Origin of the sequence: Aeromonas sp. s8 (assembly GCF_040907785.1) — a bacterium.
GTDB classification, from domain to species: Bacteria; Pseudomonadota; Gammaproteobacteria; order Enterobacterales; family Aeromonadaceae; genus Aeromonas; species Aeromonas veronii.
In genome coordinates, this window is record NZ_JBFOCL010000047.1 from 56,249 (window position 1) to 112,790 (window position 56,542).

The window sequence follows — 56,542 nt, forward strand, 5'->3', positions numbered from 1 at the left end:
GTTCGGTGCTGCCGCCGCCGATATCGATCACCAGTACCTGGCCCTCGATATGCTGGGTATGGGCAACCCCCTGATAGATGAGCCGTGCTTCTTCCTGCCCGCTGATGATCTCGATGGGGTGGTTGAGCACCTTGGCTGCTTCACTCACAAATTCGCGCGCGTTGCTGGCACGGCGCAATGTGTAGGTACCGGCGATGCGGATCTGATCCGGTTTGATGTTGGTGAGCCGCTCGGCAAACAGTGACAGGCAGGCGAGGCCGCGTTCCATCGCCTCCGGGCTCATCCGCTTCTGCTCATCCATCCCTTCCGCCAGCCGCACCCGCTCCTTGATGCGATCGACGATGCGAAAACGCCCTTCGCTCAGATGGGCGATCACCATGTGAAAACTGTTGGAGCCGAGATCCACGGCGGCATAGAGACTATTGTCCATTGTTTGACTCGATACGTTTGAGATAGTCGTAAATCGCCACCTGAGAGCGGATCTTGCGGCGGTTGCCCCGCTTCACATATTCGTTCTGCTGGTCGGCATCAATGACCCGCGCCTTGCAGGTATCACTCAGTTGTAGCTCGAGAATGTCCATGATGCGCTGCTTGAGCCGCTCATCATAAATGGGGGTGCCCACCTCAATACGGCCGTCGATATTGCGGCTCATCCAGTCGGCGCTGGAGATATAGAGCTGGGGGTTGCCCTTGTTGTGGAACACCATCACCCGCGGGTGCTCGAGGAAGCGGTCGATGATGCTGATCACCTTGATGTTGTCACTGAGGCCCGGCACACCCGGACGCAGGGCGCACATGCCACGGATGATCATCTGGATCGGCACCCCGGCCTGCCCGGCGGCATAGAGGCGGTTGATGAGATCCTTGTCCACCAGATTGTTGATCTTGAGGATGATGCCGCTCGGCTGGCCCGCCTTGGCGTTGGAGAGCTCGTTGTCGATGAGGCGATAGAGCTGACGGCGGCTGTTGATGGGGGAGACCAGCAGGTGGTTGAATTTGTAACGCTTATAGGGGTACTCGATGTATTCAAACACCCCTTCCACTTCGGCGGTGATATCCGGATTGCGGGTGAGCAGCGAGAAGTCGGTGTAGATCTTGGCGGTCTTCTCGTTGAAGTTCCCGGTGCCGATATGGGCATAGCGCACCGCCTCGCCATTTTCGTGGCGGGTGATGAGGCAGAGCTTGGAGTGGATCTTGAGGCTCGGTACCCCGAACACCACCTTGACCCCGGCATCGGTAAGGATGTTGGCCCAGTCGATGTTGGCCGCCTCGTCGAAACGGGCGCGCAGCTCGACCACCACGGTTACCTTCTTGCCGTTGTTGGCGGCATCGATGAGGGAATGGATGATCCGCGACTTCTTGGCCACCCGATAAATGTTGATGCGAATGGCGCTGACCGCCGGATCGAACGCCGCCTGGCGCACCAGCTCGGTGAAGTGGTGGAACTTGTGATACGGGTAGTAGAGCAGAATATCCTGCTTGGTAATCGCATCGAAGGCGTTGACGAAACCGTCAAAATCGCGGCAATCGAGGGCCGGCAGCTTGGGGTTTTCCAGATAGTCACGGCCCACGTTGGGGAAGCCGATGAAATCCTTGAAGTTGTGATAGCGCCCGCCCGGCATGATGGCGTCGTAGGAGCTGATCTGCAGCTTGAGTTTCAGGAAGCTTATCATGGCAGCGGGCATCTCCCGCTCGTAGACGAAGCGCACCGGCATGGCGGTAAGGCGCTGCTTCAAGCCGTCACTCATCTTGTCCACCAGGCTCAAGTCCAGCTGGTCGGAGAGATCGTATTCTGCATCCCGGGTCAGCTTCACCGCATAGGCGGCAATCTCGTCGTAGTCGAAGAAGCCTTTGAAGATCTCGTCGAGGCAGAAGCGGATGACGTTATCCAGAATGATGATCTGCTTCTTGCGGCGGGTCCCTTCCGGCGGCAGCTGGAAGAAGCGGGGCAGGTCGTCGGTCGGCACTTCCACCAGGGCGTACTGGATCACCTGACCGTTCTTCTTCATCTCGATGGCCAGATAGGTGTACTCATCCTTGAGAAATTTGACCGGATTGACCTCTTTGTTGAGCAGGATCGGGATGATGTGACGCAGCACCTTCTCCTTGAAGAAGACCCGCAGCCACTTCTGAATGGCATCGGAGAGCTGGTTCTCGTTGACCAGGAAGATGTTGTGGCGAGCGAGCGCAATCAACAGCTCCTTATAGGTGTTGTCGAACGCTTCACCGAGCGCCATCACTTTTTGCTGGATGGCACGCAGCAGCACTTTTGCTTCATCGTCGCCACCATGTACTTCATTGATGAGGATGCGACGCTTGACGTCCGATACCCGTACCTTGAAGAACTCATCCTGGTTGGAGGAGAAGATCCCCAGAAAACGAACCCGCTCGATGAGGGGCACCGTCTTGTCCATTGCCTCTTGCAACACCCGTTCATTGAATGAGAGCCAGCTCAGCTCTTTCTCTTCATACTGCTTGTCGGTGCTCATCTTGTGCCTCTGTTTCAGGTCGCGTCTGCGCGGCAGTTATGGCGTTAATATATGACAAATAAATGACAGTATTGTTACTGCTCGCTGAACGCTTCGTCGATGTCGACCACCAGATCGTCGGAGAGGGATTCCAGCGCAGTGATAAGCGTATCCATCGCGAGCCCGTCGGGCAGGGCAACCAGCGCATGGGCATAGAAGAGCGGGGCGCCGGAGTGGGGAGCCGGTTCACAGCCGGTGGTGAGATCGGCCACGTTGATCTCGAGCTGGCGCAGGATACTGGCTACTTCATGGACGATACCGGGGCGGTCGTTGCCGGTCACCGTCATCATGACTTGATGGGCTGGCTCGGTGGTCGGTGTCCCTTCGGCAAAGCTGATGGTCAGATCCGGTAGCAGGGCCAGTGCTTCGCACAGGCTGCGATAGTGCTCATCGGGGACAGAGACATGGAGGATACCGGCAAACTGGCCCGCCAGTTCGCTCATGGCGCTGCCCAGCCAGTTACCCTGCTCGCGGCTGATGGCTGCAGCCAGACTCTCGACGATCCCGGGTTTGTCTGCACCGATCACGGTGACCACCAATTGCTTTTGCATCCTGCTCTCCTTGAAATGGGATTTCTTGCTCTATCCCTATTGTGCCTGCTGGGGCAGGTCATATGAACCCCTGCCTGCTGACAAATAGATAAAAAGATGGGACTTTTCACTTTCTATACACGGGTCTGCTGCCTTGCTCCGTGGCGGCTGTGGTAAAGTAATTCCCCTTTCGTGTCGTGAACTGGATCGTGCTCTCATGAATACCCTTGTCCTATCGGGATTGTTGTTGCTGGCGCTGCTTGTGCTGGCGATCTTCTGGAGCAGAGGCAGACAGCAAAAGCGCCTGCCCTATGATATGCAGGAGACCCTGTTCAGTCCTGCCGAACGATCCTTCCTCGGGGGGCTGGATCTGGCGGTGGGTGACAAGGCCCGGGTCTTTGCCAAGGTGCGGGTGGCCGATGTGCTGACGCCGCAGGCCGGGATCGGCAAAAGCAAATGGCAGCAGCACTTCAACAAGATCAGTGCCAAGCATTTCGACTATCTGCTTTGCCACCCCGCGGATCTCTCCTTTATCTGCGCCATCGAACTCGATGACAGCTCCCATCGTCACCAGAAGCGCAAGGCGCGGGATCTCTTTCTGAAAACCGCCTGCGACAGCGCCGGTCTGCCGTTGCTGCAGATCCCGGCAAGTGCCAGTTATCTGGTGGAAGAGCTGCGCGAACAGATCCTGCCGCTGCTGGTCAAAACCAGTGAACCATTGATCGACGATTTGCCGCACGGGGCGCGCCGCGAGCCCACCTTCAACCCTCTGCTGCTGGACGGCGTGGATGTCGGTGCCGGGATGCGTGGCCGCAATGCCCATGCCGAGGCCATCTCGCCTGCGTCGCTCCACGAGCCCGCCATCCAGGCCAAGGGGATGGTGGAGGCGCCACAGAGTGAGGGGGAGTTGGTCGATAGCCTGTTCGCCGATGTGGAAGATGATGAAGAGCACGAGGTACACCACTGCCCCCGTTGCGATGCGCCGCTGGTGGAGCGGGAGGCGAAAAAAGGCCCCCACGCCGGTCGACTCTTTCTGGCTTGCAGCCGTTTTCCCGAGTGTCGTTACGCGGCGCCGCACCACCATAATCGCCACTGAGAGCGCTTCACTGTGTCCCATGCTGCCCTCTGACGAGGGCAGTTTTCTTTCCGCTTTTGGCTGCGTTTGTTAACGGCGCCAATGCAGAAAATTCCTTGGCAAAATTTATCTAATCTCCCGTTTCTGTCGATACACTTAGCCTGAATACGACAACTTTTGACAATGTGTCGGAATTTTGGCACTTTGTGTGCCTGCAAAAAGACAGTCGGTAGCTGTTTTATCATTAAATAAAACAATAAGTTAGTTCAGGACATCGCGAGGAATGGATATGGTGGAGATGGGCGTGTTGATTGTTGATGCCGATGCGCAGCGGCGCCAACAGTTGGGAACCGTGCTCTCGTTTATGGGGATCCCGTGGCAGGAGGTGGCACAAAGCGATCTGGATGTGGCCATCGAATCCTCCGGTCCGCTGCAAGGGGTGCTGGTGGGTGAGCTGACCGACCGTCCCTTGTCAGAGCTGCTGGCTGCCTTCCCCCGTACCCCTTTCCTCTCGCTGGTTGAGGCCGATCTGCCCAACAGCAACTTTATCGGGGTCGCGCTCTCGCCTTTTACCTATGAATCCCTCACCCGTCATTTGCACTTCTGTCAGGCGTTCGTCTCCTTGCATCCCCGTCAGCAGACCCATGACAAGGGGCAGGCCCTGCTGCGCTTGCTGGTGGGTAAAGGGAAGGGGATCCAGGAGGTACGCCGCCTTATCAGCCAGGTGGCCGAGACCGATGCCAACGTGCTGATCCTTGGGGAGTCCGGCACTGGTAAAGAGGTGGTGGCTCGCGCTATCCACGAACTCTCTTCCCGAAGTCAAGGCCCCTTCGTGCCCATCAACTGCGGCGCTATTCCAGCCGAATTGCTGGAGAGCGAACTGTTTGGTCACGAGAAAGGAGCCTTTACCGGCGCCATCGCGGCCCGTCGCGGTCGCTTCGAGCTGGCGCAGGGGGGCACCCTGTTTCTCGATGAGATCGGCGATATGCCGATGCCGATGCAGGTCAAACTGCTGCGGGTATTGCAGGAGCGGTTGTTCGACAGGGTTGGTGGCGGCAAGCCCATTCAGGCCGATGTGCGCATCATCGCAGCAACCCACCGGGATCTGGAGGCGATGATCCGCACCCAGGGTTTTCGTGAAGATCTCTACTACCGCCTCAATGTCTTCCCCATTGAGACGCCGCCGCTGCGGGATCGCATCGACGACATCCCGCTGCTGCTGCAGGAGCTGCTCAATCGCCATGCCGAGCAGCACCACGGCTTTATCCGGCTGACCCAGCGGGCGCTGGAGTCACTGATGCAGTACCCCTGGCCCGGTAACGTACGCGAGCTCTCCAACCTGCTGGAGCGGCTGTTGATCCTCTACCCGCACCAGATCGTCGATGTGGCCGATCTGCCGAGCCGTTATCGCCTGCTGCCGAGCGAGCCGCGGGATGAGCGGTTGACCGAGATGGATGAACGGGATGCGCTGGCGGCGGTGTTTCAGGACCCGCCCGAGCTGGATCACGCTCTCGCCTCGGCCCGCACCATGCAGTTGCCGGAGGAGGGGGTCAACCTCAAAGAGATGCTGGCCGACCTCGAAGTGGAGCTGATCCGTCAGGCGCTGGAGTCTCAGGACGGGGTCGTGGCCCGCGCCGCCGATCTGCTCGGCATGCGCCGTACCACCCTGGTGGAGAAGATGAAAAAGTACGGGATGAGCAAGGACGTCTAAGGGTCAAAGCCTTGACGCCAACATGCAATCTATTGTTTTAATTAATATATTTTAGTGGCATGGAAATTGAATAACCTGACCCAATAGCCAGTTTGAGGTCAGGTTTATGACAATCCAGCAGCAGGACATGCCACTCCAGTCCCACGAAGTGAGCCAGCTCTATGCCATCTTCAAGGCGCTCCCCACCGGGGTGTTGCTGCTTGATGGGGCAGGGGTGGTCACCCGCGCGAATCCGGCGGCCATCTCCCTGCTGGGGGAGCCGTTGGAAGGGGAGCTCTGGCGCCACATCATTGCCCGCTGCTTTGAGCCGCGTGAGGATGATGGCCACGAGATCTCCCTGCGCGATGGGCGCCGGGTGCAGCTCTCGACCCAACCGCTGCCGGATCAGCCCGGCCAGCTGGTCTTTATCAATGACCTGACCGAAACCCGTAAACTGCAAGACCGCATCAACCACATGAAGCGGCTGTCGGCGCTCGGCAATATGGCGGCCTCGCTCGCCCACCAGATCCGTACTCCGCTCTCTGCCGCCATGCTCTATGCCGCCAATCTGGCCAACCGCACCCTCAAGCCGGAATCTCGCACTCAGTTTCAGCAAAAGTTGATGGCCCGTTTGCAGGATCTGGAGAAGCAGATCAACGACATCTTGCTGTTTGCCCGCAACGGTGACAATCAGGTGGTCACCCCCATCTCGGTACAAGGGCTGCTGGCCGAAGTGCAGGCCGGTGCTGAGGCCTTCTGCCAGCAGCAGGGCTGCGAGTTGCACATGGAGGCGCCGGAGCCCGATCTCTGTCTGCTGGCCAACAGCAGTGCGCTGGCGGGGGCCATCAACAACCTGATTGCCAATGCCCAGCAGGCAGGGGCCACCTCGCTGCTGGTCAGCGCGGTGCGCAGTGGCGCCCGGGTGGAGATGCGGGTCATCGATAATGGCAAGGGGATCCCTTCCCATCAGCTCGGTCAGGTATTCGAACCCTTCTTTACCACTCGCTCCCAGGGCACAGGTCTCGGGCTGGCGGTGGTGCAATCTGTAGTGCGTGCCCATCAGGGGGAGGTCGGTGTGGCCTCGGTTCCCGGTGAAGGCACCTGCTTTACTCTGTCGTTCCCCCTGCACCAGCAACCGGTGCAGCTTGGAGGTGTAGCATGACACAGGCCAGGATCCTGGTAGTTGAAGATGACAATGGCCTGCGCGAAGCGCTGGTGGATACCCTTTTGCTCGGCGGTTATGAGTGCCGTGAAGCGGACAGCGGCGAGCGGGCTCTGCTGGCCCTCTCCCGTCAACCGTTTGACATGGTGATCTCCGATATCCAGATGGGGGGAATGGACGGCCTCACCCTGTTGGCTACCATCCGCCAGCAATATCCGCAGATACCTGTGCTGCTGATGACCGCCTACGCCAACATCGATGGCGCGGTGCGCGCCATGCGTGAAGGGGCCATCGACTATCTGGCCAAGCCGTTCTCCCCGGAGGTGCTGCTCAATCAGGTCAGTCGTTATGTGCCCGCCCAGAAGGTGGAGAAGCGCGCCGTGGTCTACGGGGATCCCAAAACTGCCGAGCTGTTCCAGCTGGCGACCCGGGTGGCCAGAAGCGAAGCGACAGTGATGGTGACCGGCCCGAGCGGGACGGGTAAAGAGGTGCTGGCCCGTTACATTCACGACAACTCCAGCCGCGCCGAGCAGCCTTTCGTCGCCATTAACTGCGCCGCCATTCCGGAAAACATGCTGGAGGCGACCCTGTTTGGCTACGAGAAGGGGGCGTTTACCGGCGCGGTGCAGGGGTGTCCCGGCAAGTTCGAGCAGGCGCAGGGGGGCACCCTGCTGCTTGACGAGATCACCGAGATGGATCAGGGGCTGCAAGCCAAATTGCTGCGGGTGTTGCAGGAGAAAGAGGTGGAGCGGCTCGGCAGTCGCAAGATGATCCCGCTGGATGTGCGGGTCATCGCCACCAGCAACCGGGATTTGAAAAAAGCGGTGCAGGATGGCCTGTTTCGCGAAGATCTCTACTATCGCCTCAACGTCTTCCCGCTGCGCTGGTCTGCTCTGTGCGAGCGGCCTGGGGATATTCTGCCGCTGGCGGAGCATCTGCTGGCGCTTCATGCCAGTCAGCAGGGGTTACCGACCCCACAGTTGACGGATGCCTCGCGGGAACGGCTGCTGGCTCACCCCTGGCCCGGCAACGTGCGGGAGCTGGACAACGTGGTACAGCGTGCCCTGATCCTCAGCCCCGACGGGGTCATTGATTGTGACCACCTCATTCTGGAGGAGCTGGATGAGCAGGAGATGGAGTTTGTCAGCGTGGAGCGCAGCTATGGTGGCGATCGCCTCGGCAGCGAGCTCAAGCAGCAGGAGCACCAGATCATCCTCGACACCCTGCAAGATTGTAACGGCAGCCGCAAGGCAGTGGCCGACCGACTCGGTATCAGCCCGCGCACCCTGCGCTACAAACTGGCCCAGATGCGGGAGGCGGGGATCGACCTGCCAGCCTGAGGCCGGGAGGGAAACCGCACTGTGTGGGGGCTGTCATGGTCTTGACGGCCCGGCTCGATTATCATGGGGTCCTTGGCGCTTTGAGCCTGGGCCCTGTTTTTATTGGTAAAGCAGGGGACCGAGCCTTAATAAGGGACCCCTATGATCTCTCATCGAAAACTCGAAACCGTACTGAATCACCTGCTCGAACCGCACGCCATCAAGGATTATTGCCCCAACGGCTTGCAAGTGGAGGGGCGCGAGCGCATTCGCAAGGTGGTGACCGGCGTCACTGCCAGTCAGGCGCTGATTGACGCGGCAGTGGCTGCCGGGGCCGATGCCATCCTGGTCCATCACGGCTACTTCTGGAGCGGTGAACCGGCGCAGATTACCGGCATGAAGCAGCGTCGGCTCAAGACCCTGCTGACCCACGATATCAACCTGTTTGCCTACCATCTGCCGCTGGATGTCCATCCCGAGGTGGGTAACAACGCCCAGCTCGCCAAGCTGCTCGACATCAAGGTGCGCCGCGGTCTGGAGCCGTGGAACAGCAAGAGCGTCGCCATGGTGGGCAAGCTGGAGCAGCCGATGAGCGGTGCCGACTTTGCCAAATTGATTGCCGAGCGCCTTGGCCGTGAACCACTCTATTGTGGCGACAGCGGCCCCGAGCTTATCCGTTCCGTGGCCTGGTGCACCGGTGGCGGCCAGAGCTACATCAATCTGGCGGCGGAGCAGGGCATCGATGCCTTTATCTCCGGTGAAGCCTCCGAGCAGACCATTCACACCGCTCGCGAGATGGGGATGCACTTCTACGCCGCGGGCCATCACGCCACCGAGCGTTACGGCGTCAAGGCGCTGGGGGAGTGGCTGGCGACCGTGCATGGGCTGGATGTCACCTTTATCGATATCGACAATCCGGTCTAAACCTGTCCACGATCTGGCTACGAAACCGTGATCAAGGCTCATGTGCTGCTCGCTTATGTATACAGCAAAGAGTGCTCACGTATGTCCATACGCTCCGGTTCCTGGGCAGCTTGTAACCTTGTTGACGGTTTCTCGCTGCAGGTCGTGAACAGGTTTAAGCCTGTGCCTGTGGTGGGAAAATTCAGGAAACAAAAAGGAGGCCATCGGCCTCCTTTTTCACATTTCGACAAGACGTCTGCTTACTCGCAGGCGTAACCAGCGGGGCCCAGCAGGGCGCCATCCAGTTGCACGGCGCCATCTACCATCTGCAGCCTGCCTTCGCAGAACCAGCGCACCACCAGCGGGTAGATGCTGTGTTCCTGCGCCTGTACCCGTGCCGCTACCTCGTCCGCACTGTCCCCTTCAAAGATGGGCACGCGGGCCTGCAGGATCACCGGGCCGCCATCCAGTTCTTCGGTCACGAAGTGGACGCTGGCGCCGTGTTCACTGTCACCGGCATCTATGGCGCGCTGGTGGGTGTGCAAGCCCTGATACTTGGGCAGCAGGGAGGGGTGGATATTGATCATTCTGCCGGCGAAATGGCGCACCAGATCGCCGCTCAATATCCGCATAAACCCGGCCAGCACCACCAGATCCGGCTGATAGTCTGCCATCAGCGCCAGCAGGGCGGCGTCATACTCCTCCCGGCTGGCAAACTGCTGCTGGGCCAGAATGGAGGTCGCCACGCCTGCTTCTTTGGCGCGAACCAGACCATAGGCATCGGCCTTGTTGCTGATGACGCCGACCACTTCACCGGCAATCTTGCCGCTGGCGCAGTGGTCGAGGATTGCCTGCAGGTTGCTGCCGCTGCCGGAGATTAGGACGAGGATCCGCATCATTTGATGACGACCTGCTCCTCACCGTCTGCTGCCTTGGCGATATGACCGATGTGCCATGCGTTCTCGCCTTCCGCTTTGAGCAGGGTCAGCGCCTTCTCCAGCTGGTTGGCGGGCAGGGCGATGATCATGCCGACACCGCAGTTGAAGGTGCGATACATCTCGTGACGGGTGACGTTGCCAGCCTGCTGCAGCCAGCTGAACACTGCCGGCCACTGCCAGCTCTGCTCGTCGATCACCGCTTGAGTATTGGCAGGCAATACGCGGGGGATGTTCTCCCAGAAGCCACCGCCGGTGATGTGGGAGAGGGCGTGGATCTCGCACTCCTTGATGAGCTTGAGCACAGGTTTCACATAGATGCGGGTCGGCTCCAGCAAGGCATCTGCGAGGGTGCGGTCACCCAGCGGCTGATGCACGTCGGCTTTGGAGACTTCCAGAATTTTACGGATCAGGGAGAAGCCGTTGGAGTGAGGGCCGCTGGCGGCCAGGGCGATCAGGGCATCCCCTTCACCGACCTTGCTGCCGTCGATGATTTCGCTCTTCTCCACCACACCGACGCAGAAACCGGCGATGTCGTAGTCTTCCCCTTCATACATGCCCGGCATCTCGGCGGTCTCGCCGCCCACCAAGGCACAGCCTGACTGCTCGCAACCGGCACCGATCCCGGTGACCACCGCGGCCGCGGTGTCCACGTCCAGCTTGCCGGTTGCATAGTAGTCGAGGAAGAACAGCGGCTCGGCGCCCTGTACGATCAGGTCATTGACGCACATGGCCACCAGATCGATGCCCACGGTGTCGTGCTTCTTCAGGTCGATGGCCAGCCGCAGTTTGGTGCCCACACCATCGGTACCGGAGACCAGTACCGGCTCCTTGTAGCCCGCAGGGATTTGACACAAGGCCCCAAAGCCGCCAAGACCACCAAGGACTTCAGGACGACGAGTGCGCTTTGACACGCCCTTGATACGTTCAACCAGTGCATTGCCGGCATCGATATCTACGCCAGCATCCTTGTAGCTCAGTGAGGTTTTGTCAGTCACGAGTATTCCCCGTCATGTAAAGAAGTGGAGGGTAAAATTCGGGGCGTATTCTAACAGTGGTGGTGAAAAACCAGAAAGGAAATCGTTTGCGCGTTTTTGCGCGGAAATGCTCTACAAGCGGTGGCTTTTGTTGTATGATTCCGCGATTTTTTTGCGGCAGGTTAGAGGAGATAATAATGAAAGTCGTTGAAGTCAAACACCCCCTGGTCAAACACAAGATCGGTCTGATGCGTGAAGGCGATATCAGCACCAAGCGTTTCCGTGAACTGGCCAAAGAAGTGGGCAGTTTGTTGACCTATGAAGCGACCTCTGACTTCGAAACCGAGAAGGTTATCATCGATGGCTGGAATGGGCCAGTAGAAGTTGACCAGATCAAAGGCAAGAAGGTAACCGTCGTACCCATCCTGCGTGCCGGCCTTGGCATGATGGATGGCGTGCTGGAGCACATGCCGAGCGCCCGCGTCAGCGTGGTCGGTATCTACCGCGATGAAGAGACCCTGCAACCGGTTCCCTATTTCGAGAAGATCGTCAGCAACATCGAAGAGCGTCTGGCGCTGGTCATCGATCCGATGCTGGCCACCGGCGGCTCCATGATCGCCACCATCGATCTGCTGAAGAAGAAAGGCTGCCAATCCATCAAGGTGCTGGTACTGGTTGCCGCGCCGGAAGGGATCAAGGCGCTGGAAGCCGCTCACCCTGACGTAGAGCTCTATTGCGCTTCTGTCGACCAGGGGCTGAACGAGAAAGGCTACATCGTGCCGGGTCTGGGCGATGCAGGCGACAAGATCTTCGGTACCAAATAAGTTTATGCCTTGACCTGCTTCCCATGTGGAAGGGGTGATCGGAGCCGGCGCATCGCCGGCTCTGCTGTTTGTGGCCGCTTGTGCCAGCCTTGCCGCAGGATGCGCCTTGCCGCTACCATAAGCACACTCTCCCATTTCGAGACTCTGTTCATGTTCAAACGTGTTGTGACCGCCCTCTGCTGCGGCTTGTCATTCATGGCCTCGGCCGCTCAGGTGACCGACCTCTATCAGGGCAAGGCCCCGACCAGTGGCGACATGGTGGCCGCTCAAGGGCAGGCACTGGGTCAGGTGCTGATCAAGGTGACCGGCAAGCGCGACATCCTCACCCAGCCGGTGGTGGTCAAAGCGCTGGCGGCCCCGGGCGACTATGTCAAAAGCTATGGCTATCAGGATCAGGACTCCGTCAAGTATCTGAAAGCCGAGTTCAAGAGTGACAAGGTCAACAGCCTGGTCTCCGAGAGCCAGTTTGCCCTGCTTGGCCCGGCGCGTCCCCAGATGGCGATCTGGCTGGTGGTGGATCAGGGTGAGCGTCGCTTGCTGGCGGATCAATCCAGCGATGGTTGGGCGCAAGCCTTGCGCGAGCAGGCCCAGACGCTGGGGCTACCCATCAGCATTCCGCTGATGGATCTCGATGACAACATGGCGGTCAGTGCCACCGACGTCTGGGGACGCTTTGCCGACCCGATTTTGCAGGCAAGCCAGCGCTATGGCGCCGAGATGGTGGTGTTGGGCAAGCTGACTCCTGAAGGTGACAAGTGGAGCATCGATTGGGGACTCTACGGCCCCAAAGCGGCCGGTGAAGTGGCCGAGCTGACCCGTGGCAATAGCACCGGCACTCAGGCCGAAGTGGCGCAAGGGTTTGCCGATACCCTGGCGGCCTGGCTGGTGAAAAACTACGGTGCCCGCATTTCGGGTCCGGCAACCAGCCAGACCCTGGTGGTGGATGGCCTCTCCGAAGTGGACAGCATGATCGCCGTGCAGAAGATGCTGCAGGGGATGGCCAACGTCAGCAAGGTGGCGATCGGCAAGCTGGAGGGGGACCAGGTCACCTTCAACTTTACCCTGCAAGGGGATCAGGCCGAGCTGGTGCGGGCGCTGCAGCTTGAGAGTCGTTTGCGCAAGGTTGACGATAATGGCAGCGGTTTGCGTTACCAATGGTCGCAGCCCTGATTTTATAAGGCTTTTGTAGATCGCCCGGCTTGCCCGGGCGGTTCTCTATCTGCCTTTGCGATGATACACTTAGCCACAAATGTCACAGTCAAAGCCCAACGAGTGAAGCAACCGGCCCAACTGTCTTTAGCCGTACAACTACCGGATGATGAAACCTTCGTCAGTTTTTATCCCGGCAACAATGCTCATCTGATCACCGCCCTCAAAAACGCGGCCATCGGTCAGGGATCACCTTTCCTCTATTTCTGGGGAGCCAAGGGATCCGGACGCTCTCATCTGCTCCACGCCACCTGTGCCGAGGTCAACGCTCGCGATGCGGCGGCTGCCTATCTTTCTCTCGATCAGTTTGAACAGCTCGACCCCAGCATGCTCGATGCCCTCGAAAGCCTGCCGCTGGTCTGCCTTGACAGCATTGAGGCGATCGCCGGCAATGCCGTTTGGGAGCGGGCGCTGTTCGATTTCTACAACCGCTGGCAGGAGAAGGGCGAGGGGACGCTGGTGGTCACCGGCTGCAGCGCGCCGCGCAAACTGGGGCTGCAACTGCCGGATCTCGCCTCGCGCCTTGACTGGGGGGTGAGTTTCCATCTCGAAGAGCTGGATGATGAAGGCAAGCTCAGTGCCCTGCAGCTGCGTGCCGAGCTGCGGGGCTTCAAATTGCCCATCGATGTGGGCCGCTTCCTGCTCAACCGACTCTCCCGCGATATGCGCACCCTGCTCACCACTCTCAATCAGCTCGACAACGCCTCATTTCGCGCCAAGCGCAAGCTGACCATTCCCTTTGTCAAAGAGATCCTCGAGCTCTGAGCCTCTCGACTGTGTGCGGTTGTGCGCCTGACTTTCGTTTGAATTACAGATAAAAAGAAACCCCGGCTTCAGGCCGGGGTTTTGCTATTTCAAGGCAGCTCTCTTATTAGTGGAACTGATCTTCTTCGGTGGAGCCGGTCAGCGCGGTGACCGAGGATTGGCCACCCTGAATGACGGTGGTCACCTTGTCGAAGTAACCGGTACCGACCTCCTGCTGGTGTGCCACGAAGGTGTAGCCACGGCTGGCGGCGGCAAATTCCGGCTCCTGCACCATCTCGACGTAGTGCTTCATCCCTTCGCCACGGGCGTACTGGTAGGCCAGCTCGTACATGTGGAACCACATGTTGTGGATACCCGCGAGGGTGATGAACTGGTACTTGTAGCCCATGTCGGAGAGCTCCTGCTGGAAGCGGGCGATGGTGGCATCGTCCAGATTCTTCTTCCAGTTGAAGCTCGGGGAGCAGTTGTAGGCCAGGATGCGATCCGGGAACTTGGCCTTGATTGCTTCGGCAAATTTACGCGCTTCGTCCAGATCCGGCTTGGCGGTTTCACACCACACCATGTCGGCGTAGGGGGCGTAAGCCAGACCGCGAGCGATGGCCTGATCGATACCGGCACGTACCTTGTAGAACCCTTCAGCAGTGCGCTCGCCAGTCAGGAAGTCTGCATCGTACGGGTCGGCGTCGGTGGTCAGCAGGTCAGCGGCGTTGGCATCGGTACGGGCGATCACCAGGGTGGTGGTGCCACATACATCGGCTGCCAGACGGGCGGCAACCAGCTTCTGCACCGCTTCCTGAGTCGGTACCAGCACCTTGCCGCCCATATGACCACACTTCTTGACTGATGCCAGCTGATCTTCGAAGTGCACGCCAGCGGCGCCCGCTTCTATCATCCCCTTCATCAGTTCGAAGGCGTTCAGCACGCCGCCGAAACCGGCTTCCGCATCCGCTACGATCGGCAAGAAGTAGTCGATAAAGCCCTCATCCTGCGGCCCAACCTTGTTGGCCCACTGGATCTGGTCGGCACGGGCGAAGGAGTTGTTGATGCGCTCCACCACGGACGGTACCGAGTTGGCCGGGTAGAGGGACTGATCCGGATACATGGTGGAGGACAAGTTGTTGTCCGCCGCCACCTGCCAGCCGGAGAGGTAGATCGCCTCGATCCCCGCCTTGGCCTGCTGTACCGCCTGACCACCGGTCAGGGCGCCGAGGCAGTTGACATAGCCTTTTTTGGCGTCGCCGTGGATCAGACCCCACAGCTTGTCGGCACCACGCTGGGCCAGGGTGTGCACCGGCTGCAAGCTGCCGCGCAGGTTTACCACATCTTCGGCGCTGTAGCCGCGCTTGATCCCTTTCCAGCGGGGGTTTTCCGCCCAGTCTTTCTCGATAGCCTGGATCTGTTGCTCACGGGTCAGTGCCATATCAGTTCCCTCTTTCATTGATTTCACGTTTCCATTGACTTGTTATTGGCGAGCCCCGCTGGGGGCCCGTGATTCAGAGCCGCTCGTAACCGGGCAGCGTCAGAAAATCGATCAGGGTGTCGGCGCAGGTGATCTCTTCCATCAGTTTGCTCGCCTCGGCAAAGCGTCCTGCCTGCCAGCGTGCTGTGCCCACCTCGGCTTTGACTACCTCCAGCTCCTCGGCCAGCATCTGGCGGAACAGCTCTTTGGTCACCACTTTGCCGTTCGACAGGCTCTTGCCGTGGCGGATCCACTGCCAGATGGAGGTACGGGAGATCTCGGCGGTGGCGGCATCTTCCATCAGACCGTAGATGGGCACGCAGCCGTTGCCGTTGATCCAGGCCTCCAGATATTGCAGGGCAACCCGGATATTTGTACGCATGCCAGCTTCGGTCCGCTCGCCCTCACAGGGCGCCAGCAGGTCGGCGGCAGTGATGGGGGCATCCTGCTCGCGCAGTACGCCGATCTGGTTCTTGGCGCCAGCCTTAATGGTGGCGTTGAACACCGCCATGGCGGTATCAGCGAGGCCAGGGTGGGCGACCCAGGTACCGTCGTGGCCGTTATTGGCTTCGCGCTCCTTGTCCGCTTTGACCTTGGCGAAGACCTGCTCGTTGACGGTCGCGTCCTTGGCCGGAATAAAGGCGGCCATGCCACCCATCGCCAGCGCACCGCGCTTGTGACAGGTCTTGATCAGCAGCCGCGAGTAGGCGGAGAGGAATGGCTTGTCCATGGTCACCACCTGGCGGTCGGGCAGAACGCGATCCGGATGGTTCTTCAAGGTTTTGATATAGCTGAAGATGTAGTCCCAGCGGCCACAGTTGAGGGCAACGATGTGATCCTTCATCTGATAGAGCAGCTCATCCATCTCGAACACGGCCGGTAGGGTTTCAATCAGCACGGTGGCCTTGATGGTGCCGCGGGGCAGGCCGAACTTGTCCTCGGTCCAGGCGAATACCTCGCTCCACCAGCGCCCCTCCAGATGGCTCTGCAGCTTGGGTACATAGAAGTAGGGGCCGGAGCCTTTGGCCAGCAGCGCCTGATAGTTGTGCAGGAAGTAGAGGGCAAAATCGAACAGGCCACCGGGGATGGGCTCGCCATCGAAGGTGACATGTTTTTCCGGCAGGTGGAGACCGCGTACCCGGCAGATGAGGACGGCCGGATTGGGGGTCAGGGTATAAGCCTTTCCTTCCGGGCTGGTGTAAGAGATGGTGCCGTTGACCGCATCGCGCAGGTTGATTTGGCCCTCGATCACCTTATTCCAGGCGGGAGCCAGTGAGTCCTCGAAGTCCGCCATGAACACCTTGACGTTGGCGTTGAGGGCGTTGATCACCATCTTGCGCTCGACCGGGCCGGTGATCTCCACACGGCGGTCTTGCAGGTCGGCAGGAATGCCGCGAATGGTCCAGTCACCTTCACGGATGTGGGCGGTTTCCGGCAGGAAGTCCGGCAGCTCGCCGCCATCGATACGGGCCTGACGTGCCACACGTTGTTTCAGCAATTCCCCTCTTTGGGGAGCAAAACGTTCCACCAGTTCGGAGACCAGAGCCACCGCGTCCGGCGTCAGAATTTGCGCGTATTCGGGCAGCATCTCGCCCTGGATGCTAAGGCGGGCGCTGCAGTGGGTCTGAGCCGGTGCCGACATAAGGTTCACTCCTTTGAGAATTACATTTTGAACTTACTAACTACGACTAAAGTCGAATCCCTGTTCCTGAAACGTTCCCGCAACAACGGGGTAACACGATTGATAAGGTGCGAAATATTGTTGAGTACGTCAACAGTTTTTTTTAAACACCTGTTTTTTGGATATGGTTAAGTTGATGTTTTTTATTGCTTTATTTGGTTGGTATAAAAGCTCTACGCAGATGGTTATGCTCCTGCTTTTTCCCATCTGACAACGGCTAGTTTGGGCCGTTACCCTGCCCCTCACCTTGTAACTTATTACGTAATAAAATTACAAATGCAAAAACAAATCCCGACCTAACTCCAGGCTTTGCCAAAACAGCCGTATAAAGCGCGTTTGAATGTGGCAATGAATGTTTTGCTAATGCTAGACCTGATTAATGAACGTGCGTTTTAAACTTGGTGTGGTGATGCAGGCTCTGTTGGCACCAGCGGTTGCGGCGATGGAAAGTGAAGCGCAATAACGTAGGTTTGTATCAGTTGTCGGGGGGAATGCCGGAGAGGGAAGGGGGAGACACATCAGTCAATAATACTGCCATTCTTGATAGAATTAGCAGTTTGTCGTTTTTTGCAGATTTCTCGCCAAGGGCCTGAAACGGAGAGCGTTGAACAGGCGATGCCCCAGTGATTGAGCGGCCATCTGGCCGGGCTCAATAGTCATCATCCGGTTCGGCCAGATCGATCACATCCAGCTGGATGACCTGTTCATTTTCGCTTTCGGTGTGGCAAGGGGTGTCGTGAGGAACGGAATAAAGCGTAATGGCGGGTGCGAAATCGGTGTTCTGGTTCATGCCTGGTCCTGTGTTGCACGCAAGCCGGACAGTGATCCCTTCACTCGTGTTTCCACCTCCCTGTGTTGTCTACCGGCGGAAAGTTGCGCATCTTAATGAGTTCGGTAAAAAGATTCAAGTGGTTCTGAGTGTTTTTTGCGCTTGATAGGCGGGGGTTGTCAGGAGGATAAATCGGAGGCAAAAAAATAGCCCAGTCGTTTGACTGGGCTATTCTCGGGGAAAATGGTCGGTGTGAGAGGATTCGAACCTCCGACCCTCTACACCCCATGCAGATGCGCTACCTGGCTGCGCTACACACCGACGGAGTCAGACTCGGCTGACGGGGAGGAAGTCTAATAGCATGGCCAAACGGGTGCAACTCCTTTTTTATCATAGAGATGCTGATTGCTTCTTTATTGCTCAGTCGGGATGCGGCTTGGGTCTGACGTGCAGATTTGGCATAATCGTCGCCCTGTCACCGCGAGCTCTCATGCCTGCTATCTATGGAATTATCTGACAGATGTGGATAGCTGGAATGCAAACAGCACAATTGAACAATATAAAGAGGGGATGGGCGTGAAACCATCAGAGGTCCCAGAGACACCGAGTCAAACCGAGCAGGACGAACAGTGGATGCGCCATGCCATGGCATTGGCCGCCCGGGCCGAAGGGATTGGCGAGATCCCGGTCGGTGCCGTACTGGTGCTGGGCGGTCAGGTGGTGGGCGAGGGGTGGAATCGCTCCATCAGCGAACACGATGCCTGTGCCCATGCCGAGGTGATGGCGATCCGGGCGGCGGGCCAGCAGCTGGCGAACTACCGGCTGCTTGACACCACTCTTTATGTGACGCTGGAGCCCTGCTGTATGTGTGCCGGTGCGCTGATCCATAGCCGAGTCAAGCGGGTGGTTTACGGCGCCCGAGATCTCAAGACCGGTGCCGCGGGGTCGGTGTTCGAGATCTTGCAGGACTCGCGCCACAACCACAGAGTCGAGCTGACCGGTGGTGTGCTGGCCGATGCCTGCTCGGCCCAGTTGTCGGCCTTCTTCAAGCGCCGCCGCACCGAGAAAAAGGCGGCCAAACTGGCGTTGCAACAATCAAACGATGCCCTTTCCTGAATCATTCGGGGGCAGCGCAGGCTGCCCTTGCTGATTGCCTTCATAAATACCCCTTTATAAACAATATATTGCGTTCATCTGCCTTCGAAAGGCTCCCCGCTCATTTTTCCGCTAACAACCGCTGTTAAAGCGGTTCCCATGTAACAAAACTGTCATGCAACCGCCATATAATGCCGCGAAGCCTAGCTTACATTGAGGTCTTGCATGTCATCGGAATCGTTAAACCTGGTCATGGCGGGCAGTAGAAAACGCCGGATCAAGGATAAATTGGCCAAATATGGCGTCACCACAGGCGGAGCCCTGGTACTGGTGGCGCTGTTGCTTATCTTCTTTTATCTGCTCTATGTGGTGAAACCCATCTTCAATGGCGCCTCCATGGAGCCTGCCACCTCGTTTACCCTGCCCGTCGCAGGGAAGACAGCCTGGCTCGGCATGGAAGAGCAGAACGAGATCGGCTTTCGCTTCAGCGATAAAGGTCAGGTCAACTTCTTCGCGCTACAAGGAGATGATAAGATCAAGGCTGGCCAGTCACTGGGCCAAGCCCAGGTTGCTGGCGACATCAGCACGGCCACAACGCCGGCGCCGGGCCAAAAGCTGATTGCCTACGGCTTTGCCGATGGCAAGGCACTGGTTGTCCAGCCTGCGTTCAAGGTCTCCTATCCCAACGATGTGCGGGTGATTGAACCCAGCCTGAAATATCCCTTCGGCGAAGAGCCTGTGGTGATCGACCCGCAAGGGAAGGCGCTGCAACGGATGGTGTTCGAAGCCACCAAGGACAAGATGGCGACCGCCGCCGTGACCGAAGATGGTCGTGGCGTGATGACTGTGATGAGCGGCGAGGAGAACTTCATCTCCGGGGAGATTGAGTGGAGCAGTGAAAACTACACGATTCCCTCTTTGCCGCGTCATGTGGATCAGATGTTGCTGACCCCCAATCTGCGGATCCTCTTTGTACGTCAGGGTAATCGTCTCTCCGTCTATGACATTCATAACCTGAGCGAGATCTCCTTGCGCAACGTGCTGGAGATCAATGCCACCAACGCCAACGTGAACCGGGTCGAGCTGCTGGCAGGCGCTTCTTCGTTGCTGGTAGGTAATGACAACGGCGTCATCTCCCAGTGGTTTGAAGTGGCAAAGGATGGCAAACGTCAGTTCACCCAGATCCGTGATTTCAAGGGTGATGGCGCTGTGGATCTGTTGACTCCCGAGCACTTTCGCAAAGGCTTCATCAGTGCCGACAAGGACGGCATCATCAGCTTCTTCCACGCCACCGGCGAGACCAAGCTGCTGACCGAGACCGTAGAGGGGGGGGAGCTTTCTGCCCTGGCCATCTCTCCACGCCACAATGCACTGTTGATGCAGCAAGGCGACACCTTCAAGTTGTTTACGGTTGAGAATGATCACCCCGAAGTGACCTGGTCTGCCCTCTGGCAAAAGGTATGGTACGAAGGGTATCCGGAGCCCCAGTATGTGTGGCAATCCACCTCCGCCAGCAACGACTTTGAAGCCAAGCTGAGTCTGGTACCCCTTTCGTTTGGTACTCTCAAAGCCGCTTTTTATGCGCTGTTGTTTGCTGTACCACTCGGGATTGCCGGTGCCATCTATACCGCCTACTTCATGTCTCCGGGGATGCGCAAGTTTGTTAAACCGACCATCGAGATCATGGAGGCATTGCCAACCGTCATCCTCGGTTTCCTGGCTGGTTTGTGGCTTGCTCCCATCGTGGAAGATTACCTGCCGGGCATTTTCATGATGTTGGTGATGTTGCCGATGGGGATGCTGCTTGCAGCTCTGCTATGGCATCTGTTGCCTGACACTCTCAAGCAAAGTGTGCCTGAGGGCAGTCAAGCCGTCTTGCTGATCCCTGTCGTTATTCTGATTGGCTGGATGGCTCTTACTCTCAGTCCTGTCGTCGAAAATGCGTTTTTCGGTGGTGATACCCGTAGCTGGCTCACCAATGTAATGGGGATCAAATTTGACCAGCGCAACTCTCTGGTGGTCGGTATCGCCATGGGCTTTGCGGTCATCCCCACCATCTTCTCCATCGCTGAGGATGCGGTCTTCTCGGTGCCCAAGCATCTGACCCAGGGCTCGCTGGCGCTGGGGGCCACCCCGTGGCAGACCCTGAGCCGGGTGGTGATCCTCACCGCCAGCCCGGGCATCTTCTCTGCGGTGATGATGGGCCTTGGCCGCGCCGTGGGCGAGACCATGATCGTGCTGATGGCTACCGGCAACACCCCCATCATGGACTTCTCCATGTTCCAGGGGCTGCGTACCCTCGCCGCCAACATTGCGGTGGAGATGCCGGAGTCGGAAGTGGGCAGCTCCCACTATCGAGTACTGTTCCTCGCGGCCTTCGTACTGTTTGTGTTCACCTTTTTCTTCAACACCCTGGCCGAGTTTGTCCGCCAGCGGTTGCGTGAAAAATACAGCTCCATGTAACGGGCAAGGAATCGACAATGGGTAAGTGGTTTAAATCAGGGGCCCCCTGGATCTGGATGACAGGCGGTGCCGTCAGCCTGAGCCTGGTAGCGGTACTGGGTCTGTTGTTGCTGATCGGCTGGCGTGGTCTGGTCTACTTCTGGCCCCACCCTATCTATGAGTGGCAGCTGGAAGACGCCAGCGGTAACAAGAGTGTGTTGGTTGGTGAAATCAATGACAGTGAGCTGGTGCCGGTTGAACGCCTGCGAGCCGCAGGATTGCCATTGGCAGGTGAAGAACGTGAGGTGTTGACCCGTTATCTGGTCAAGACCGGTAACCGCGAGTTCGTTGACCTCGATTTTCGCTGGGTTCTGGAGACTGATATCAAGTCTCAGGCTCTTCCTGTCGAGATGGCAATGATCGAGCGTACTACCAACGGCAACTTCTATGGCTATGTGGTAGAGGCCAAGGAAGATGGCGTCGTGCATGAGCAAGATTTGCACAAAGTGCTCAAGCGGATGCTGGCTCGAAGCAACGGTTTGTCTGAACAAGCCAATGAGTTGCAAAAAGGCCCCATTGGCGCCATCAACTACCAATTAGAGAAGTTGCGCCTCAAGGAACGTAAAGCAGAGCTCGAAAATGAGCTGAACGATCAGCTCAAAGTGGAGCTGGCCAGTGAGCGTCAGGCCCTCAACGATCGTTATCAGGTGCTGGAAAAAGAGCTCTTCTCTCTGCGTAGCCAAGCCGATCGCGATGCCATCACAGTCCGGGATATGCGTGGCGAGCTGGTGACCATGCCGATGTCCAAGGTACTGGACGTGGTATGGCCCAACGACATGAGCCTGTTGGCCAAGGTGGGTCACTGGTTCCACCAGATTGGCAAGTTTGTTTCCGGTGAGCCTCGCGAAGCCAACACCGAGGGCGGGGTGTTCCCGGCCATCTTCGGTACCGTCTTCATGGTTATCCTGATGGCGATCATTGTGACCCCGCTGGGGGTGGTGGCTGCGGTTTATCTGCACGAGTATGCGGGCAAGAACAGTCTGACCAAGCTTATCCGCATTGCGGTGATCAACTTGGCGGGCGTGCCCTCCATCGTTTACGGCGTGTTTGGTCTGGGCTTCTTCGTCTACACGCTCGGTGGCTCGCTGGATCAGCTGTTCTACCCGGAAGCGCTGCCGAGCCCGACCTTTGGCTCACCCGGCGTGATCTGGTCGGCGCTGACCTTGGCTATCCTGACCCTGCCGGTGGTGATTGTCTCCACCGAAGAGGGGCTGGCACGGATCCCGAGCACCATCCGTCAGGGCTCGCTGGCACTGGGCGCGACCCAGGCCGAGACCCTGTGGCGCATCGTGCTGCCGATGGCGAGCCCTGCCATCATGACCGGCCTTATTCTGGCGATTGCCCGTGCAGCCGGTGAAGTGGCGCCGCTGATGCTGGTGGGGGTGGTAAAACTGGCACCGACCCTGCCGATGGATGGCAACTTCCCGTATCTGCATGTGGAGCGCAAGTTCATGCACCTGGGCTTCCACATCTATGACGTCGGCTTCCAGAGCCCCAACGTTGAGGCTGCCCGCCCGCTGGTCTACGCCACCTCCTTCCTGCTGGTGACGGTGATCGTGGGTCTGAACCTGACCGCTATCGGTATTCGTAACCACTTGCGCGAGAAATTCCGGTCGCTGGAGCATTAATCCGGCGCCGCTTGAGTGATACAAGAGTGAGATAACAGAGGGGCGGCCGAGCGCGAGCCGCCATCTCTCTGCACCAATACGTGAGGGGCGCCGGCAGCTGTCCGGCCACTCCAGATAGATTTTGAGGTAACAGATGATCAACGTAACGACCACGTCTACCCAGCACACCGCGCTGGACCTGCTCAACCTGACCCCGGAGCAGACCGCGCTGGAGGTGAAGGATCTCAACCTGTACTACGGCAGCAAACAGGCGCTGTTCAACGTCAACATGAAGATCCCCAAAGGGCAGGTGACCGCCTTTATCGGCCCGTCAGGCTGTGGCAAATCGACCCTGCTGCGCTGCATCAACCGGATGAACGATCTGGTGGAGATCTGCCGCATCGAGGGAGAAATCCAACTGCACGGCCATAACATCTATGACAAGAGCGTCGATGTTTCCGCCCTGCGCCGTCAGGTGGGCATGGTGTTCCAGCGCCCGAACCCGTTCCCCAAGTCCATCTACGAGAACGTGGTCTATGGTCTGCGCCTGCAGGGGATCAACGATCGTCGCACTCTGGATGAAGCGGCCGAGCGCTCCCTGCGTGGTGCGGCCCTGTGGGACGAGGTGAAGGATCGTCTGCATGACAACGCCTTTGGTCTCTCCGGTGGTCAGCAGCAGCGTCTGGTGATTGCCCGCGCCATCGCCATTGAGCCGGAAGTGTTGCTGCTCGATGAGCCGACCTCGGCGCTCGACCCCATCTCCACCCTCACCATCGAGGAGCTGATCAACGAGCTCAAGAGCCAGTTCACCGTGGTGATCGTGACCCACAACATGCAACAGGCTGCGCGAGTGTCGGATCAGACCGCCTTCATGTATATGGGTGAGCTTATCGAGTACTCGGATACCAACACCATTTTCACCACCCCGGCCAAGAAAAAGACCGAAGATTACATTACCGGTCGTTACGGCTAAGGAGAGGAGAGGATGAATCTCAGCAAACAGATTGGCAGTCGGTTCAACGGCTAAGGCATAATCGGAGCAATCAAGGATTATTTGTATGGACAATATGAACCTCAATAAACACATCTCCGGTCAGTTCAATGCCGAGCTAGAGAGCGTGCGCAACCAGGTGCTGGTGATGGGCGGTCTGGTGGAGCAGCAGCTCACCGACGCCATCGCGGCGATCCACGATCAGGATCTCGATGCGGCGCGCAAGATCGTGGCCAACGACCACAAGGTCAACGCGATGGAAGTGGCGATCGACGAGGAGTGCACCCGCATCATCGCCAAGCGTCAGCCGACAGCCTCCGACCTGCGACTGGTGATGGCCATCATCAAGACCATCACCGATCTGGAGCGCATTGGCGATGTGGCTGACAAGATCGCCCGCATGCTGACCGACAACGCCAACAAGCCGCAGCCGCCGCTGGTGTCGCTGGAGAACATGGGCCGTCGTACCATCAAGATGCTGCACGATGTACTCGACGCTTTCGCCCGCATGGATCTGGATGCGGCGCTGGCGGTCTACAAGGAAGATGACAAGGTAGACCGTGAGTACGAGTCCATCATCCGTGAGCTGATGACCTATATGATGGAAGATCCCCGCACCATCCCCCAGGTACTCAACGTCCTGTGGGCGGCGCGGGCCATCGAGCGGGTCGGCGATCGCTGCCAGCACATCTGCGAGTACATCGTCTACTACGTGAAAGGCAAGGATGTGCGCCACACCAAGGCGGATGATCTGGGCACCCTGCTGGGCAAGGGCTAACCGGAAGTGAATAAAAAGGCGCGTGAAGCGCCTTTTTTGTTGCATAACTGGTCGGAGTAAGATAAAGCCCCCAACTGGCTGTTTTCTGATAGAATACTCCCCCTGTGTGAGTCCCGGATGGGCTCACGGTCCGGTCTCCCGGGCCCAGTTTGCCGTCTTGTGCTAAGGCGGGTGTAGCAATAGGTTAATCATGAGTTTTGCCGATAGTTTGTTCTTTTTAATGCTGCTGGTTGGCGGCAGTGTGTTCTTCTCCCTCTCCGAGATCTCTCTCGCCGCGTCTCGCAAAATCAAATTGCAGGTGATGGCGGATGAAGGTAATCGCCAGGCCGAAAAGGTGCTGGCCCTGCAGGCCCAGCCGGGCAACTTTTTCACCGTGGTGCAGATTGGCCTCAATACCGTCGCCATTCTGGGCGGTATCCTGGGTGAGTCTGCCCTCAACCCCGCCATCAAGGGGATTGTCTCCCAGTTCTACCAAGGGCCCTGGCTTGGCGAGATCAGCTCCGGTGCCTCCTTCGTGTTCGTCACCGGCATGTTTATCCTGATCGCCGATCTGATGCCCAAACGTCTGGCCATGACCATGCCCGAGCAGATTGCCGTGGTGGTGGTGCGCCCCATGCTCTTCTTCGTCACCGTGCTGATGCCGCTGGTGTGGGTCTTCAACGGATTGGCCAACTCCCTGTTCCGTCTGATGCGCGTCTCCACGGTGCGTAACGACGAGATCACCTCCGACGATATCTATGCGGTGATGGATGCCGGTGCCGAGGCGGGGGTTATCCAGCGCGAGGAGCATCAGCTCATCGAGAACGTGTTCGAGTTGCAGTCCCTTGGTGTCACCTCCGCCATGACGGCTCGCGAGAGCCTTATCTACTTCACCCTGCAAGAGAGTGAAGAGAGCATCAAGGCGAAGATCGCCGAACATCCCCACAACAAGTTTCTGGTCTGTGACCACAACCTCGACAGCATCAAGGGCTTTGTCGATGCCAAAGAGCTGCTGATCCGCGTTATCGGCGGCCAGAGCATCGACCTTATCGGTGGCAACCTGGTGCAGAACGTCATCATCATCCCCGATACCCTGAACCTCTATGAGGCGATGGAGTACTTCAAGAATCATCGTGGCGACTTTGCCGTGGTGATGAACGAGTACGCGCTGGTGGTGGGGATTGTCACCATGAACGACCTGATGAGCACCGTCATGGGCGAGTGGGCGACCCACGTGGTGGAAGAGCAGATCGTCCAGCGCGACGAGAACTCCTGGCTGGTGGACGGGGTCACCCCCATCTCCGACGTGATGCGCGCCTTCGATATCGAAGAGTTCCCCGAGAACCAGAACTACGAGACCATCGCCGGCTTTATCATGTATATGCTGCGCAAGATCCCCAAGCGCACTGACTCGGTCAAATACGCCGGTTACAAGTTCGAAGTGGTGGATATCGACAGTTACAAGATTGATCAGCTGCTGGTTACCCGGGTCGAACCGGCTGTGGCCGAGAAGCCAGCTCAGGAATCGTAAAAGGAGCGACATAAGAGTCATGAAGATGCAGTCTCATTCCCGTGCGCTGGCCTGTGTCGCGCTCGCCCTGGCACTGGGTGCCTGTAGTCAGAGCGCGCCGCGCAAAGCCACAGTGGCAGCCAAGCCGGTAACCCCCAAGCCTGCCGTGGTCGTGCCGCAGCCGGATCCCGATGCGGTGGTACAAAGCGGCATGGCAGAGCCGAGCCCGGTCTTTGATGAGCAGTATCATGGCCCGGATCAGGGGTCGCTGGAGTCGGTGACCGCCTTGTTTGCCCGTGGTTACATCGAGTCCGCCATGCGCGAGACCATGCTGGCGGCGGTGCACAACGACTATCCGCTGCTCGGCATGCGGGATGTGCGGTTGACCGATCCGGTCTCCAAATTCCTCACTTCCGAGCATGCGGCCACCACGGCCCATGACTACCTCTATGCGGGTGTACAGCGTCGCCTCGGTCGTCCGCTCAGCCCTGCCCAGTGGGAGCAGGTCTGGCGCGGTTTGCCGCAGCAGGGTCGGGTCTCCGACTGGGTCAAACAGATTAAGCGAGTGCTGGCCGGGCGTTAAGTTACCAGCGGATCAAGATTGTGATGAGGCCACCTTAGGGTGGCCTCTTGCATTTCTGCGTTTGCCTCGCCGTTTGCACGCTGATTTCTGCTGATACTGATTGCCGCCCGTGGCGCTTTGCTTTATCTTGTTTTGGCCATCTAAACATCCATATGTTTTTATGGCCGCATAATAAAAGGGCTTCCCAAGATGAAGCTGGACGATCTGCAGCGATTCGATGTGAAGCCGCAGATCAACAAAACAAACAGATAAATACGCAAATAAACAACGCATATAACAAAGAGACTCGACAGATGGAAACCAGGGAATTGTGGGTGCTGGATGGGGGCATGGGGCGCGAGTTGGCAAGGCGGGGGGCACCGTTTCGTCAGCCCGAATGGTCGGCGCTGGCCTTGATGGAGGCGCCAGAGACGGTGCGTGACGTGCATCAGGCCTATGTGGCGAGCGGTGCCAGGGTCATTACTACCAATAGCTATGCGCTGGTGCCGTTTCATATCGGCGATGAGCGTTTCTTTGCCGAAGGGGAGGGGCTGGCAGCGCTGGCTGGGCAACTGGCCTGCGAGGTGGCTGACGAGCAGAAGGGTGCCGTGCAGGTAGCGGGTTCTCTGCCGCCGCTCTTTGGCTCCTACCGTGCCGACCTGTTCAAGGCGGACCGGGTGAGCGAGCTGGCGACACCGCTTATCCGGGCGCTATCCCCTTATGTGGATATCTGGTTGGCCGAGACCATGAGCCTGATTGCCGAGCCACTGGCCCTGAAAGCGCTGTTGCCTGACGATGGCAAGCCGTTCTGGGTCTCCTTCACGCTGGAAGATGAGGCGCCGGGCAACGAGCCGCGACTGCGCTCCGGCGAGCGGGTGGCCGATGCGGTGACCACGTTAGTAGCGGCCGGGGTCGATGCCATCCTGTTCAACTGCTGTCAGCCCGAGGTGATCGAGGGGGCGCTCAAAGTGGCCGGTGACGCTTTGCAAGAGCAGGGCCGCACCGATATTCGCCTCGGCGCCTATGCCAACGCCTTCCCGCCGCAACCCAAAGAGGCCACCGCCAATGATGGGTTGGACGAGATCCGCGCCGATCTGGGGCCGCTGGATTACCTTGGCTGGGCAGAGCGCTGGCGCGCGGCCGGTGCGAACTTGATCGGCGGTTGCTGCGGCATCGGCCCCGAGCATATTCAGGCGCTGAGCAGCCGGTTGCGCTAAGGAGCTTCCATGAAAGAGAGCAAGATTGGGCTCTGGTCCCTCACCGCGCTGGTGTTCAGCTCCATGGTGGGGGCGGGGATCTTCAGCCTGCCCCAGAACATGGCCGAGGTGGCAGGCGCCCGCGCCGTGCTGATCGGCTGGGGCGTGACGGGGGTGGGCATCCTGGCGCTCGCCATGAGTTTTCTCTATCTGTCGCGACTCAGGCCGGATCTCGACGGCGGCATCTACAGCTACGCCCGCGCCGGTTTTGGCGATCTGGTGGGCTTCTTCTCCGCCTGGGGCTACTGGCTCTGCGCCACCATCGGCGTGGTGGGTTATCTGGTCATCGCCTTTGCGGCGCTGGGCAGCTTTGTCGATACGCCGGAGCAGGTCTGGTTTGGTGACGGCAATACCCTGGCGGCCTTCATCGGCGAGTCTTGCATCCTCTGGGCGGTGCACCTGCTGGTGGCCCGTGGCGTGCAGCAGGCGGCGCTGTTCAATCTGGTGGCGACTCTGGCCAAGAGCCTGCCGCTGCTGTTGTTTATCCTGTTTGCCTGTTACTGGTTCGATCCGGTCACCTTCGCGGCGGATCAGCAGGGCAGTAGCCTGGCGGTGCCGGTTTCCGAGCAGGTGCGCAACACCATGCTCATCACCCTCTGGGTCTTCACCGGTATCGAGGGGGCAGCGGTGCTGTCGGCCCGCGCCCGAAACCGGCGGGATGTGGGCACGGCCACCGTGCTTGGGGTGCTATTGGCGCTGCTGCTCTATGTGCTTATCTCGGTGCTGGCGCTCGGAATATTGAGTCGGCCCGAGCTCGCAGCGCTGCCCAACCCCTCCATGGCAGGGTTGATGGCCCAGATGACCGGCTCCTGGGGCAAGCTGCTCATCAGCGTCGGCCTTATCGTCTCTGTGCTCGCCTCCTACGTGAGCTGGACCCTCTTCTCGGCGGAGGTGCCCTTCAGCGCAGCCCGCCACGGCGCGTTTCCCGCCATCTTCCGGCGCCAGAACCGCAATGGGACGCCTATCGCATCGCTCTGGCTCACCAGCCTGACGGTGCAGACTTGCCTGCTGCTGGTGTGGCTGCTCGGCAAGGGCTACACCAGCCTGCTGCTTATCTCTACCTCGATGATTTTGGTGCCCTACCTGCTGATCGGGCTGTTCTTGCTCAAGCTCTCGTTCAGCAAGAAGGGTGAGGGCGGGCATGGCCGCGGTCTGATACGGGCGGTGGCGCTGGTGTCGAGCGGTTACGGCTTCTGGCTGCTCCATGCCGCCGGGGTGGAGTATCTGCTGCTCTCCTTGCTGCTCTACGGTCCGGGTCTGCTGCTGTTTCTCTACAGCCGTCGTCAGCTGGGCGCAGATCTTTGCCTGAGTGGTCGCGAGCGGCTGTTGGCCGGAGTGACCTTGCTGAGCCTTATCCCCGCCGTCTGGTCGTTTGCCCATCTCTGATATCGAAGATATGACTGACCATAAAAGAGAGCGCCGCCGTGGCGCTCTCTTGTTATCAGGGACTGGTTATCAGGGGCTTGCTATCCGGGAGTTGTGACCTGGGGAGAAGGCTTAGCGGCTGGCAGGTCCGGCCGGTTTGCCAAACAGCACTGCGAGCTTTTGTCGCCAGGGTAGGCCACGGGCGTCACGCAGCATGTCGCGCCACTCGTGGAAGGTGAGAGTGAGGGGGTTGAAGCTGTGGATAGGCTTGGTGATGCCAAAGCGACATGGCTCGGCCGGGTCTTCTTCCACAAAGGTGCCGAACAGCCGATCCCAGATGATCAGCACGCCGGCAAAGTTGCGGTCTATGTACTTGGCGTTGCTGGCGTGATGCACCCTGTGGTGGGAGGGGGTGTTGAAGATCCACTCAAGCCAGCCGAGCTTGTCCACCACCTGGGTGTGGACGAAAAACTGGAAGCCCAGACTCAGCATCACGGTGGCGACCACCGCCTCGGGCGGGAAGCCGATGACAATCATCGGGATCCAGAACAGCCACATGCCGGAGATCGGGTACATCAGGCTCTGGCGAAAGGCGGTGGAGAGATTGAGCCGCTCCGAGCTGTGATGCACCACATGGGAGGCCCACAGCCAGCGCACATGGTGGCTGGTGAAGTGGAACAGCCAGTAACAGAGATCCTGCAACAGGAACAGCAGTAGCACACTCCAGAAGGTGAGCTCGATATCGAACAGTCGCCAGCCCCAGAGGGTGTCATACAGATAAGCAATGGCGATGGCCGCCAGCGCATCGCCCCCTTGGTGCATCAGGGCCAGGGCTGCGTTGGCGAACAGATCCCGCCACTGGTAGGTGGCGGTGGGAAAGGCGGCGCCATGTTTGCGCAGGTAGAGCATCTCCCAGCCGATAAAGGCCAGAAAAACCGGGGAGAGGTAGAGCAAAAGCAGTTGCACATCCATATGCGGCCATCCATTCAGAGCAATTGCTCTCCAGCATAAAGGATGGCTTTAATATTTCATTAACATTTTTCTGCCAACGAAGAGATGGCATGAAATATGGCGCGGCAGCAGAGGAAGGCGCGGCGGATGGCTATGCTTGATGCGGGCTTTTTCAGGAGGTGCTGGCTTATGCGCGTCTGGTGTTGCTTGTTGCTGGGGTTGTGCATGATGGCGCACGCCAAGACCCGGGTCGAGATCCTGGCGGATGCCGCCTATCCCCCCTACTCCTGGCAGGAGGGGGAGGAGGTCAGGGGGATCTATGCAGACATCATCCGCGAGGTGACCTCTGCCATGCCTGACTATGAGGTGGTGCTCAAGCCCATGCCGTGGCGGCGCGGTCTGAGCATGGTGGAACAGGGGACCGCCTTCGCCATTTTTCCACCCTACTACATGCCCGACACCCGCCCTTACATGTGGCCCTACTCCCAGCCGATGCTGGATGAAGAGCTGGTGGTGATGTGCGGCGCCAGTGTGGCGGCCAATACCCCGCAGGCCAGGTTTCCGCTCGACTATCACGGTTTGCGCTTTGGCATGAACGCCGGTTTTGCCGTCGGCGGCGATGCCTTCTGGCAGGCGGTAAAAGAGAAGCAGATCGACGTGGAGGAGGTGAAAAGCAATCGGGAGAACCTGCTCAAGATTGTCCGCGGCCGGGTCGATTGCACCATCAATGATCGCCTCTCCCTGCTCTATGAGTTGCTCAACATGATAAAGGCCGATCAGCTGGCGGTGGCCGATATGTCCCTGCTCAAACAGGGGCCGGTGCTCAGCAAGGAGCAGGGGTTTCTCGGCTACAGCCGCAAGGGGGAGTACCCCTACAAACAGGCCTTTATCGACCAGTTTGACAAGGAGCTCTATCAGCTCAAAAAACGTGACGGGGTGAAAGTGATCGTGGAGCGCTATCTGGGAAAGTCCCCGCGCTGAGCCGATGAGATGGGCACTCGGGTTCAGCTGGGTTGAGTCTGCTCAGCGTGACACACAAGAAGAGGGACCTTGCGGTCCCTCTTCGTTTATCCAGCAGAGCGTGTTGGCTACAGCACCTGACTCAGGAACTGGCGCAGACGCGGGGAGGGGGGATTGTCGAAGAAGTCGGCCGGTTTTTCATCTACCAGCAGTTCGCCACTCTCCATAAAGAGCACCCGATCCGCTACCTCGCGGGCAAAGCCCATCTCGTGGGTCACCACCACCATGGTCATCCCTTCGCGGGCGAGTCCCTTCATCACATCCAGCACTTCCCCCACCATCTCGGGGTCCAGCGCACTGGTGGGCTCGTCAAACAGCATGATGCGCGGCTGCATGGCGAGTGCCCGGGCAATGGCCACCCGCTGTTGCTGACCGCCGGAGAGCTGGGAGGGATAGCTGGCCGCTTTCACCGACAGCCCCACTTTCAGCAGCAGCGCCTTGGCTCTGTCTTCGGCCTCACGGCGCGACAGGCCACGCACCTTCTGCGGAGCGAGGCAGATATTATCCAGCACCGTCAGGTGGGGAAAGAGGTTGAAGGACTGGAACACCATGCCCACCTCTTCCCGCAGCTTGTTGACATCGCCCGGCTCGGTCAGGCAGATACCGTCGACCACGATATTGCCGTCGTTGATGGTCTCCAGCTGGTTGAGGGTGCGCAGGAAGGTGGATTTGCCCGAGCCGCTGGGGCCGACGATCACCACCACTTCCCCTTCGGCGACCTGGGTGCTGACCTTTTTCAAGGCGTGCACTTCGCTGCCGTAGAACTTCTCTACGCCGGTCGCTTTGATGATGGGATCAGTTGCTGCGCGCATATTTCACCTCCAGAAAACGAACCGGGAAGGCGAAGGGGGTGTCGGTGATGGCTGCACTTCTCGACACCTGTGGCACCTTGATGATGGGATCAGTTGCTACGTGCATATTTCACCTCGAGACGGCGTACCAGGAAAGAGAGGGTGCCGGTGAGCACCAGATAGAGCAGGGCCACGGTGAACCATACCTCGAACGGGCTGAAGGTGGAGCTCACCACCTCGCGCCCCGCCTTGGTCAGATCGGTGATGGAGATAACCGAGACCAGCGAGGAGTCCTTGATCAGGTTGATGAACTGGCCCGCCAGCGGTGGCAGCACCCGCTTGAACGCTTGCGGCAGGATGACGTAGCGCATGGTCTGGGCGGAGGTCATACCCAGGCTGCGGCCCGCCTCCATCTGCCCCTTGTGGATGGAGCTGATACCGGCGCGGACGATCTCCGCCACATAGGCCCCGGTAAAGACGGCCAGCGCGGCGACCCCGGCGGTGAAGCGGTCGAGGTTCAGCACGGTGCCGATAAAGAAGTAGACGATGAAGATCTGCACTAGCAGCGGCGTGCCGCGGATCAGCTCCACATAGGTGACCGCCAGATTGCGCAGGGCCGGATTGGGGGAAAGACGCGCCAGCCCGGCCAGGGTGCCGAGCAGGATGGCGAAGATGCCTGCTACCAGCGAGAGCTTGACGGTGACCCAGACGCCCCAGGCGATGGGGCCTGCGGTCCAGCTCAGTTGGGTGTCGAGGGTATCGCCACGAAAAACGGTATCCCCTTCGGCGACTTGTATGCCGGTGCTGGCGATGGTTTGCCGCACATTGGGGTCGAGATCGTCTTGCAGGAACAGCTTGCCCTTCTCGGCCTCGCTGGTACCTGCCATCACGGTGCCGTCAAATTCGGCGACATTCTTCTGCTCCGCCTGATAGGCGATGTATTGGGGAATGCGTTCCCAGCGCCAGGTGTAATCCACTGACTGGACAGCCTTATAGATGCCGAATACGGCAACCAGCAGCATCAGCAGGAAAACCCCATGCCAGAGTAGCTGATTGGGCTGTTTTTCCATCTGTCTTGTCGGTTTGGGTGTGTGCACAGTCACAACCTCTTCTCGTTATTGTGTGGGGAGCTGCGTGGTGCAGGGGCGGCATGTGCCGCCCCCCGGAGGTTATTTGAGCTGGTTCAGCCAGGCGTTGGATTCGAACCATTTCTTGTAGAGACGGTCGTAGCTGCCATCGCCCTTGATCTGGCGCAGGTAGTTGTTAAACCAGTTGAGGGTGTCCTGATCCCCTTTGCGGATGGCCCAGGCCAGCGGTTCGAAGGTGAACGGCTTGTCGAGGTGCACCACGGCGCCCTGATTCTGGGAGGCGAAAATAGCGTTGTAGGGCAGGTCATAGACGAACGCATCGACCTTGCCGTTGATCACTTCCAGCTTGGCGTCATCCTGGGTTTCAAACTGCAGCAGGGTAGCTTTGGGGATCAGGCGCTTGACTGCCTGCTCGCCGGTGGTGCCGAGCTTGACCGCGATCTTGTATTTCGGGTCGTTGAGGTCGGTGAAGGATTTGATTTCGCCCGCCTTCTCTTTGCGCAGGACGATGGTCTGACCGACCACGATGTAAGGATCGGCGAAGTTGACTCGCAGGTTGCGCTGGGGAGTGACGGTCATGCCGCCCATGATGACGTCGAACTTGTTGGTCAGCAGCGCCGGAATGATGCCATCCCAGGCGGTGTTGACGAACTCGACCTTCACGCCCATCTCTTTGGCGACCATCTTGGCGAGATCCACATCAAAGCCGATGTATTGGCCCTGCTTGTTGGTCATCTCGAAGGGTTGATAGCCGGCGTCGAAGCCGACTCGCAGCACGCCGCGTTCGAGCACGGCATCCAGGGTGGAGGTGGGGGCAGGGGTCGGGGCCGCCGTGGCGATCCCGCAAAACAGCAGGGTAGAAAGAATCAGTTTTTTGATCATAAGTGACGTCTCTGTCGGTGGTGTGTTCGGCCTTGAACCTGATCCCGTGCGACTCCGTGGCACAAGAGACTGCTGCATCCGGCAACAGGCAAGACAGGATGAATGTCTTGAGCGGGACAAAAGCCCCATATGAGATGCTATGAATAGTGGTTGAGTGAAAAATGTACCAAAAACCGATTGTGTCAGAAGACTCAACAGGTTAGAGACATTTATTGCTCATGGCTTCATTCATAAAATCACACGAAAACAACATATCTATCTAATTGAGTGGGTTCAAGCCCAAATTATCCCCAAGACATTTTGTTACAAAGCCTGGGTGCCGCTTGCGACTCTCATTGAGTTATTGGGCTCCGTAAGAGGCTTTTTGTGGGGCTGATACGAATACGCATTGGTGGGATATCACACGCATTGCTCTGTTTGTCAGCAAACGAACGGGCTTTATTGTGAAAACCATCAAGTCGCACTGGGTCTTGGCAAACGCTTCTCATATACTCAGTTACCCTCTCTGCATGGCTTTGGTATGGACGCCTCACTACTGCTTAAGCTGGATATTTTTACCTTGATGATCATGGCCTTGTGTGGCTATTGTCTCGGTTTCCTCACTCTCACCATCATTCGCGTTACCCACAACGATATTCCCGGCGTCGGGGTCTGGTGGTGGTCCAGTCTGTTTGCCATGCTGGGTCAGGCGGGATTTGCCAGTCTGCTGCTGACACCCACCCCCTATGGCTCCTGGGTGGGCAATGTCTTCCTGATTTTTCATGTGTCGTTATTGCTGGTCGCCCAACGCTGTTTCTTCCGGCAATCGCCGGGCTGGCCTGTCTGCTGGGGATTCATCCTGCTGTTTGCCGCCGTCATGACCTGGTCGGTCGCCATCGATGGCCGGATTGCGGTACGGGTGATGATCAGCAGCGCCACCTTCCTCATGCTCAGTACGCTCATCATCTGGCAGCTCTGGCGTCACGGTCGACCCGATTATCAGGTGGCGGTCTGGGTGCTGATTGGCCTCAATCTGGTGCTGATCGCCATGACCCTGATGCGGATGTTTACCGTGTGGGGCGAGGTGATCGAAAGCCCGTTCCAGCGTCAGCTGTTCAACGTGTTGCCCTATGTTTCCATGCTGGTGGGTAGCTCCATGCTCACCTTCGGGGTGCTGCTGCTCTGCAACCAGCACCGGGCGCTGGAACTGCGCTATCAGGCCAGTCATGATCCGTTGACCGGCTTGTTCAATCGCCGTGGTTTTATGGAGCGTCTGGCCCGGGGACGCCCTGCACAGCAGGGGGCGCTGGCGGTGCTCGATCTGGATGACTTCAAGCAGATCAACGATCGGCATGGCCATGAGGTGGGGGATCGGGTGCTGGAGCGGGTCGGGTTGGCACTGCGCGAGCTGGAGGGAGTATTGGCCAGTCGCTTTGGGGGCGAGGAGTTTGTGCTGTTGTTTCGCCATGCCACCGCAGAGGAGGCGATTGCCCGTTGTCAGTCACTGCGGGTTCAGCTTGCGGCCAGCGAGGTCGAGGGGATCCATATCACCGTCAGCATGGGTATTGCTCACTGGCAGGGGGAGTGGCACTTTGACAGCCTGTTCAGCCGTGCGGATGACGCTCTCTATCGGGCCAAGCGGGAAGGAAAGAACCGGGTCTGTCAGGCTGCCTGATGCAGGAATAGGTTCAGGAATAAAATCAGGGTGCGGTGATCCGCGCCCTGTTTGTTTCTGTTTGCCGGATATAGCTTGTCAGCTGCCACCCGCTACTCTGCATTCGTTTGAGGGGTTCTCGGTGCCTGCGCCTTGAGAAAGGGGAGCAGCAGCAGGGCCGAGATGCCCGCCGCCACCGAGATCACCACGAAGAAGCCGTTCCAGTGCCAGATCTCCATCACCTTGGCCAGCGGATAGCCTGACAGCGCCGCCCCCATGTAGGCAAAGAGACCGACAAAGCCGGTGGCCGCCCCCGCCGAATTTTTGTGGGAGCACTCCGCCGCCGCCATGCCGATCAGCATCTGGGGGCCAAACACGAAAAAGCCGATAGTGAAGAAGCAGGCCGCCTGCATCACGTAGCTGAAGAAGGGCATCAGCCAGAGCGAGCCCACCGCCAGCAGGATCCCCACCGCAAAGATGAGGTTCATCGGGCCACGGTTGCCGTTGAACAGCTTGTCCGATCCCCAGCCCGCCACCAGCGCACCGATAAAGCCCCCCACCTCGAACATGGAGATGGCCGAGTTGGCGCTCATCAGATTGAAGCCGCGCTGCTCGGTCATATAGAGATTGCCCCAGTCATTGATGGCGGTGCGCACCACATAGACCAGCACGTAACAGCAGGCGAGCAGCCAGATATAGGGGTTGCCCAGCACATATTTGCGCAGGATCTGGCGATGGGAGAGCCCCGCATCCTGGGTCTGCTGGGCCAGCTCCATGGCGTCCTTGCGCCACTCGCCCACCGTTGGCAATCCCATGGCACTCGGGGTATCCCGCAGCCGCCAGCAAAGGAACAATCCCGCGATGATGGCGATAAGGCCGGGCACTATCATGCCGTAGCGCCAGCCATGTTGCAGGGCGATGGTGCTGACGATAAGAGGGATGAGCGCGCCGCCGACGTTGTGGGCGGTGTTCCAGGCCGACCACCAGACCCCGCGCTCGGTGCGCGAATACCAGCTGGTAAGCAGCTTGGAGCAGGGGGGCCAGCCCCAGCCCTGGAAGAAGGCGTTGGCGACCCAGAGGGCGGCAAACATCCAGAGTGCCGACGAGAGGCCGAACAGTATGTTGATAACGCCGGTGGCCATCAGCCCGACACCCATAAAGTAGCGCGGGTTGGCGCGGTCACTGATGATGCCGGAGAAGAACTTGGAGCAGCCGTAGGTGATGTAGAACAGGGTCCAGAGCATGCCGATATCGGACTTGTCCAGCATGCCGCTCGCCAGCATGTCAGGCATGGCGAAGTTGAAACTCTTGCGGGTGAAGTAGAAGACCGCGTAGCCCAGATACATGGTCAGCAGCAGGTGCAGCCGCCAGTGGCGATAGGTGGTGTCGATCTCGGCCTGATCCCGGATAAGGGGCCTGGGCGGCGCGCTTCTCATAAAACTCAGCACAGGCAGGCCCTCTGGTGGTGATTAGCCATGACTCTCCTCCCGTCTGCGACTGGGCAGGTTGACCGTCAGCTGGGTGCCGTGGATGCAGGAGAGTTGCAGACTGCCCCCGAGCGCCTGTACCCGCTCGCGAATGCCGAGCAGGCCATAGCCCTGCTGCGGGCGGCTTTCCGGCAGACCGCGGCCATCATCTTCCAGTACCAGTTGCAACTGCTCGCCGCTGGTTCGGGCGCGAATGGTGACCGAGTGGGCGTTGGCATGTTTGACCACGTTGTTGAGCCCCTCCTGACAGACCCGAAACAGGGTGACCCGCTGGGCATCGGAGAGATCGCCATCTGCCAGTTGCCATTCCAGACGGGTGACGATGCCGTGACGTTCCAGCTCCAGCTCCCGCAGCAGTGCCCGTACCGCCTGTTCCAGAGTCATGTCGTCGAGCTGGCGCGGGCGCAGCCGCCCGAGCAGACCGCGCACCGCGTCGTAGATCCCGAGCGACAGTGTGTCGATCAGGGCGCTGCTCTGGCCCACCCCGGCGTTGTCGGGGGCGAGGCGGCGCACGATCCCGGCCTGGGTACGAATGGCTGTGATGGTTTGGCCGATGTCGTCGTGCAGCTCGCGCGCCACCTCCTTGCGGATGCTCTCCTCGGTCTCCAGCAGCCGTTCGGTGAGCTGACGATTATGGGCGAGCTGGCGCGTCAGCGCCTGATTGAGTTCGCGCTGGCGCTGGATCCCGGCGCCGAGCAGCAGGCCGGTAAGGCTCTGGGCCAGCAGGGAGAGCAACAGATCGAGCGGGTGATCGTGCCAGGCCTGACTGGCCAGCAGGGCGATGGTGTTCATCAGGGTGGCGAGCAGCGCTCCCTGCCAGCCGTAGCGCCACGCCATGGCGATGATGGGGATGGCCAGACAAAACGGGGTGAAGCGCACCAGCGAGTTGGGCAATCCCAGTTGCAGCCAGAGGCTCAATACGAACAGCAACAGATACCAGACCAGATGGCGAAAGCGCCACTCTACCGGCTGATCCACCAGCGCAGGGCCGAGCGGTACCCAGGTGGCGCGGGTGAGGTAGTGCCAGATCAGCATGCAGGTGGAGGTCAGCGTCAGCCCGCCGGTCAGGCTGAGCAGCAGGGCCGAGAGGCCATCTTCCCCGGCCAGATGCCAGAGCAGGGCTTGCAGCAGCGCCGCCGCCGTGACGGTGGCGAGCAGCAGCAACAGTTGCTGCCAGTCATTGCGCACCTGCTGGCGACGGGCAATCAGCAGCGGTAGCAGGGTCAACAGACTGCCCGCGACTAGCCAAGGCCAGTGGGTCAGCCCCACTTCCAGATTGAGCCAGTAGAGCAGTAGCCCTTCGCACAGCAACAGCGGCGGCCAGTAGTGGCCGGGACTTTGCAGCAGCAAGCCGAGGCGCAGGCCGAAGGGGAAGAGCAGCACCGCCAGCGCCGGGCCGCCCGCCAGATGCAGGCTGATGCTCCAGAGGCAAAACCAGCCGGCGGCAAAGATGAAACAGGCCGCCAGCGCGATGGCGACATAGCTGGCAAAACGGGAGATCACCAGCTATCCAGCATGCGGTGGGCCAGCTCGACGTTGTTGCTGACCTTGAGCTTGTCCATCAGGTTGGCGCGATGGACGTGTACCGTCTTGGGGGAGAGGCCGAGCTGCTCGGCGATGGCCTTCACCTCCAGCCCCTGTGCCAGCAACTGGGCAATCTCCCGCTCCCGATTGGTGAGGGGATCCCGGCTGCTGCTGGCCAGTTTCTGGGCGATGTCCGGCGTAAGATAACACCCCCCCTGGGCGGCGGTGCGTACGGCGGCGATCAGCTCGTCCGGACTGCAGCGCTTGGAGAGAAACCCCTTGGCGCCGGTTTGCAAGGCCTGCTCGATGAGGGCGGGGCTGTCATGCACCGAGAGCATCACCACCGCCAGACCGGAGGGGAGCTGCTTGAGCAGATCCAGCCCCGATTGGTCGGGCATCGAGATGTCGCAGACACAGACTCGCGCCCCGCTGCCGGGCAGACCGGCAAGGGCATCGCTGGCGGAGCCGAATTCGGCGACCACCTGGAGGTCGGGCTCCAGATTGAGCAGTTGGGCAAAACCGGATCGGACGATCTGGTGATCGTCGATGAGGGCAATTTTTATCATGATGTCAGCCTGAAATTCGGTGCGTCATGACCATGACGCGGCCAACAAGATACCTGCCCCCCGAGTCAGGCTCAAGCAGTAGCAGGAAAAGGGGCTAAAAACCGGGGGGCAAGGTGCGCAAAGCTTGATCGGGATCAGCTGGCAAGTGCGAGCAAGCGGGCTGATCAACAGGGGGATGACCAGCCCGTGGGACTCAGCGGTGCAGCTCGCCGGCGCGCTCCGGCTGATAAACCACTTCCAGAATTTCGACCTCGATGGTGCGACCGGCCGGGCCCGGCCAGGCGATGCTGTCGCCCACTTTCAGACCGAGCAGGGCGCTGCCCACCGGCGCCAGTACCGAGATGTTGCTCTCGTCGCCCTTGGCATCGCGCGGGTAGACCAGGGTCAGGCAGAACTCGTTGCCGCTGCTCTGCATCTTGAAGCGTACCTTGCTGTTCATGGTGACCACGTCCGGCGGCATGTCGGCCGGTTCGCGGATCTCGGCGCGGTCCAGCTCCTCTTGCAGGGCCAGATGCTGCGGGTGGTTGCCGAGCAGTTGTTCGATACGATCCAGATCAAGGCTGGAGATAACCAGATGTGGTTGTTTCATAAGATATTCCTTATCAATAGCGGATAGGCCCATACCGGCGGGTGCAGGTTGGCCATCACACAGGGTGTTACAAAAATGGATTCAACAGGTTCAATCGATTGAAAATGCCATGCCCCCAAGCGACTCGCGGCCGAAGGAGCGAGGCGGGGGCTCAGCAGGGTGTGAGCAAATGCGAGGAAATAGCGAGTATTTTCATGGGGCTACCATAACCATTCTGGCCGGCCTTGGCAACCGTGATTGAGTGACTACTCAGGAGCCTGATAGTTGTACTGACGGATGATCCGCGCCAGTGTGCCATCATGGCGCATCTCGTCGATTACGGCTTGCCAGCGACGTCCCTCGGTGAAGGGGAACTCCTTGCTGGCGGCGACATAAAACTGGGTACGCATCAGAGTTTCTCCGCGTACCAGCAGGTCGGTTGGCAAATCACCAAGTCGCTGGTTGTAGAGGATGGCGTTCCAGGCGGCCACCCAGGCATCGATACGGCCCCGATGCAATTTCTGGGCATTGAGCTTCTCGGTGGCCACGGTATCACTTTCAAGCTTAAGTCGCTGTCTGAGCAGATGCTGACCGAAGGAGTAGCGCAGGGTGCCGATCTGCAGTGGTGGGAGATCTGTCACTTTGAGGGGGGCAGGATGAAAGCGGCGATCGCTGACGATGACAAAATCGTCATCGAGTATGGGGGTTACCCAGTAGTAGAGGTGTTCCCGTTGAGTGCTGCGTACCGGCGGGATCAGCAGCACATCCTTGCGGTGGATAGCCTGAGTGAGGGCTCGGGCCAGCGGCATCAACTCGATGGTGAGCGGTTCTTTAAGGCGTCGGGCGGCCTCTTCCATGATCTCGATGGCGACACCGCTTGGTTTGCCGTGAGAGGAGCGAATGACATAGGGGGGCAACTCGGCCGCCACCAGCACAATAGCCTGGGCACCGGTGTGTACCAGCAATAACAGCAGGGCAAAAAAGGGCAGGCAGTGAGCGCGCATCAAGGTCGTGAGCCAGAGTCGAATATGCAGAGTGTAACATTCCTGCCTGCGTTGTCGTTGTGCCCGCTGAGAGGTTGGGATCTCAGTCGAAGAAATCCCGCAGATCGCGCACTTCGTAATCAGCGAGTTGCTGCCAGGGGAGCTGAGCAGGCAGCTTGCGCAGGGTCACCTCCATCCGGTAGCTGCGATAGCCGTCGAGACTGGCCGATTCGACCACCAGCGGGATCTGCCACTGACTCGACCAGAGAATGCGGGTTCGTTGCTGCCCTTCGCGCTTTTCATACCAGCGGGCCTGCTCGGGGGCGGCCTCATCCAGCGGGGTCATTCCCTCGAGCAGCGCCGGGTTGACGAGATGGCGGATCCGCGGCCAGTCGGGCTTGAAGGCCACCTGGCCATACTCTTCCACCGGCACCTCAACCAGCTGGTTGTGCCAGCTGTCGGCATAGCGCAGCTGAATTTCACCCTCATCACTGCGGCTGACCCAGCGGGCTGCCATCTGGTGGGTAAAGTGCTTGTGGCCGGGGGTGGCGTCGTGAGTGGCGTGATAGGCGCGGGCAAGGGGTAGGGGAATGAGCCGCTGGCTCCACACCTGATTGCCCACGCGCAGCCACTTCTCTTGCCAGACACTCTCTCTGGCGATGCCATCGCTGCCGGTGTTCCGGTCGTGATAGCTGATCCGGGCGGCGAGATCCGGGGGCGTGTCGTCAGCATGCAGGGGAAAGGCGAGGGTGCTGCCAAGCAGCCATAACGAAAGCAAAAGTCGCATCATCATCTGTCGCTCGAAAGAGCCGGGGCCCGGGCCGCTGAGTCGATTGCTCAGATGCACCCGGGCCCCTGCTGCTTACAGGCCGAGCGCCTCCCGCAGTTTGCCAAACACCTTGGTGTTATCCAGAGTGCCTTTGAAGCGGTTGCTACCGGCGCCATCGGCAAACAGCATCACATCGCCGCCGCCGTGGGTTTCCGATGTCAGTTTGACGCCGGTCTCCTGCAGGTAGTCATTGGCCATCACCTGATCGCTGGTGAGGACCGGGCGCACGGCCGCACGATTGGGGCCGTTACCGAACACCAGGGTGGTGAAGGGCTTGCCATCCACGTCGTTCTGGGTCGAGCCGTCGCCATTTTTCACCAGATCCAGCACCGGATTGCCCTTGGCGGAGTAGCCGTTAATGGTCATGGTGTGGTCATGGTCGGCGGTGACCACGATCAGGGTATTGTTGAGATCCACTTTACCCAGCGCCGTCTTGACCGCCTCATCCAGAGCCACCGCGTCGGTGAGCGAGCGCTTGGCGTTGGTGCCGTGCAAGGCATGATCGATCCGGCCGCCTTCTACTATCAGGAAATAACCCTGATTGTTCTTGCTCAGCAGGTCGATCGCCTTGGCGGTCATTTCGGAGAGGGACGGCTGGGTATTGGCAGCCCCTTTGGCGACCCGATCCAGCTCGTAGTCGAGGTGGGATTTGCTGCTGAACAGACCGAGCACCTTGCCACTGGTGACCTTGGCCAGTTCACTTTGGGTGGTGACATAGCTGTATCCCTGCGCCTTCATCTCGGCGGTCAGGTCGCGGTTGTCATTGCGACCGCCCTTGTTGTTGGCGCTGTAGGGGGTCCAGTGGTTGGCACCACCGCCCATCAGCACATCGACCCCATCCTTGAGGGCACTGTTATAGCCAGCGCCCCCAGGAACGGCCTGTGCGGCGATGTCATAAGCGGCATCCCGATGGCAGATGTGGGCGTAGGTAGCCGCCGGGGTAGCGTGGGTCAGCTCGGTAGTTGTGACGGCCCCGACCGATTTGCCTGCCGCCTTGGCCAGCTCCAGGATGGTGGGCACCGGCTTGCCGTTATCGCTGCTGCAATTGTTGACGGTTTTGTTGCCATTGACGTCTTTGCCGGGGGCGACGGCTTTGGTGTCGCTGCTCATGGCGATCACCTCGTTGTTCATCTTGACCCCGGTGGTGTAGGCCGCCATGGAGGGGGCCGAGTCGGTGGTCTGGGCATCGTTGGAGAAGGTCTTGATGCGGGCACTGCGCGGCAGTTTCATCATCTCCAGATTGCCCTCTTCCCCCACCTTGAACAGGCGGGTGGCGGTGAGCACGGTGGGGCCCATGCCATCACCGATAAAGAGAATGACGTTTTTGGCATCACCGGCCTGTGCCTGGGAGGTTGCGCCCAGCGCACTGAACAGGGCGGCGCAGACCAGCGTGTGCTTGATGGATGTGTTCATCTGTTTGCTCATGAAAGTGCTCCTTACAGCTTGGCCGCAGCCTTGATCTTGCCGAACACGGCGGTGTTATCGAGTGAGCCATGGAAGCTGTCAGCCCCCTTGCCGATGGCGCCGAGGAAGACATCTGTACCGCCGTGGGTCTCGTTGCCGATCTCGCCTACCTTGACCACCACTTCCTGGTGGTAGTCATTGGCGGAGACGGTGGCGTCGTCGAGCGGGGCGACGCTGCTGCGCGGGCCATCTACCCGGTTGTAGCCGTTGCCAAAACCTATGATGGTGTAGGGCATGCCCTCGCTATCCTTGCTTGGCTCGCCAGTCTCGTAGTTCTTGACCAGCCCGAGTACGCCGGGATTGTCGGCGGTGGTCTTGCCGGTGCGCTTGGCATAGCCGTTGAGCACGAGCGTATGGTCGTGGTCGGCGGTGACCACGATCAGGGTGTTTTTCAGCTCGGGGTCGCTCTTTTTCACCTCGTCGATGGCGGCCTTGATGGCGTTGTCGAAGGCGATGGTGTCCTGCAGCGCCCGCTTGGCGTTGGTGTCGTGCAGGGCGTGGTCGATGCGACCCCCTTCCACCATCAGGAAGTAACCCTTCTCCTTGCCCTTGAGCTGCTTGATGGCGGCCAGGGTCATCTGGGCCAGTGACGGCTCGCTGGCGGGACGGTCCAGGTCATATTTCATGTGGCTGGAACCAAACAGGCCCAGCAGCGGCTTGCCCGTATCGGCCTTGTTCAGCTCATCCAGATTGCTGGCAAACTGGTAGCCCTTGGCCTGCATTTCGCTGATGAGGTTGCGGCCATCTTCCCGCTTGCCCTTGTCGGCTTTGGGCAGGAAGAAGCTGCTGCCGCCACCGAGCACCACATCCAGCCCCTCCTTGAGGGCGCTGTTGTAGCCTTTGCCGCCCGGTACCAGCTGCACGGCGATATCCGCCTCCAGATCCCGGTTGCAGATATGGGCATAGGTTGCCGCCGGGGTGGCGTGGGTCACCCGGGTACTGGTCACCACGCCGGTACCGCGGCCATCGGCTTTGGCCAGCTCCAGCAGGGTTGTCACCGGCTTGCCGGCGCTCTTGCTGCAGTCGCTCTCATAGGTGGCGTCGCCGTCCATGCTGATGACGCCGTTGTTGCTCTTGACCCCGGTCATGTAGGCCGCCATGGAGGGGGCCGAGTCAGTGACCTGGGCATCGTGGGAGAAGGTCTTGATAAAGGCCGTCTCTGGCAGGGTATCGATGGTGAGATCACCCTCTTCGCCGACACCGTAGATGCGGGCCGCCGTCAGGGTGTTGAGGCCCATGCCGTCACCGAGGAAGAAGATGACGTTGGTGGGTTGGGCTGCGGGCTTGGTCGCCACCGTGTCATTGTCTGATTTGCAGCCGGCAGCCAGGGCGGCGCCGATCATCACTGCAAGTCCTGCCATTTTTCTCATTGGGGTTCGCTCCTTGTAAAACCTGAGCGCAGCCTAGAGGGGGCAGATGACACTTTTACTGACTATCGGTGACGGTTGTGTGAAAAAGTGATGAAAATGTTACACTATATCAATGTGTTATCTGTCAATTGAGCCAGTTGGCCCGGTCGCTTCCGGCAAGGTTGCTCCGCCTCGGCGGTTTGCTGATTTGATGAGGTGATGGTTAGAATGACCTGTCAAAAGAGGCCCGCAGCAGGTAAAATGCGCCCCCTTCGTTCGATGCCCGCGGCAGCGCGCCTGTTGTTCCATGCGCGCGCCCGCAGCCCCCACAGAGAGTAACGGATATGTCCATCAACTGGTTCCCCGGTCACATGCACAAGGCCCGCAAAGAGATTGCCGAGGTCATGCCCCAGGTCGATGTGATCATCGAGATGCTCGATGCCCGCATCCCCTTCTCCAGCGAAAACCCGCTGGTGCCCGAGCTGCGTGGTGATACCCCGGTGATCAAGGTGCTGAACAAGGCGGACCTGGCCGATCCGGCGATCACCGATCTGTGGGTGGCGCACATGGAAAAAGAGAAGGGGATCAAGGCGCTGCCGCTGACGCAACAAGAGCCGGAGAAGATCAAGCAACTGCTGACCCTCTGCCACGAAATGCTGCCGGAGCGCAACTTTGAGCTGCGCGGCGTGCGGGCGATGATCATGGGGATCCCCAACGTGGGCAAGTCCACTCTGATCAATACCCTGGCGGGGCGCATCATCGCCCGTACCGGCAACGAGGCGGGGGTGACCAAGTCCCAGCAGCGGATCAAGCTGGATAACAACGTTATCCTGACCGATACCCCGGGTTTCCTCTGGCCCAAGCTCAACCCGCCCTCCTGCGGTTATCGTCTGGCCATCACCGCGGCCATCAAAGACACTGTGTTCGACTATGCCGATATCGCCATGTTCGCCGCTGACTACTTCATCAAGGCCTATCCGGAGCGGATCAAGGCGCGCTACCAGATTGACGAGCTGCCCGAGACCGAGATCGAGCTGCTGGAGATGATCGCCCGCCAGCGAGCGTTTATGCGCAAAGGGGGGCTGGCCGACTTACACAAGGCGTCCGAGATCCTGATCAACGAGTTCCGCTCCGGTTTGCTTGGCCGCATCTCGCTGGAGACGCCGGAGATGGTGAGCGTCGAGATTGTCGAAGCCGCCGCAGAAGCCGAGCAAAAAGCCAAAGAGAAGGCCGAGCGGGAAGAGGAGCGTCAGGCCCGCGCCCGTCGCAAGTACGCCCGCAAGCGTCAGAAATAGTCATCCTCAGGCGTCCCGAGCTTGCCTGACAACGAGCGAGCTTGTGTGACCCAGATGACGAAACACGAAGAGGCGACCCCAGGGGTCGCCTCTTCTGTTCTATCTGGTGAAGTGCCCGCCCACTTCTGATGGGGTGTCCGCGCTATAAAGCCATGCCATCAGCCAAAACGGTGACGCGCTATTTCAAACAGCGACATATGAAGCGGGATCAGCTGTTGCCAGTCGCGGCGATAGCCGCCACCGGGCAGAGCGGCGACAGGCAACCCATGCTTGATTGCACAGTCAAATACCATGGCATCGCGCAGGCGAACCCCTTCATCGCTCAGGGAGAGATAACCAAGCTCGTCGGCATGATGCACATCGACGCCCGCCTGATAGAGGATGAGATCCGGCGAATAGAGCCGCAGTGCCAGTGAGAGTGCCTGTTGCAGTGTGGTGAGATAGGCATCGTCCGTCATGCCGCTTGGCAGCGGAAAGTCGAGGTGAGAGGTGGCTTTGTGATGGGGAAAGTTGTGCTCCCCATGGAGGGAGAGGGTGATGATATCGCGCCGTCCGGCGCACAGGGCCGCACTGCCATCCCCCTGATGCACATCGAGATCGACGATCAGCACCTGTTCACAGTGCCCCTCGTCGAGGCAAGCCTGCGCCGCAATCACCAAATCGTTGAACAGGCAAAAACCGCTGCCGTGATCCCGATGGGCGTGGTGATAGCCGCCGGAGATCTGCAAGCCACATCCCTGCTCAAGCGCATGGCGGCTGGCGGCAACGGTGGCACCCACCGAGCGCAAGGTGCGCTCTATCAGCATGGGTGACCAGGGAAAACCGATCTTGCGGATGGCGCGATCTTCCAGCTGGCCGCTCAGGGCCGCTGCGACATAATCGGCATCGTGAATGCGACAGATTTGCTCCCGGGTAGCGGAGGGCGCTTCGCCAAGGGGGTAACCCTGCACCTGCAGGCGTTCAAACAGCCCTTGATACTTGGCCAGCGGGAAGCGATGGCGCTCGGGTAGCGTCAGGGAGGAGTAGAGGGGGTGATAGAAAATGCGCAACGACATGGTGCCATTCTCCCTGGCAAGGTGGCGCTTTCTATATATGAAATCAGCAGATGAATCCATATATGTACTCCCTATATAAAAGGGAAGTGGCAGCGCATAAATCAAGACGCGTCGTGAGTGAGACCGCAAGATATGGAAAAGGGGAGCTTGGCTCCCCTTTCAGTCAATCTCTCAGCCCGGCTTATTGCTGCTGGATAACCCAGATCTGGAAGGCTTTGCGGGTTTCCGCATCTGCCTTGTTGTACCAGTTTTGCAACTGGGTCAGCGCTTCCGGATTGCTTTGAGCCTTGCTGGGGGCAACCTGAACCGGTGCGCTGGCGGCAGCCATCACGGCAGCAGAAGAGACGGCCACTGCTTTAGGCTGGTTGAAGGCTTTACCCATGTTGATCAGCTCTTGCTGATAGTCACGGGTCAGCTGGAAGCCCTCTACTTTCGGCATCACGAACTGTTCGCTGCTCACTTGCTGACCACTGACCTTGTCTTTCAGCGCCACTTTTTGATCTTTGACAAACTGCTTGGCTTCGGCTTCGTTGCGGGGCTTTTTGTAGTCCAGCACCAGCTGCTGATTGTCGGCGGCGGTGAAGTTCAGCACCAGCGGCTCGGCGGTGACCAGCTTGATTTCGTTACGGCTGGAGTAGTTGCCTTCAAAGGCGACGACCAACTGGTGTTTGCCGGCAGAGAGGGGGAAGGTGCTGGTTTTGTCGAGCAGCTTGGGGTTGATGGATTGACCATCGATCAGCTGGACGACATACGGGGTGGTCACTTCCAATTGGGCATCAGCAAGGGCGCTACCGGCCCACAACAGACCAGCCAGCGCCGGTACCAGAACAGTCAGTTTCATTTCATCTCCTTGAACAGTCAGGCGATTGCCCACTGAAAACAGGGGCTCATTTTTACAGGTTTGGTCTACTGCGGCAATGGCTCTTTCTGGTGGTCAACGTTTGCGCTGCTGTCAGTTTGTTTATCAATAGAGGCTGACATATTTATTCGATCCGACGTGTGAACGGGGGGAGGGCATCAAGCAACCCCTTGCCATAACGTTTGGTCAGCAGGCGGCGGTCCAGAATGGTGACTCGCCCCCGATCGGCCTCTTTGCGAATGAGGCGACCACAGGCCTGGATCAGTTTGCGGGAGGCCTCCGGCACCGTCAGTTGCAGAAACGGGTTCCCCCCTCGCTGCTCCACCCATTCGGCGGTAGCCTCCTCGACCGGTGAGTTGGGCACCGCAAAGGGGAGCTTGGTGATCACCAGATTGGTGAGGTAGTGACCCGGCAGATCCAGCCCCTCCGAGAAGCTGCCGGTACCAAACAGAATGCTGGCCTGACCGCCATCGCACTTTTGTTTGTGCAGGGTGAGCAGGGCATTGCGGGAGGCTTCCCCCTGCACCAGCAATGACAGTCCCTTGGCTCGCAAGCCAACAGCCACCTCATTCATCTGGCGGTAGGAGGAGAAGAGCACCAGACTCGCCTCCTTGCCCGCCAAAATGCGTGGCAGCACGCTGATGAGTTCGTTGGTAAAGGCCGGCGAGTTGGGTTCGTGCTCCATCTTGGGCAGATAGAGCTCGGCTTTCTGATAGTCAAAGGGGGAGCGCAGGCGCAGATAGCGGGTACCGTCGTGCTCCTTGAGCCCCACCTGATGGCGAAAATAACTAAAGGAAGAGAGGGCGGTGAGGGTCGCGGAGACCAGTACGGCCCCCAGACATTTCGACCAGAGCCACTCTTCCAGCAGATAGCCTACCTCAATCGGTGAGGCGTGCAGCCAGATATCGCCGTCATCGCTCTTGGCCATCCAGCGGGCGAGCGGGGTTTTGCCGGTCGGCACATGGCGCCCCAGCATCTCCCAGAGGGCGCAGAAACTCTCCAGCCGTTGCAGATGAAAACCGCTCTCTGCCAGCAGAGGTTCGGCCTCCTTGCGGCGGATCTCGCCATCTTTCAGCGCTTCACCTATGGCCCCTTGCATCCGATCCAGCGCCCGCAGAGCCTTCTTGCTCGACTCCTTGAGGTTCTCTGCCTGCATGGGCAGGGGATCCGGCAGTACCCCTTCGGCGAAGCGGTAGTGAGGTTCACTGCCAAACAGCCGATCGTTGGCGCTGAGCCACTGCTCGACCGCCTTCAGGTCGGGCTGGATGGAGGCCAGCGCATCCTGCAGTTTGAGTTGGGGGTCGAGCAGGCTCTCCTTATTAAGAGTCCGCGCCAGCTTGCCTGCACTTTGTACCAGCTTCTCCAGCCAGCGACGTGAGCCTTTGACGCTGGCCGACGCCGCGCCGTGATCCCGGGCGATGGTGGGCAGGTGATGGGCCTCATCCAGCACATAGATGCACTCATCAGGGGGCGGCAGAATGATGCCTCCGCCCATGGTGAGATCGGAGAGCAGCAGCGCATGGTTGACGACCAGCACATCGGCGCTCTCCATGTCGTTGCGGGCGCGATGAAAGGGGCAGTGCTGGTGATGGCTCAGCGCCTTGTTGCAGGTGTGGCGGTCGGCGGCGATGCGATCCCAGCAAGTGTCGGGAATGGGCTCCGGCCAGTTGTCCCGATCCCCGTCCCACTTGCCATTGGTGTAGGCCTGCCACAGAGCCTGGTAGCGATCTTTGTCGCTGTCAGATGGTTTGGATTTGCTCAGACTGCCAAAGTCGAGCTCGAAGTTGGCCATCTCGGCGCCACTGGCTGCCTGCTCCAGCAGATGCTCGCAACAGTAGCGCTGACGCCCCTTGACCAGCATAAAGCGAAACGGCAGCTCGCTGTGGCGGTGGTAAAAAGGAAGGTCTTTGTGGATCAGCTGCTCTTGCAGGGCCACGGTGGCGGTAGAGATCACCAGCTTCTTCTGGGTGAGCCGCGCCACCGGGATGGCACCCTGCGCATAGGAGAGGGATTTGCCGATACCGGTGCCCGCTTCGGCCACCAGGATCCGGCGCTGCTTGTCGTACTCGCCGGTCAGGGTTTTGGCTATCTCTGCCACCAGAAAGTTCTGCTCTTTGCGCGGCACAAAACCGGGTAATCCATCCGAAATCTGGCGATAGGTTTGACGAATGGTGGCTTTAAGGCGAGTAGAGAGCATGAAGAGAAGGCCAGTTAGGGGTTAATCGAAGGACAAGGATACCCGCAACCCCTTGGTGAGGTCGAGGCAACTGCCATTATCACGGCTGTTTTACGCTGATCAGACCACTTTGGTTGTTTATCAGGTAGTTAGCGTTATTTGCATGCAAAATAGACTATTTGAGTCCAAATAATCAGCAGGATTCATTGTAAACGTTTTCCTTTTGCCTTGCCGTCAGGTGAGACTTGGCTCACATTTTTGCCTCCATGACTATGGTTTCCGTAAAAAGTTCCAAGTTTTTTCATTGCGGTTCAAAAAATCCGGTGCTAGTCTCGGCGGCATAGTGATGCAAAGAACATCGCTAACACAGGGAATAACAACAACTTAGTGTTTAATTACAGTAGGCATTGGAAACTATGAAAAAGACAATTCTGGCTATTGCTATTCCGGCTCTGTTTGCATCCGCCGCTAACGCCGCAGTGATCTATGACAAAGACGGCACCACTTTCGACGTATACGGCCGTGTACAGGCTAACTACTACGGCGAAGCTAACGACAAATCAGCAGAACTGGTTGGTGCAACCCGTCTGGGCTGGTCTGGTAAAGTAGCTCTGAACAACACCTGGTCTGCCATTGCTAAAACCGAGTGGCAAGTAGCTGCTGAAAACTCTGGTAGCAACACCAGCGACATCGATCCGCGTCACATCTATGCCGGTTTTGATGGTTCCCAGTACGGTAAAATCATCTTCGGTCAGACCGACACTGCTTTCTACGACGTACTCGAGCCGACCGATATTTTCAACGAGTGGGGCGATGCCGGTAACTTCTATGACGGTCGTCAAGAAGGTCAAATCATCTACTCCAACACCTTCGGTGGTTTCAAAGGTAAAGTTTCCTACCAAACCAACGATGACGTAGCGGTCAAAATCACTGACGTTGGTCAGAAGATCAAAGAAGACGCTATTTGGGGTAAAGACGTTAAGCGTAAGAAAGCTTACGGCGTAGCTGCTGGTTATGACTTTGACTTCGGTCTGGGCTTCAATGCCGGTTATGCCTACTCCGACCTGCAAAACAAAGTTAATGGTCAGACTGGTAAGAAAGACGAGTGGGCTGTGGGCGCGCACTACGCCATCAATGGTTTCTACTTCGCTGGTGTTTACACTGAAGGCGAAGTGAAGAACAAGAGCCTGGGCATGAAAGATGACGGCCGTGGTTACGAGCTGGCTGCTTCTTACAACGTAGACGCTTGGACCTTCCTGGCTGGCTACAACTTCAAAGAAGGCAAGGCTAACGCTCAAGCTGCCGGTTCTACTTACAAGGATCTGGTTGACGAGACCCTGCTGGGTGTTCAGTATGCCTTCACTCCGAAGCTGAAAGCTTACACCGAGTACAAGATCCAGGGCATCGACAAGCAAGACGACGAGTGGACTGTTGCTCTGCAGTACAACTTCTAATAAGTTGCACATGAGTAATATCCTGGCTTGAGTCTTTGACCAAGCAACGAATGGCCGAGATGATATCTCGGCCATTTTCTTTTTGGCTGCATTGCTATTGCGTAACGGAGTTCTGGTGAATCGCCGGATTGTAATTTCTAGTGATAGTTGGCAAATTGCCGGTCTCGGTTAATTTGTACAGATCTAGTTATCACCTGACTCCGGCCTCAAACCGGTGTTTTGTTTACGCTACTTTAGAGCGCACTTCCTTCGGTATCAATTTCAGACCCTTCTTGAACATGTTGTAGGGGGTTTGACCCTCCATCATCCTGCCTTGATGTGGCCGTTCGATAAAGCCGTTGCTCTGCGACCTGCGCACCTTGGTGGTTCGGTGCTCAATCCCCTCCAGTTGCAGGAACAGCTCGTAGGGATGGTGGTCAGGGCGCCCACAGAACTCGCGCCCGTTATCCGACAGGATGCTATAGACCCGAGCCTCGTGGGCTTCGAAAAACGGCAGTACCGTTTCATTGAGCACATGAACCGAGGTCACCGGCAGCTTGCTGGTGTAGAGCCGTCCCCAGGCGTGGCGACTGTAGCAGTCCAGCACTGTTTGCAGATACACCTTACCAACCCCCTTGAGCGCGCCGACGAAGAAGGTGTCGACCGCCACCAGTTCCCCGGTGTAGTGAACCTCAATCTGGCGTTCGCGAAACTCGGGGCTGAAGCGTTCTAACAGGCGAATTTGTTCGTCATTGAGCTCAATGGTCTGCTCACGGTGAGTTTTCTCAAGGCGCAACAAACGGTCGTGTTTGGAGAGCAAGTCGTGCCGTTGCCACACGCCACGCACCGCCCGCCCTGACATTGATGCCTTGCAGAGCCAGCTCTTGCACGACCCGCAGCGGGCCATGATTTGGTCTGGTGGGGGAGTAATCGAGGATGGCCTGTTCAATCTCGGGCACAACCCGATTGGGATGAGCCCCTTTACAGCCCGGCAATTTGTCGAGCAAGCCCTCGGCGCCATAGGTCTGGTAATTACGGCGAATTTCGTAGAACTGCTGGCGGCTGTAGCCAATGAGCTTGCAGGCTTTACTAACGTTATTGAGCTCTTTGGCGAGCTCTAGCAGGCTGAGTTTGCGACGTGCTACTTTCTCGTTGGTGGTCATGCAGAGGCTGATAGTATTTTGCAGGTGTAAAAAAGCCCCTTGGCGGGGCTTGGTGTCTGGCAAGGCCGGTGTCGGGGTTATCAATCGAACAGGATGCGGCCGCTGGTGCCGGCATCGCTGTCTTTCCAGCTGGCGCCGCTTTTGCGCAGGGTGTAAGTGATGGTCTCCTGCTTGAATTTCAGGTAGTCGCTGCCGCTGTGGCTTGGTTTGACCTGATTGCCATCGATATAGGTCTCCCCTGTGGTATCGACGTGAATTTCGGCCACGGTGCGGCCATCGTCAGTGACCGCCTTATAGTTGCCAGCCCACGGGCTCTCGTCGCCATACTGCACGGCCCCTTCCTGAGCGTGCGCTTGGGCATGGGTCTTGTGGCCGTGATGGGTTTTGGCCACGGCACAGCCGGAGATACCGACCGCCAGCAGGCAACCGAGGGTGACATTGAGCAGAGTCTGTTTGGATTTCATCTTCATTTACCTGTATCAAATAATTGCAATGGATAAGGGGTGGAGCCCCCACGGTCGGTGTGGGCCCCGCTGAGCCGTGGCTCGAAATCAGTCCTGATTGATGCCAGAAATATGGCCGCGGGCGTCGGTGAGGCAGTGCCAGAGCCGGTCATGGGGCCCCTTGATATCAATCATCATCCCCGCCTGGGAGTCGGCCACATAGTCGAGGGTCAGTTTGCTGCGGCTGACGCCCGCTTTTCTGGCAACGGCGTTCATGCAGGCGTTCTCGGCAACCTTGGTTTGTGCAGTGCTGCCGTTGTAGGCACTGCTACTGGCGCTCTCATCATCATCGCCGTCGTCATCGTTCTCATCGTCATTGATCTGGCAGGCGCCGCTGTCGCCATTTTTGACAAAATAGGTGATGCCCCAGTCGCCATTTTTCACCATGGAGAGGGTGGTGCGCCCCTTGCTCGCCTCGTAGAAATTTGAATTCACTTTTTTAAGTGGAATTTGCTGGTTATTGATATAAGCCGTGCCATCTTCGACGCGAAGATTAATATGTCCAGGACAGCTGGCGGATAAATCAGGCACCCCTGCATATGCGGTTCCGGTTATGACCAATACAGAGAGAGCAAGCAGCGTTTTTTTCATCAGATAACCTCAAATCAACAAGGATCAGCAAGTGTGATGTCACCAAAATAACGGTTGCTATGCCTGAACGTTATTTCTGTGCTCATTGCACACCTGTTATCGGTAGCCCGCAGTCAAGCGTTTCAGTGCGCCTCGTCCTGCCGGGATGACGCCAAATTTAGCAGTCGGGTGATGTAAGTAAAATAAAACAGGATTAATTGGGTTCATAAAATATGAAAAACTATAAATCATTTAAAACAATGTGTTAGGTGCGGTTTAAGTCACTGTGCAAAAGATGGGGGACCTCCGGGCTGGTTCCTTCTGGGCATCGATAAAGTTGGCCATCGGTCTGTGATGTCGGGCGTTTGGTTTTTTTCTGTTGTAAGCGGGCACAGGCTGGCGACATCACAGGACCAATCAGCCATTGCGCGCCGTAAATACACAGACAAAAAACTCCAATATTCGGTGTGCGAGGGGGAAATTAGCCTACTAGCAGGAAGATATTTTTACCTGATATGACTGGGTCGTGAGAAATATGAAAGGGGGCAGATCAATAAATCCTCCATCAATACGGAAATAATTATCCGGAGTGTTGCTGTACTTTCCCAGAGGATTGCCCACTCGTGGCAGGAAAATATAACGACTTAGAAACTCATGGCCAACCCGATGGAATAACCGCTGGTGTTGTGGCTGAACATATAGCGGGCAACCAGCCGGGGGCGGGTGACTATGATGTCGTATTTGCTGCTGTCCAGCTCCAGACCGGCGCCGATAGAGTTGAGGGAGTCAAAGCCAAGCAACCCCCGCTGTTCCCCCAGATATGCGGTATGGGCCCCTCCAGTACATAGCGCACCGGTCTGTCGAGCAGTGTCCAGTCAAACAGCGGGGCCCGGCGGCGCAGATAGAGACCGAGGTTCTCCGCCTCGGCGTGACCACGGACGCTGGTCGAGGTACCGCCAAAGCTCTGCAGGTGCTGGTAGGAGTAGCGCACTTCGATATCGATATCCTGCGTCTTTGAAAAGAGCTCGTAGTCGAGCATCAGCGAGCCGCCCAGTCCGTACATATTGAGCTGTCCACCATCGAGAAAATCCAGCGAGTGTCGGGCACCACCGTGAAGGTCATCAGCGAAAGCACCGCATTGGCGCGCTCCTGTGCCCACTCCTGATCCTGTGTTGCAGCTTTGACGGTGCTGCCGGATAGCGCCAGCAGCATTGGCAACAACATCTGCAATAAAGAGAAGCAAGAGCGGTGCATGAGTGTGGTTCCCGATAAGCGGCGTCTGATTGCCCTGGCTTTACTGTAGCGAGCTTCCTGCCGGTTGGCACGGAGCTAAGAGGGGGGAATAAGCGCCGCTTGCGGTCGGTTGCCGCTTGGGGGCAAGCTTTTGCCACACCAACGGCACGCCTTTGCAGTTTGTCGCTAAAGCTTGGCCTCTTGCCGCCGATATCTCTTGTGAGATCGTGTGGAGGACAAGCAATTGAACGCTTGGGTGTTGGGGTTGGTCAGCATATCCGTGAGTATGCAGTTACAGGCTGGGGTCACCGAATTTGGTGCCGGTCTGGATCAATCCGTCTGGCGTTTGACCTCCGATACCCAGATTGAGTGTCGCCTCGAGCATCCTATTCCCAATTGGGGAACGGGGGCCTTTGTCAGCCGCGCCGGTCGCAAGATCAACCTCGACTTCGAGCTCAAGGGCAAGCGGCCACAGGCCCAGACCCAGACGGTGAGCCTTGGCATCATGCCGCCGGTATGGCGCCCGGGGATTGCCGGGCGAGAAGTAAGTCAGCTGCGCTTCTATCAGCAGTTCGATGGGCTGGTGGAGGGGCAAACCGCCTGGACCATGCTCGACGAGCTGGAGGGGGGGCGGATGCCCACTTTCCAGTATCGGGACTGGTATCGCCAGAACCGCGCGGTGCGAGTGTCCCTCTCGTCGGTTAACTTTCGGGTTAAATATCAGGCCTTTATAGACTGTCTGAGCGGGCTCTTGCCCTACAGCTTCAATGACATCGCCTTTAGCGTGCTTACCTACGACAAAAACAGCGATCAACTCTCCATCCCTTCCAAGCGGCGGCTGGCGATGATCAGCGAGTTTATCAAGGCGGACAAGAGCATTGATGTGGTGGTGATCGATGCCTACAGCGACAGCTACGGCGGCCGCTGGCCGAACCTGAAACTCTCCGAGAAGCGGGCCGATGCCATCAAGAAGGTGTTTGTCGATCTGGGGATCGATCCTGGCAAGATCTCGGTGGAGGGGCATGGCGAGAAGCAGCACGTTGCCTCCAACGAAACGGAGCAGGGTCGTGCCAAGAACCGGCGGGTGGTGATCAGCATGGGGCGCAATGGCGAGATCTAGCGCCGTCCCTGGTCAGAGAGGCATAAAAAAGAGCGCATCTGCGCTCTTTTTTGATCCTGCCATTCGCAGCGGGAGTCGGGTAGCTTAGAAGCTGTCACCGAGGCCAGTACCGGCATCTTTCTTGGCGATCAGTTCAATCTTGTAACCGTCCGGATCTTCGACGAAGGCGATGACGGTGGTACCACCCTTGACCGGGCCCGGTTCGCGGGTGATCTTGGCACCGGCGGCGCGCAGTGCGTCGCAAGTGGCGTAGATGTCGTCCGCTTCCAGCGCGATGTGGCCATAGGCTGAGCCCAGTTCGTACTCGCTCACCCCCCAGTTGTAGGTCAGCTCGATCACCGCTTCATCTTTCTCGTCACCGTAACCGACGAAAGCCAGGGTGTACTTGTACTCGCTGTTCTCGCTCTTGCGCAGCAGCTTCATGCCAAGGACGCGGGTGTAGAAGTCGATGGAGCGTTGCAGATCGCCGACACGCAGCATGGTATGCAGAATTCTCATTGCTCAGTTCTCCGGGTTGGTGATGTGTACT

50 protein-coding genes, 1 tRNA gene and 2 pseudogenes (1 of these 53 only partly in view) are annotated in these 56,542 nt (G+C 58.7%); 22 read left to right on the forward strand and 31 right to left on the reverse strand.

Annotation, left to right across the window (positions count from 1 at the left end; genetic code table 11):
- The 3 genes from ppx to AB5Y86_RS16330 all read right to left on the reverse strand — a co-directional run.
- Positions 1-430, reverse strand: the 5' portion of a protein-coding gene (gene ppx / locus AB5Y86_RS16320; protein ID WP_042052939.1) for an exopolyphosphatase. Its footprint begins 1,061 nt before the window's first position; the window shows 430 of its 1,491 coding nt (coding positions 1-430); its start codon is at positions 428-430; its stop codon lies beyond the left edge, outside the window.
- Positions 420-2,489 carry a polyphosphate kinase 1 gene (gene ppk1 / locus AB5Y86_RS16325; RefSeq protein ID WP_005350671.1) on the reverse strand — a complete coding sequence of 690 codons (2,070 nt, stop codon included), beginning with the start codon at positions 2,487-2,489 and terminating at the stop codon, positions 420-422. Before ppk1 ends, ppx begins: the two co-directional genes overlap by 11 nt.
- A 74-nt stretch (positions 2,490-2,563) precedes the next feature.
- A complete protein-coding gene (locus tag AB5Y86_RS16330; RefSeq protein ID WP_368193450.1) occupies positions 2,564-3,079 on the reverse strand; it encodes a glycine cleavage system protein R in 516 nt (171 codons plus the stop codon).
- A 196-nt stretch (positions 3,080-3,275) separates the two neighbouring features.
- Between AB5Y86_RS16330 and AB5Y86_RS16335 the strand changes: the two genes are divergently transcribed.
- The 5 genes from AB5Y86_RS16335 to AB5Y86_RS16355 all read left to right on the forward strand — a co-directional run bounded on the left by AB5Y86_RS16335 (position 3,276) and on the right by AB5Y86_RS16355 (position 9,228).
- Entirely contained in the window at positions 3,276-4,154 is an 879-nt protein-coding gene (locus AB5Y86_RS16335) for a DUF2726 domain-containing protein (RefSeq protein ID WP_368193452.1), read from the forward strand.
- A 268-nt stretch (positions 4,155-4,422) separates the two neighbouring features.
- Complete coding sequence (locus AB5Y86_RS16340; protein ID WP_042080359.1) at positions 4,423-5,844, forward strand: sigma-54 dependent transcriptional regulator; 1,422 nt, start codon at positions 4,423-4,425, stop codon at positions 5,842-5,844.
- A gap of 106 nt (positions 5,845-5,950) precedes the next feature.
- Complete coding sequence (locus AB5Y86_RS16345) at positions 5,951-6,985, forward strand: PAS domain-containing sensor histidine kinase (protein WP_005334126.1); 1,035 nt, start codon at positions 5,951-5,953, stop codon at positions 6,983-6,985.
- Positions 6,982-8,325 (forward strand): sigma-54 dependent transcriptional regulator, encoded by a 1,344-nt coding sequence (locus AB5Y86_RS16350; protein ID WP_021231049.1) that lies wholly within the window; start codon positions 6,982-6,984, stop codon positions 8,323-8,325. The genes AB5Y86_RS16345 and AB5Y86_RS16350 overlap by 4 nt, the downstream gene beginning before the upstream one ends.
- A gap of 141 nt (positions 8,326-8,466) precedes the next feature.
- Positions 8,467-9,228, forward strand: a complete 762-nt coding sequence (locus AB5Y86_RS16355; RefSeq protein ID WP_368193453.1) for a Nif3-like dinuclear metal center hexameric protein — start codon at positions 8,467-8,469, stop codon at positions 9,226-9,228.
- A gap of 239 nt (positions 9,229-9,467) precedes the next feature.
- Here the strand turns inward: AB5Y86_RS16355 and purN are convergent, their stop codons facing one another.
- Together purN and purM are read right to left on the reverse strand one after the other, a co-directional pair.
- The gene (gene purN / locus AB5Y86_RS16360) at positions 9,468-10,106 is read right to left on the reverse strand and encodes a phosphoribosylglycinamide formyltransferase (RefSeq protein ID WP_247822476.1); all 639 of its coding nucleotides are present in this window, start codon (positions 10,104-10,106) and stop codon (positions 9,468-9,470) included.
- Entirely contained in the window at positions 10,103-11,140 is a 1,038-nt protein-coding gene (gene purM / locus AB5Y86_RS16365; protein ID WP_042080181.1) for a phosphoribosylformylglycinamidine cyclo-ligase, read from the reverse strand. Before purM ends, purN begins: the two co-directional genes overlap by 4 nt.
- A 176-nt stretch (positions 11,141-11,316) precedes the next feature.
- On the opposite strand from purM, the gene upp reads away from it, so the two are divergent.
- The 3 genes from upp to hda all read left to right on the forward strand — a co-directional run bounded on the left by upp (position 11,317) and on the right by hda (position 13,917).
- The gene (gene upp / locus AB5Y86_RS16370; protein WP_005334115.1) at positions 11,317-11,943 is read left to right on the forward strand and encodes a uracil phosphoribosyltransferase; all 627 of its coding nucleotides are present in this window, start codon (positions 11,317-11,319) and stop codon (positions 11,941-11,943) included.
- 150 nt (positions 11,944-12,093) lie between these two features.
- Positions 12,094-13,113: a DUF2066 domain-containing protein gene (locus tag AB5Y86_RS16375; RefSeq protein WP_058056056.1), complete on the forward strand. Its 1,020-nt coding sequence runs from the start codon at positions 12,094-12,096 to the stop codon at positions 13,111-13,113.
- Between the two features lie 102 nt (positions 13,114-13,215).
- Positions 13,216-13,917 (forward strand): DnaA inactivator Hda, encoded by a 702-nt coding sequence (gene hda / locus AB5Y86_RS16380; protein ID WP_223849291.1) that lies wholly within the window; start codon positions 13,216-13,218, stop codon positions 13,915-13,917.
- Between the two features lie 106 nt (positions 13,918-14,023).
- Here the strand turns inward: hda and aceA are convergent, their stop codons facing one another.
- The 4 genes from aceA to AB5Y86_RS16400 form a co-directional block, all read right to left on the reverse strand.
- The gene (gene aceA, locus AB5Y86_RS16385; protein ID WP_005344572.1) at positions 14,024-15,337 is read right to left on the reverse strand and encodes an isocitrate lyase; all 1,314 of its coding nucleotides are present in this window, start codon (positions 15,335-15,337) and stop codon (positions 14,024-14,026) included.
- Between the two features lie 73 nt (positions 15,338-15,410).
- The gene (gene aceB, locus AB5Y86_RS16390) at positions 15,411-17,018 is read right to left on the reverse strand and encodes a malate synthase A (RefSeq protein ID WP_368193455.1); all 1,608 of its coding nucleotides are present in this window, start codon (positions 17,016-17,018) and stop codon (positions 15,411-15,413) included.
- 688 nt (positions 17,019-17,706) lie between these two features.
- Positions 17,707-17,847, reverse strand: a complete 141-nt coding sequence (locus AB5Y86_RS16395; RefSeq protein ID WP_005334106.1) for a hypothetical protein — start codon at positions 17,845-17,847, stop codon at positions 17,707-17,709.
- A gap of 223 nt (positions 17,848-18,070) precedes the next feature.
- Positions 18,071-18,147, reverse strand: a tRNA-Pro gene (locus AB5Y86_RS16400).
- Positions 18,148-18,402: 255 nt separating this feature from the next.
- Here AB5Y86_RS16400 and tadA point away from each other — a divergent pair.
- The 9 genes from tadA to AB5Y86_RS16445 all read left to right on the forward strand — a co-directional run bounded on the left by tadA (position 18,403) and on the right by AB5Y86_RS16445 (position 29,492).
- A complete protein-coding gene (gene tadA / locus AB5Y86_RS16405) occupies positions 18,403-18,942 on the forward strand; it encodes a tRNA adenosine(34) deaminase TadA (protein WP_368193457.1) in 540 nt (179 codons plus the stop codon).
- A gap of 204 nt (positions 18,943-19,146) precedes the next feature.
- Entirely contained in the window at positions 19,147-21,384 is a 2,238-nt protein-coding gene (locus AB5Y86_RS16410) for an ABC transporter permease subunit (protein WP_368193459.1), read from the forward strand.
- A 17-nt stretch (positions 21,385-21,401) separates the two neighbouring features.
- On the forward strand, positions 21,402-23,051 hold the full coding sequence (pstA, locus tag AB5Y86_RS16415; RefSeq protein ID WP_368193461.1) for a phosphate ABC transporter permease PstA: 1,650 nt from the start codon (positions 21,402-21,404) through the stop codon (positions 23,049-23,051).
- A gap of 133 nt (positions 23,052-23,184) precedes the next feature.
- Entirely contained in the window at positions 23,185-24,003 is an 819-nt protein-coding gene (gene pstB / locus AB5Y86_RS16420; protein ID WP_005334102.1) for a phosphate ABC transporter ATP-binding protein PstB, read from the forward strand.
- An 85-nt stretch (positions 24,004-24,088) separates the two neighbouring features.
- Positions 24,089-24,799 carry a phosphate signaling complex protein PhoU gene (phoU, locus tag AB5Y86_RS16425; RefSeq protein ID WP_005334097.1) on the forward strand — a complete coding sequence of 237 codons (711 nt, stop codon included), beginning with the start codon at positions 24,089-24,091 and terminating at the stop codon, positions 24,797-24,799.
- Positions 24,800-24,989: 190 nt separating this feature from the next.
- The gene (locus tag AB5Y86_RS16430; RefSeq protein ID WP_005334094.1) at positions 24,990-26,309 is read left to right on the forward strand and encodes a hemolysin family protein; all 1,320 of its coding nucleotides are present in this window, start codon (positions 24,990-24,992) and stop codon (positions 26,307-26,309) included.
- A 19-nt stretch (positions 26,310-26,328) separates the two neighbouring features.
- Entirely contained in the window at positions 26,329-26,871 is a 543-nt protein-coding gene (locus tag AB5Y86_RS16435) for a hypothetical protein (RefSeq protein ID WP_021231037.1), read from the forward strand.
- 293 nt (positions 26,872-27,164) lie between these two features.
- Complete coding sequence (locus AB5Y86_RS16440) at positions 27,165-28,067, forward strand: homocysteine S-methyltransferase family protein (protein WP_368193462.1); 903 nt, start codon at positions 27,165-27,167, stop codon at positions 28,065-28,067.
- 9 nt (positions 28,068-28,076) lie between these two features.
- Entirely contained in the window at positions 28,077-29,492 is a 1,416-nt protein-coding gene (locus AB5Y86_RS16445; RefSeq protein ID WP_368193464.1) for a basic amino acid/polyamine antiporter, read from the forward strand.
- Positions 29,493-29,603: 111 nt separating this feature from the next.
- Here AB5Y86_RS16445 and AB5Y86_RS16450 read toward each other — a convergent pair whose 3' ends face one another.
- Positions 29,604-30,443, reverse strand: coding sequence for a sterol desaturase family protein (locus AB5Y86_RS16450; protein ID WP_100654051.1), 840 nt, complete (start codon positions 30,441-30,443; stop codon positions 29,604-29,606).
- A gap of 168 nt (positions 30,444-30,611) precedes the next feature.
- Here AB5Y86_RS16450 and AB5Y86_RS16455 point away from each other — a divergent pair, with 168 nt between their 5' ends.
- The gene (locus AB5Y86_RS16455) at positions 30,612-31,403 is read left to right on the forward strand and encodes an ABC transporter substrate-binding protein (protein WP_005334089.1); all 792 of its coding nucleotides are present in this window, start codon (positions 30,612-30,614) and stop codon (positions 31,401-31,403) included.
- Between the two features lie 107 nt (positions 31,404-31,510).
- On the opposite strand, the gene AB5Y86_RS16460 is transcribed toward AB5Y86_RS16455, so the two are convergent.
- The 4 genes from AB5Y86_RS16460 to AB5Y86_RS16475 all read right to left on the reverse strand — a co-directional run bounded on the left by AB5Y86_RS16460 (position 31,511) and on the right by AB5Y86_RS16475 (position 34,203).
- Complete coding sequence (locus AB5Y86_RS16460; protein WP_279464695.1) at positions 31,511-32,254, reverse strand: amino acid ABC transporter ATP-binding protein; 744 nt, start codon at positions 32,252-32,254, stop codon at positions 31,511-31,513.
- Positions 32,238-32,360 (reverse strand): hypothetical protein, encoded by a 123-nt coding sequence (locus AB5Y86_RS16465; RefSeq protein WP_265324038.1) that lies wholly within the window; start codon positions 32,358-32,360, stop codon positions 32,238-32,240. Before AB5Y86_RS16465 ends, AB5Y86_RS16460 begins: the two co-directional genes overlap by 17 nt.
- Entirely contained in the window at positions 32,344-33,303 is a 960-nt protein-coding gene (locus AB5Y86_RS16470) for an amino acid ABC transporter permease (protein ID WP_100654049.1), read from the reverse strand. Before AB5Y86_RS16470 ends, AB5Y86_RS16465 begins: the two co-directional genes overlap by 17 nt.
- A gap of 99 nt (positions 33,304-33,402) precedes the next feature.
- Entirely contained in the window at positions 33,403-34,203 is an 801-nt protein-coding gene (locus tag AB5Y86_RS16475; protein WP_005334079.1) for a transporter substrate-binding domain-containing protein, read from the reverse strand.
- A gap of 520 nt (positions 34,204-34,723) precedes the next feature.
- Here AB5Y86_RS16475 and AB5Y86_RS16480 point away from each other — a divergent pair.
- Positions 34,724-35,857 carry a GGDEF domain-containing protein gene (locus AB5Y86_RS16480; protein WP_100654048.1) on the forward strand — a complete coding sequence of 378 codons (1,134 nt, stop codon included), beginning with the start codon at positions 34,724-34,726 and terminating at the stop codon, positions 35,855-35,857.
- A gap of 92 nt (positions 35,858-35,949) precedes the next feature.
- Here AB5Y86_RS16480 and AB5Y86_RS16485 read toward each other — a convergent pair whose 3' ends face one another.
- The 8 genes from AB5Y86_RS16485 to AB5Y86_RS16520 form a co-directional block, all read right to left on the reverse strand.
- Entirely contained in the window at positions 35,950-37,284 is a 1,335-nt protein-coding gene (locus AB5Y86_RS16485) for an MFS transporter (protein ID WP_100654047.1), read from the reverse strand.
- Positions 37,285-37,305: 21 nt separating this feature from the next.
- On the reverse strand, positions 37,306-38,826 hold the full coding sequence (gene uhpB, locus AB5Y86_RS16490) for a signal transduction histidine-protein kinase/phosphatase UhpB (RefSeq protein WP_100654046.1): 1,521 nt from the start codon (positions 38,824-38,826) through the stop codon (positions 37,306-37,308).
- Positions 38,823-39,413: a transcriptional regulator UhpA gene (gene uhpA / locus AB5Y86_RS16495; RefSeq protein WP_005334071.1), complete on the reverse strand. Its 591-nt coding sequence runs from the start codon at positions 39,411-39,413 to the stop codon at positions 38,823-38,825. Before uhpA ends, uhpB begins: the two co-directional genes overlap by 4 nt.
- A 193-nt stretch (positions 39,414-39,606) precedes the next feature.
- Positions 39,607-40,002: a nucleoside diphosphate kinase regulator gene (gene rnk / locus AB5Y86_RS16500; RefSeq protein ID WP_005334070.1), complete on the reverse strand. Its 396-nt coding sequence runs from the start codon at positions 40,000-40,002 to the stop codon at positions 39,607-39,609.
- 245 nt (positions 40,003-40,247) lie between these two features.
- Positions 40,248-40,985 (reverse strand): substrate-binding periplasmic protein, encoded by a 738-nt coding sequence (locus tag AB5Y86_RS16505; protein WP_368193466.1) that lies wholly within the window; start codon positions 40,983-40,985, stop codon positions 40,248-40,250.
- A gap of 82 nt (positions 40,986-41,067) precedes the next feature.
- Positions 41,068-41,754 carry a hypothetical protein gene (locus AB5Y86_RS16510; RefSeq protein ID WP_139429516.1) on the reverse strand — a complete coding sequence of 229 codons (687 nt, stop codon included), beginning with the start codon at positions 41,752-41,754 and terminating at the stop codon, positions 41,068-41,070.
- A 72-nt stretch (positions 41,755-41,826) separates the two neighbouring features.
- Positions 41,827-43,218 (reverse strand): alkaline phosphatase, encoded by a 1,392-nt coding sequence (locus AB5Y86_RS16515; protein ID WP_368193468.1) that lies wholly within the window; start codon positions 43,216-43,218, stop codon positions 41,827-41,829.
- 11 nt (positions 43,219-43,229) lie between these two features.
- Positions 43,230-44,627 carry an alkaline phosphatase gene (locus AB5Y86_RS16520; protein WP_201936673.1) on the reverse strand — a complete coding sequence of 466 codons (1,398 nt, stop codon included), beginning with the start codon at positions 44,625-44,627 and terminating at the stop codon, positions 43,230-43,232.
- Between the two features lie 323 nt (positions 44,628-44,950).
- Here AB5Y86_RS16520 and ylqF point away from each other — a divergent pair, with 323 nt between their 5' ends.
- Entirely contained in the window at positions 44,951-45,901 is a 951-nt protein-coding gene (ylqF, locus tag AB5Y86_RS16525) for a ribosome biogenesis GTPase YlqF (RefSeq protein ID WP_005334061.1), read from the forward strand.
- 158 nt (positions 45,902-46,059) lie between these two features.
- Here the strand turns inward: ylqF and AB5Y86_RS16530 are convergent, their stop codons facing one another.
- The 3 genes from AB5Y86_RS16530 to dinG all read right to left on the reverse strand — a co-directional run bounded on the left by AB5Y86_RS16530 (position 46,060) and on the right by dinG (position 50,012).
- Positions 46,060-46,956 (reverse strand): histone deacetylase, encoded by an 897-nt coding sequence (locus AB5Y86_RS16530; RefSeq protein WP_368193469.1) that lies wholly within the window; start codon positions 46,954-46,956, stop codon positions 46,060-46,062.
- Positions 46,957-47,137: 181 nt separating this feature from the next.
- Positions 47,138-47,797: a DUF2057 domain-containing protein gene (locus AB5Y86_RS16535; RefSeq protein WP_042655856.1), complete on the reverse strand. Its 660-nt coding sequence runs from the start codon at positions 47,795-47,797 to the stop codon at positions 47,138-47,140.
- Between the two features lie 142 nt (positions 47,798-47,939).
- A complete protein-coding gene (gene dinG / locus AB5Y86_RS16540; protein ID WP_368193470.1) occupies positions 47,940-50,012 on the reverse strand; it encodes an ATP-dependent DNA helicase DinG in 2,073 nt (690 codons plus the stop codon).
- Positions 50,013-50,407: 395 nt separating this feature from the next.
- Between dinG and AB5Y86_RS16545 the strand changes: the two genes are divergently transcribed.
- Positions 50,408-51,445 (forward strand): porin, encoded by a 1,038-nt coding sequence (locus tag AB5Y86_RS16545; RefSeq protein WP_064336762.1) that lies wholly within the window; start codon positions 50,408-50,410, stop codon positions 51,443-51,445.
- A 223-nt stretch (positions 51,446-51,668) separates the two neighbouring features.
- On the opposite strand, the pseudogene AB5Y86_RS16550 reads toward AB5Y86_RS16545, so the two are convergent.
- The 5 genes and pseudogenes from AB5Y86_RS16550 to AB5Y86_RS16570 all read right to left on the reverse strand — a co-directional run bounded on the left by AB5Y86_RS16550 (position 51,669) and on the right by AB5Y86_RS16570 (position 54,914).
- Positions 51,669-52,587 (reverse strand): annotated as a pseudogene (locus AB5Y86_RS16550) (DDE-type integrase/transposase/recombinase).
- An 80-nt stretch (positions 52,588-52,667) separates the two neighbouring features.
- Entirely contained in the window at positions 52,668-53,051 is a 384-nt protein-coding gene (locus AB5Y86_RS16555; protein WP_005359606.1) for a hypothetical protein, read from the reverse strand.
- Positions 53,052-53,138: 87 nt separating this feature from the next.
- A complete protein-coding gene (locus AB5Y86_RS16560; RefSeq protein WP_368193471.1) occupies positions 53,139-53,681 on the reverse strand; it encodes a hypothetical protein in 543 nt (180 codons plus the stop codon).
- 623 nt (positions 53,682-54,304) lie between these two features.
- Positions 54,305-54,756: pseudogene (locus AB5Y86_RS16565) on the reverse strand (hypothetical protein); the annotation flags it as partial.
- Positions 54,699-54,914, reverse strand: a complete 216-nt coding sequence (locus tag AB5Y86_RS16570) for a hypothetical protein (protein ID WP_368193617.1) — start codon at positions 54,912-54,914, stop codon at positions 54,699-54,701. The pseudogene AB5Y86_RS16565 and the gene AB5Y86_RS16570, both read right to left, overlap by 58 nt.
- A gap of 223 nt (positions 54,915-55,137) precedes the next feature.
- Between AB5Y86_RS16570 and AB5Y86_RS16575 the strand changes: the two genes are divergently transcribed.
- A complete protein-coding gene (locus AB5Y86_RS16575) occupies positions 55,138-56,013 on the forward strand; it encodes an OmpA family protein (protein ID WP_005337611.1) in 876 nt (291 codons plus the stop codon).
- An 84-nt stretch (positions 56,014-56,097) separates the two neighbouring features.
- Here the strand turns inward: AB5Y86_RS16575 and gloA are convergent, their stop codons facing one another.
- Positions 56,098-56,511, reverse strand: a complete 414-nt coding sequence (gloA, locus tag AB5Y86_RS16580; protein WP_005347113.1) for a lactoylglutathione lyase — start codon at positions 56,509-56,511, stop codon at positions 56,098-56,100.
- Positions 56,512-56,542: the final 31 nt, after the last annotated feature.

Excerpts from the sequence above, each read along its gene's own strand:
- ppk1 (WP_005350671.1), bottom strand. The coding sequence starts at position 2,489 with ATGAGCACCGACAAGCAGTATGAAGAGAAAGAGCTGAGCTGGCTCTCA.
- AB5Y86_RS16330 (WP_368193450.1), bottom strand. The coding sequence starts at position 3,079 with ATGCAAAAGCAATTGGTGGTCACCGTGATCGGTGCAGACAAACCCGGG.
- AB5Y86_RS16335 (WP_368193452.1), top strand. The coding sequence starts at position 3,276 with ATGAATACCCTTGTCCTATCGGGATTGTTGTTGCTGGCGCTGCTTGTG.
- AB5Y86_RS16340 (WP_042080359.1), top strand. The coding sequence starts at position 4,423 with ATGGTGGAGATGGGCGTGTTGATTGTTGATGCCGATGCGCAGCGGCGC.
- AB5Y86_RS16345 (WP_005334126.1), top strand. The coding sequence starts at position 5,951 with ATGACAATCCAGCAGCAGGACATGCCACTCCAGTCCCACGAAGTGAGC.
- AB5Y86_RS16350 (WP_021231049.1), top strand. The coding sequence starts at position 6,982 with ATGACACAGGCCAGGATCCTGGTAGTTGAAGATGACAATGGCCTGCGC.
- AB5Y86_RS16355 (WP_368193453.1), top strand. The coding sequence starts at position 8,467 with ATGATCTCTCATCGAAAACTCGAAACCGTACTGAATCACCTGCTCGAA.
- purN (WP_247822476.1), bottom strand. The coding sequence starts at position 10,106 with ATGATGCGGATCCTCGTCCTAATCTCCGGCAGCGGCAGCAACCTGCAG.
- upp (WP_005334115.1), top strand. The coding sequence starts at position 11,317 with ATGAAAGTCGTTGAAGTCAAACACCCCCTGGTCAAACACAAGATCGGT.
- AB5Y86_RS16375 (WP_058056056.1), top strand. The coding sequence starts at position 12,094 with ATGTTCAAACGTGTTGTGACCGCCCTCTGCTGCGGCTTGTCATTCATG.
- aceA (WP_005344572.1), bottom strand. The coding sequence starts at position 15,337 with ATGGCACTGACCCGTGAGCAACAGATCCAGGCTATCGAGAAAGACTGG.
- aceB (WP_368193455.1), bottom strand. The coding sequence starts at position 17,018 with ATGTCGGCACCGGCTCAGACCCACTGCAGCGCCCGCCTTAGCATCCAG.
- AB5Y86_RS16395 (WP_005334106.1), bottom strand. The coding sequence starts at position 17,847 with ATGAACCAGAACACCGATTTCGCACCCGCCATTACGCTTTATTCCGTT.
- AB5Y86_RS16410 (WP_368193459.1), top strand. The coding sequence starts at position 19,147 with ATGTCATCGGAATCGTTAAACCTGGTCATGGCGGGCAGTAGAAAACGC.
- pstA (WP_368193461.1), top strand. The coding sequence starts at position 21,402 with ATGGGTAAGTGGTTTAAATCAGGGGCCCCCTGGATCTGGATGACAGGC.
- pstB (WP_005334102.1), top strand. The coding sequence starts at position 23,185 with ATGATCAACGTAACGACCACGTCTACCCAGCACACCGCGCTGGACCTG.
- phoU (WP_005334097.1), top strand. The coding sequence starts at position 24,089 with ATGGACAATATGAACCTCAATAAACACATCTCCGGTCAGTTCAATGCC.
- AB5Y86_RS16430 (WP_005334094.1), top strand. The coding sequence starts at position 24,990 with ATGAGTTTTGCCGATAGTTTGTTCTTTTTAATGCTGCTGGTTGGCGGC.
- AB5Y86_RS16435 (WP_021231037.1), top strand. The coding sequence starts at position 26,329 with ATGAAGATGCAGTCTCATTCCCGTGCGCTGGCCTGTGTCGCGCTCGCC.
- AB5Y86_RS16440 (WP_368193462.1), top strand. The coding sequence starts at position 27,165 with ATGGAAACCAGGGAATTGTGGGTGCTGGATGGGGGCATGGGGCGCGAG.
- AB5Y86_RS16445 (WP_368193464.1), top strand. The coding sequence starts at position 28,077 with ATGAAAGAGAGCAAGATTGGGCTCTGGTCCCTCACCGCGCTGGTGTTC.
- AB5Y86_RS16450 (WP_100654051.1), bottom strand. The coding sequence starts at position 30,443 with ATGGATGTGCAACTGCTTTTGCTCTACCTCTCCCCGGTTTTTCTGGCC.
- AB5Y86_RS16455 (WP_005334089.1), top strand. The coding sequence starts at position 30,612 with ATGCGCGTCTGGTGTTGCTTGTTGCTGGGGTTGTGCATGATGGCGCAC.
- AB5Y86_RS16460 (WP_279464695.1), bottom strand. The coding sequence starts at position 32,254 with ATGCGCGCAGCAACTGATCCCATCATCAAAGCGACCGGCGTAGAGAAG.
- AB5Y86_RS16465 (WP_265324038.1), bottom strand. The coding sequence starts at position 32,360 with ATGCACGTAGCAACTGATCCCATCATCAAGGTGCCACAGGTGTCGAGA.
- AB5Y86_RS16470 (WP_100654049.1), bottom strand. The coding sequence starts at position 33,303 with ATGGAAAAACAGCCCAATCAGCTACTCTGGCATGGGGTTTTCCTGCTG.
- AB5Y86_RS16475 (WP_005334079.1), bottom strand. The coding sequence starts at position 34,203 with ATGATCAAAAAACTGATTCTTTCTACCCTGCTGTTTTGCGGGATCGCC.
- AB5Y86_RS16480 (WP_100654048.1), top strand. The coding sequence starts at position 34,724 with ATGGACGCCTCACTACTGCTTAAGCTGGATATTTTTACCTTGATGATC.
- uhpA (WP_005334071.1), bottom strand. The coding sequence starts at position 39,413 with ATGATAAAAATTGCCCTCATCGACGATCACCAGATCGTCCGATCCGGT.
- rnk (WP_005334070.1), bottom strand. The coding sequence starts at position 40,002 with ATGAAACAACCACATCTGGTTATCTCCAGCCTTGATCTGGATCGTATC.
- AB5Y86_RS16505 (WP_368193466.1), bottom strand. The coding sequence starts at position 40,985 with ATGCGCGCTCACTGCCTGCCCTTTTTTGCCCTGCTGTTATTGCTGGTA.
- AB5Y86_RS16510 (WP_139429516.1), bottom strand. The coding sequence starts at position 41,754 with ATGATGCGACTTTTGCTTTCGTTATGGCTGCTTGGCAGCACCCTCGCC.
- AB5Y86_RS16515 (WP_368193468.1), bottom strand. The coding sequence starts at position 43,218 with ATGAGCAAACAGATGAACACATCCATCAAGCACACGCTGGTCTGCGCC.
- AB5Y86_RS16520 (WP_201936673.1), bottom strand. The coding sequence starts at position 44,627 with ATGAGAAAAATGGCAGGACTTGCAGTGATGATCGGCGCCGCCCTGGCT.
- ylqF (WP_005334061.1), top strand. The coding sequence starts at position 44,951 with ATGTCCATCAACTGGTTCCCCGGTCACATGCACAAGGCCCGCAAAGAG.
- AB5Y86_RS16530 (WP_368193469.1), bottom strand. The coding sequence starts at position 46,956 with ATGTCGTTGCGCATTTTCTATCACCCCCTCTACTCCTCCCTGACGCTA.
- AB5Y86_RS16535 (WP_042655856.1), bottom strand. The coding sequence starts at position 47,797 with ATGAAACTGACTGTTCTGGTACCGGCGCTGGCTGGTCTGTTGTGGGCC.
- dinG (WP_368193470.1), bottom strand. The coding sequence starts at position 50,012 with ATGCTCTCTACTCGCCTTAAAGCCACCATTCGTCAAACCTATCGCCAG.
- AB5Y86_RS16545 (WP_064336762.1), top strand. The coding sequence starts at position 50,408 with ATGAAAAAGACAATTCTGGCTATTGCTATTCCGGCTCTGTTTGCATCC.
- AB5Y86_RS16555 (WP_005359606.1), bottom strand. The coding sequence starts at position 53,051 with ATGAAATCCAAACAGACTCTGCTCAATGTCACCCTCGGTTGCCTGCTG.
- AB5Y86_RS16560 (WP_368193471.1), bottom strand. The coding sequence starts at position 53,681 with ATGAAAAAAACGCTGCTTGCTCTCTCTGTATTGGTCATAACCGGAACC.
- AB5Y86_RS16570 (WP_368193617.1), bottom strand. The coding sequence starts at position 54,914 with ATGCACCGCTCTTGCTTCTCTTTATTGCAGATGTTGTTGCCAATGCTG.
- gloA (WP_005347113.1), bottom strand. The coding sequence starts at position 56,511 with ATGAGAATTCTGCATACCATGCTGCGTGTCGGCGATCTGCAACGCTCC.